This is a genomic window from Stenotrophomonas sp. DDT-1, assembly GCF_001580555.1.
Taxonomy (GTDB): Bacteria; Pseudomonadota; Gammaproteobacteria; order Xanthomonadales; family Xanthomonadaceae; genus Stenotrophomonas; species Stenotrophomonas sepilia.
Genome location: NZ_LEKR01000001.1, coordinates 114,474 through 171,248, shown reverse-complemented (window position 1 = coordinate 171,248; position 56,775 = coordinate 114,474). Strand labels below are relative to the sequence as shown.

Here is a 56,775-nt window from a genome sequence, read left to right as displayed (position 1 = left end):
CGTGGACGACCGCGAGCGCTACCAGACCGTGTTCGCGCGCGAGGTAGGCGCGGTGGCGGCACCGACCGCCGGCCTGCATTTCGACGAACCGCTGCTGGCGGCGCTGAAGGACAAGGGCGTGGAGTTCGGCCACGTCACCCTGCACGTGGGCGCGGGCACCTTCCAGCCGGTACGCGCCGATGACCTGAAGGACCACGTGATGCACCGCGAGTGGCTGAACGTCGGCGCCGAACTGGTGCAGCAGGTGCGGCGCACGCGCGCCGCCGGCGGCCGGGTGATCGGCGTCGGCACCACCGTGGTGCGCGCGCTGGAAAGCGCGATGCGCGATGGCGAACTGCTGCCGTTCGCCGGCGAGACCCAGATCTTCATCACCCCGGGCTACCGCATCCGCAGCGTCGACGCGATGGTGACCAATTTCCACCTGCCCGAAAGCACGCTGCTGATGATGATTTCGGCGTTTGCAGGCAAGGACCGCGTGTTCGAGGCCTACCAGCACGCGATCGAGCAGCGCTACCGCTTCTTCAGCTACGGCGACGCCATGCTGCTGTTCCCGCAAGCGGGGTAGGGCGCTGACCTCTGCCTGCTTGTGGTGGGTGCGCACCGTTGGTGCGCACTTGCAGGTGCCTGGAGACCAGGAAAGCCACGCATGGCGTGGCTCTACTGCCGTGCCGTTCAGGCCTGAATGGGCGGTCGAGCCGGTTTTGGGAGACAATGAGCGACTATTTGCCCGAATGACCGCTCCATGTCCCGACTGCAGTTCCAGCTCCAGACCCGCGACGGCCGTGCCCGCCGTGGCCGCCTGACCTTCCCGCGTGGCACGGTGGAAACGCCGGCCTTCATGCCGGTGGGGACCTATGGCTCGGTCAAGGGCATCCTGCCGGACCAGGTGCGGGCGCTGGGCGCCGAGATCATCCTCGGCAACACCTTCCACCTGTACCTGCGCCCGGGCCTGGACATCATCGCCGACCACGGCGGGCTGCACGGCTTCTGCCGCTGGGATGGCCCGATCCTGACCGACTCCGGTGGTTTCCAGGTGTTCTCGCTGGCCCATCGACGCAAGATCACCGAGCAGGGCGTGACCTTTGCCTCGCCCACCGACGGCGCCCGCGTGTTCCTCGGTCCCGAGGAGAGCATGAAGATCCAGAAGGTGCTCGATTCGGACATCGTGATGATCTTCGACGAGTGCACCCCATACCCGGCCACCGAAGACGTTGCCCGCCGTTCCATGGAGCTGAGCCTGCGCTGGGCCCAGCGCAGCCGCAACGCGCATGACGAGCTGGGCAACGACGCGGCCTTGTTCGGCATCGTCCAGGGGGGCGTGCACACCGACCTGCGCAGCCGCTCGGCCGACGCCCTGCAGGCGATCGGCTTCGACGGCTACGCCATCGGCGGGCTGGCCGTGGGCGAGCCGGAGCACGAGCGCAATGCCATGCTCGACCACCTGGATCCGGAGCTGCCGGGCGACCGGCCGCGTTACCTGATGGGCGTGGGCCGGCCGGAGGACCTGGTCGAGGGCGTGGCGCGCGGCGTGGACATGTTCGACTGCGTGATGCCGACCCGTAATGCGCGCAACGGCCACTATTTCACCTCGTTCGGCACCGTTCGCATCCGCAATTCCCAGTACGCGCGGGACATGGACCCGATCGAGCCGGGCTGCGGCTGCGTGGCCTGCACCGGCGGTTACACCCGGTCCTACCTGCGCCACCTGGACCGCTGCAATGAGATGCTGGCGCCGATGCTGGGCACCCTGCACAACCTGTTCTATTACGAAAAGCTCATGGCCGACATCCGTGCCGCGATCGAGGCGGGAACCTTCCTGGCCTTCCGCGAGTCCTTCTACGCGGCACGCGGAGCGGTGGCCCCGCCGCTGTAACCCCGACGCCCCCCTGCCGAACGGCCCAAGGACGAACGCCCGGGGCCGTGGCATACTTCAAGGCTGACCCAGATCCGCGGTCGACACCCCCGCCCCTCAAGGGACGGGAGCGCCGCCCAACCAAAGGACCAACGATGAACCTGCTTGCTTTCCTGATTCCCGCCGCCCACGCCCAGGCCGCCGGCGGCCAACCGCAGGGCATGGGCCTGACCACGCTGCTGTTCCCGATCATCCTGATCGCCATCATGTACTTCCTGATGATCCGCCCGCAGATGAAGCGGCAGAAGGAGCACAAGGCCATGCTGGAGAAGATCAAGCGCGGCGATGAAGTGCTGACCAACGGCGGCATCGCCGGCAAGGTCACCGACATTGGCGACCACTTCATCACCGTCGAAGTGGCCGACAACGTGCGCATCCGCGTGCAGAAGGGCGCTGTCGGCAGCGTGCTGCCGACCGGCACCCTGGATTCGGCCAAGTAAGCCACTCCCTTTCCGAAGCACAACCGCGGCGCCGGGGATGGCGCCGCGCGGGACCCAAGCAATGCTCGAATTTCCACGCTGGAAGTACGTCGTCATCCTGATCGTACTGGCGCTCAGCGCGCTGTATGCGCTGCCCAACATCTACCAGAAGGACCCGGCCATCCAGATCACCGCCAACCGTGGCGGGCAGATCGACGATGCGCTGCGCGACCGTGTGCTGGCCGACCTGAAAAAGGCCGGCATCGCCACCATCGGTGCCGAAAAGGAAGGGGAAAGCCTGATCGTCCGCCTGTCGGACCTGAAGTCGCAGTCCGCTGCCAGCGACGCCCTGCGTGACACCGTCGGCGAGAAGTACACCGTGGCGCTGAATCTGGCTTCGACCGTGCCGGACTGGCTGGCCAACCTCGGCGGTCGCCCGATGGTGCTGGGCCTGGACCTGCAGGGCGGCGTGCATTTCGTGCTGCAGGTCGACCAGAAGGCTGCCCTCGACAAGCGCCTGGATGCCTATACCGAAGACGTGCGCAGCACCCTGCGTGACGCGCGCATCGCCTACCAGTCGGTGGAACGCCGCGCCGATAACAGCATCGTGGCCAACCTGAGCCCATCCGCCGGCGATGACGCCGCGCAGCGTGCCCGCGCCGCGCTGGTCAAGGCACAGCCGACCCTCGGCTATGACGTCAGCGGCAACCGCATCACGGTCACCGTGCCGGAGACCGAGATCACGCAGATCGCCAACGGCGCCATCGAGCAGAACATCAACACCCTGCGCAACCGCGTGAACCAGCTCGGCGTGGCCGAGCCGATCATCCAGCGCCAGGGTGCCGACCGTGTGGTCGTGCAGCTGCCGGGCGTGCAGGACACCGCCGAAGCCAAGCGCATGATCGGTGCCACCGCCACCCTGGAGTACCGTGCGGTGGTTGAAGGCAATGCGCAGGACGCCATCAACTCCGGCCGCATTCCGCCGGAAGCGAAGGTCTACCAGCAGCGTGACGGCCGCGGCCCGATCCTGCTGAACAAGCGCGTGATCGTCACCGGCGACCAGATGGTCGGTGCGCAGGCGGTGACCGATTCGAACAGCGGCTCGCCGGCCGTCAGCGTGACGCTGAACAACGTCGGTGGCCAGCGCATGTTCGACTTCACCAGCGCCAACGTGAACAAGCCGATGGCGGTGGTCTACACCGAGCGCGTGCCGACCGTAACCGTCGTCGACGGCCAGGAAGTGCGTGGCTTCAAGGTCAACGAGGAAGTGATCTCGGTGGCCAACATCAACGGCGTGTTCGGCAAGAACTTCCAGACCACCGGCCTGCAGAAGAAGGAAGCCGAAGACCTGGCCAAGCTGCTGAAGTCGGGTTCGCTGGCTGCGCCGATGGACTTCGTCGAGGAGCGCGTGGTCGGCCCGAGCCTCGGCGCCGAGAACGTCAAGAACGGCATGCGCGCGGTGGTGTTCGCGTTCCTGTTCACCCTGGTGTTCTTCAGCGTGTACTACCGCATGTTCGGTGTGATCACCTCGGCAGCGATGCTGTTCAACCTGCTGATCGTAGTGGCGGTGATGTCGCTGTTCGGTGCCACCATGACCCTGCCGGGCTTTGCCGGCCTGGCGTTGTCGGTCGGCCTGTCGGTGGACGCCAACGTGCTGATCAACGAGCGTATCCGTGAAGAGCTGCGAGCCGGCGTGCCGGGCAAGACGGCGATCGTGACCGGTTACGAGCGTGCCTCGGGCACCATTCTCGACGCCAACCTGACCGGCCTGATCGTCGGCGTGGCGCTGTTTGCATTCGGTACCGGTCCGCTGAAGGGCTTCGCGCTGACCATGATCATCGGTATTTTCGCCTCCATGTTCACCGCGATCACCGTGTCGCGTGCGCTGGCGACGCTGATCTACGGCCGCCGCAAGAAGCTCCAGAACGTGGCCATCTGACGGGACGACACGCACAATGAAACTGTTTCCGCTGCACATCCTCCCGAACGACACCAAGATCGACTTCATGCGTTGGCGCCATGTCGCCATGGCAGTCACCATCGTGGTGTTCCTGGCCTCGGTCGCCATCATCGGCATCAAGGGCTTCAACTACGCACTGGACTTCACCGGCGGCACCCTGATCGAAGCCCGCTTCGACAAGGCGGTGGATGTTGAGCAGGTCCGCACCAAGCTCGAGCAGAGTGGCTTCGAAGGCGCCCAGGTGCAGAGCGTCGGCGGCAACACCGACCTGCTGATCCGCCTGGCCCCGCACGGCGAGCATGCTCCGGGTACCGGCGATGCCGCCCACGAGGACAAGGCCACGGCCGCTGCCGTGGTGAAGGCGTTGTCCACTGCCGACAATCAGGCCACCGTGCTCCGCAACGAGTTCGTGGGTCCGCAGATCGGCAAGGACCTGGCGATGAATGGCCTGTATGCCACCATCTTCATGCTGGCCGGCTTCCTGATCTACATCGCGGTGCGCTTCGAGTGGAAGTTCGCGGTCACCGCCAGCATCGTGGCGATGTTCGACCTGATCGTGACGGTCGCTTACGTGTCCCTGCTGGGCCGTGAGTTCGACCTGACCGTGCTGGCCGGCCTGCTGTCGGTGATGGGCTTTGCGATCAACGACATCATCGTGGTCTTCGACCGCGTCCGTGAGAACTTCCGCAGCCTGCGCGTGGACTCGATGGAAGTGCTGAACCGTTCGATCAACCAGACGCTGTCGCGTACGGTGATCACTGCCGTGATGTTCTTCCTGTCGGCGCTTGCCCTGTACCTGTACGGCGGCAGCTCGATGGAAGGGCTGGCCGAGACGCACATGATCGGCGCGGTGATCGTGGTGCTGTCCTCGATCCTGGTGGCGGTGCCGATGCTGACGATTGGTGTGCTGCGCGTGAGCAAGCAGGACCTGCTGCCGAAGGCGAAGGACGTCGAGGCCCTGGCCCGTCGCCCATAAGCGTTCGCGCTGCACGCAACACACAGAGAACCCCGCGCAAGCGGGGTTTTTTGTGTGCAGGGCTTGCAGCCCTGCACCCGCGGTAGTGCCGGCCGCTGGCCGGCAACAGCAACAGCAGCAGCAAGAGCGTGCCTTCCGTGGGTGGGCGGGGCGGTGTCGGAGTGCGGGGACGCCGCAAGTACGTCCGTGTAGGCTTGGCAGCCGCTTGCTCGTGTGCGCTTTCCTGCGCACACGGCAAGACCGGGGTTGGGCGTCCTGCCCAACCCGCCCGAGGCATGCCTCGGGCCCATGCGGCTGACACCCCGCACTCCGACACCGCCCCACCTCTGACAGATTCCCGCGATCGGGTATATCCACGCCGTGCTTGGATGAAATCTGTCAGATATCGATACCCAACGAGCTGTTCCGACAGATCGCAGAGAACTGTCGAAGGCGGGGTGGGTCCGGTTGAGGGGGCGTGAGCCGCATGGATGCGGCGACCGAGCTTACATGGGTGAGGGCGCTTTGCTTGCGAAGCATTGCTTTGCAAGCGCCCGAACGCACAGCCGCCAGCGGCTGGGCCGGGCTCCGGAGGGGGACTTGCAGCGTCCCCCTCAACCGGACCCACCCCGCCCACCCCCAGGAACCCAGCTTCTGCCGTTGCTCTGGCTCTGGCCGTTGCTCAGGCCTCTGCGGGTGCAGGGTGCAACCCTGCAAAAGAAACACCACCCTACGGCAGCGTCGGTTGTGCATTCGGCCCCCGCGCACTACGATCCTGCGGTTCGCGCGCGTGCGCGCCCGTACTCCTGCTGAGCGCCCCGTGCGCCGCATCTGCCAACCTGAGGTATCCATGGTCATCAAACCGCGCGTCCGCGGCTTCATCTGCGTCACCACCCACCCGACCGGCTGCGAGGCCGCGGTCAAGCAGCAGATCGACTACATCCGCGCGCGTCCGCCGATCCAGAACGGTCCCAAGCGTGTGCTGGTGATCGGCGCCTCCACCGGCTACGGCCTGGCCGCACGCATCACCGCTGCCTTCGGCAGTGGCGCTGCCACCCTCGGCATCTTCTTCGAACGCCCGGGCAGTGAAACCAAGCCGGGTACCGCGGGCTGGTACAACTCGGCCGCGTTCCACAAGTACGCCGACGAAGCCGGCCTGTATGCCAAGAGCATCAATGGCGATGCCTTCTCCGATGAAGTGAAGGCGAAGACCATTGAAATGATCAAGGCTGATCTGGGCCAGGTCGACCAGGTTGTCTACAGCCTGGCAGCGCCGCGCCGCAAACACCCGAAGACCGGCGAGATCATCAGCTCCACGCTGAAGCCGATCGGCGAGCCGATCACCCTGCGCGGGCTGGATACCGACAAGGAAGTGATCACCGAGACCACCTTGCAGCCGGCCACCCCGGAAGAAATCGCCGGCACCGTCGCGGTGATGGGCGGCGAGGACTGGCAGATGTGGATCGATGCGCTGGCCGATGCCGGCGTGCTGGCCAATGGTTGTACCACCACGGCCTTCACCTACGTGGGCGAAGAGATCACCCAGGCAATCTACTGGAATGGCTCGATCGGCGCGGCCAAGAAGGACCTGGACACCAAGGTGCTCGGCCTGCGCGAAAAGCTGGCGAAAATCGGCGGCGACGCGCGCGTGTCGGTGCTGAAGGCCGTGGTGACCCAGGCCAGCTCGGCCATTCCGACCATGCCGCTGTACCTGTCGCTGCTGTTCAAGGTGATGAAGGAAAAGGGCACTCACGAAGGCTGCATCGAGCAGCTCGACGTGCTGTACGACATCCTTTACGGCGGCAAGGCCGATGGCACGGCGGTCGATCGCCTGCGCCATGACGTGGTCGATGGCGACGGCCACACCGTCGCGCTGGTCGATGAGGAAGGCCGCCTGCGTGCGGACTACAAGGAAATGGCCGCAGACGTGCAGGGCAAGGTGGTCGCGCTGTGGCCGCAGGTGACCAACGAGAACCTGTACGAAATCAGCGACCTGGCCGGTTACAAGGCCGACTTCCTGCGTCTGTTCGGTTTTGGCGTGGAGGGCGTCGACTACGAGGCCGACGTCAACCCGGACGTGAAGATCGGCAACCTGGTCGACATGACCTGATCAAGCAGAAGGCCGGCGAAAGCCGGCCTTCTCGTTTGTGTAGAGCCGAGCCATGCTCGGCTCCTCTTCGCTTGAGTCCCGCAGCCGAGCATGGCTCGGCTCTACAGAGAGGCGTTACCCGAATTCGAACCCCATCTCCGGCAACGCCGGGCCGACGAAATCGCCCTGCACGTAATCCACGCCGGCACTGAACAGCAGCGTCATCGAGTTGGCATCGCTGACGAATTCGGCAATGGTGCAGATGCCCGCTTCCTGAGCACGCGCGGTGATCTGGCTGATGCGGTCGATGTTCTCGCGGGTGGCAGCCAGGTCGCTGGTGAAGCCCCGGTCCAGCTTGAGGAACTGCGGCTGGAAGTGGGCCAGCAGCTGGAACGAGTCCAGCCCGGAACCGAACTGCTCCAGGCCGATGCGGCAGCCCAGTGGCGCCACTTCGGCAAGGAACTGCTGTGCACTGCGCAGGTGGGTGAACACCTTCGCTTCCGGTGCATGCAGCCACAGCCGTTCGCCGGGCACGCCCTGTGCCTGCAGCTCGCGGCGCAGGGTGGCGATCATCTGTGGGTCATCGAACGATTCCGGCGTGACCTTCACCAGCACCTGGGTGGCATGACCCGCACGTGCGCGTTCGCCCAGCACCGCGATCGCCTGCGAAACCACCCAGCGGTTGATGTCGGCCAGCAGGCCGTGTTCCTCGGCGATGCCCAGGAACGCGGTCGGGCTCAGCAGCTCGCCATTGTTTTCCAGGCGCAGATAGGCTTCGTACAGTTCCAGTGGTTCGCCCTGCAGGTTCAGCACCGGCTGGTAGTGGAGCTGGAAACCGTCGCCGGCCAGCGCCTCGCGGATGCGCGCCACCCAGCGCTGCACACGCTCTTCCTCGACGCGGTCAGCGGCAGCCGGGTCGAAGATGCGGCAGGTGTTACCCAGCTCGGCTGCAGCCTGGGTGCATTCGCTGGCGCGCGCCAGCACCTGGCCGATGCTGGCGATCTTCTCACCGACCTGCACGCCACCGATGCTGACCGTCACCGTGGCCGAGCGTGCACCGATGCTGAAGACGTGCGCGGCGTAGGCTTCTCGGATGCGCTCGGCCAGCGCCACGGTCTGTGCATAGGGCCCGGCCTGCAGCACGGCGAAATTGTGCTCGCCGAAACGGGCCAGTTGCGCGTCCTCGCCAACCACTTCGGCCAGCAGGGCGGCGAGGGCGCCGATCAGGGTGTCGGCCGAGGCCAGGCCGATATCCGGCAGCAGGCGCGCGTAGTGGTCCGGCTCGATCAGCAGCAGGCCGAACTGGCCCTCGCTGCGCCCGGCCTGGGCCACCGCGCTTTCCAGCTGCAGCATGAAGGTCGGGCGATTGAGCAGGCCGGTGACCTGGTCGCGCTGGCGCAGGTCCTCGACCTCGCGTGCCAGTTCGGGGTCGAACTCCATGCGGCGGCGGAGCACCACCTGCAGGCAGGACTCGCCCTCGTAGGTGGCCGCCGCAAATTCCATCGTCGCCGGGAACGCACTGCCGTCCTGGTGGCGCGCGTCGAGCTGGTACTGAGGCGGCGGCGCCTCGCCACGGCTGAGGCCCTTCAGCAGCTGCTTGAAGCCCTCCACGTGCTGGGCGGCGACCATGTCCAGCAGCGAAATGCCTTCGATGTCGTCGAAATGCTCGTAGCCGAACATCTCCAGGTAGGCGTCGTTGGCGCGGATGTGCATGCCTTCATGCACGTAGGCGATGGGGTCGCGCGAGGAGGCGATCAGCGCGTCGCAGCGGCGCTCGGTCTCGCGCATCTGCGCCTCGATGCGGCGCAGGCCACGGCGCGCCTGCAGGTCCACCCACTGGTCGCGGACCACGGCGAGCAGGTGCTCGGGGCGCTGGCGCAGGGCAAGGGCACGGATGCCATGGCTGCTGGCCTGCACCAGTTCGTCCTCGTCGATGCGCTCGGCCAGCAGCACCAGCGGGATGTCCTTGCCGCTGGCGGCGATGTGCTGGGCTGCCAGCTGCAGCGGAATGCCCTGCGACGGCGAGGCCAGCACCAGGTCGATGGCCTGGCTGGTCAGCACCTGGGCCAGCTCGGCTGCATCCTGTGGGCGCCACGGGCGTACCGCGATGCCGCTGTTGCGCAGGGTGCTGACGATGGCTTCGGCATTCTCGCCGCTGTCATCGACGATTAGCAGGCGGATGGTGATGTCGTTCGCGTTCTGCATGCACTGCTCCCCAATCTGCGAATCTAGATACACGATGCGCGGCGAACCGTCCATGCGCGTCCCCCTTGCGCGCATGGAACGGCGAAGTGGTTCACACCACGCCGCCCGCTGCGTGCCCGCTTGCCCAGGCCCATTGGAAGTTGTAGCCGCCCAGCCAGCCGGTCACGTCCAGCACCTCGCCAACGAAGTGCAGGCCGGGGACGCGCTTGGATTCCATCGTTGAGGATGACACTTCGGCGGTGTCCACGCCGCCCAGGGTGACCTCGGCGGTGCGGTAGCCTTCGGTGCCGCTGGCCACCAGCGGGAATGCGCCCAGCAGCTGCGCAGCCTGGCGCAGCACCGGCTCGTCCAGCTGGCGCACGGGGCGGTCGGGCAGCCAGTGCTCGCACAGCCGCTGTGCCAGCCGCTTCGGCAGTACCTCGCCCAGCACCGTGCGCAGCTCGGCGGCGGGGCGGTCGCGCTTCATCTGGCGCAGCCACTCGCCCGCATCCTGGCCCGGCAACAGGTCCAGCTCCAGCGCATCGCCGGGCTGCCAGAACGAAGAGATCTGCAGGATGGCCGGGCCGCTCACGCCACGGTGGGTCAGCAGCATGAAGTTCTGGAAGCTCTTGCCGTTGCAGCGCGCCTCGATTGGCAGTGCGACGCCGCTGAGGTCGGCCAGCCGCTCCTGGTGCTTGCCGCTGAGGGTCAGCGGTACCAGCCCGGCGCGGGTCGGCAGCACCTGGTGGCCGAACTGGCGGGCCACTTCATAGCCAAAGCCGCTGGCCCCCATGCTGGGAATCGACAGGCCACCGGTGGCAACCACCAGCGAGGCGCAATGGAACAGGCCGTGCGTGGTGTGCACGCGGAAACCATCGCTGCCATGCTCGATGCGCTGCACGCTGCAGTCGGTACGGATCTGTACGCCGGCCGCCTGGCATTCGTCCACCAGCATTTTCACGATCTGCTTGGAGGAGACATCGCAGAACAACTGCCCCAGTTCCTTTTCGTGATACGCGATGCCGTGTTTGTGCACCAGCTCGATGAAGTGCCAGGGCGTGTAGCGGGCCAGCGCCGACTTGCAGAAATGCGGGTTGGCCGACAGGAAGTTGGCCGGGGTGGTGCCGGTGTTGGTGAAGTTGCAGCGGCCACCGCCGGACATCAGGATCTTCTTGCCGACCTTGTTGGCATGGTCGATCACCTGCACCTGGCGGCCGCGCTGGCCGGCAGTGATCGCGGTCATCAGCCCGGCTGCGCCGGCGCCGATGACCACCACGTCACAACGGATCGTGCTCATGCCTTGGCGCGCTTGCGCCAGGTCGGGATCACGTCGAGCTGCATCTGATCGTTGAGCAGCTGCACTTCACCGTCCTGGATCAGCACGCTCCAGCGCATCGCGCGCTGGATCTGCTGGCCCCACAGCTCTACGAAGGCACCGTCGAGGTCGACCACCGAAAGATTGTCGAAGCGCGCCAGGCCCTTGCCCTGCTTGCCCCACCAGATCTCCGAGGCGTTGCCGCCATAGTTGACCACCTGCACCTGGCGGCTGCGGTTGCTGGCCTTGCGGATGCGCGATTCGTCCGGATGGCCCAGGTCGATCCACTGCAGGATGTCGCCGGTGTAGTCGTGTTCCCACAGGTCGGGTTCGTCATCGGTGCTCAGGCCGCGGCCGAACTCCAGGCGGTCGCCGGCGTTCAGCGTGAAGGCGAGCAGGCGCACCATCAGGCGCTCGTCGGTCTCGGACGGATGCTGGGCCAGGGTCAGGTTGTGGGTCGCGTAGTAGCCGCGATCCATGTCGCTGATCTGCAGTTCGGCCTTGCGGATGGTGGCGGTAAGAGCCATGGGGGATCCGTGGACTAAAGAGGACAATGATAGAGGTTTGCTCCGGGGGTGTCCGTGGCCGGGCTGTCTGCGCAGCGTCAACGGTGGCACGCTTGCGTTCTTTCCCGTGGCCGGAGTGGACGCCATGACCTTGCCCAGCCGACTGCAGTTGCCGCCCGGGCCCTGGGCCACCCTGCTGGATGGCCTGTGTGCACGTTTCCCGCGCATCGCGCGCGCGCAATGGCAGGATCGCTTCGCGCGTGGCCGTGTGCTGGATGCGCAGGGCAGGACGCTCACTGCGGACATGCCCTGGCAGGTCGGGCGGGAGATCCAGTACTTCCGCGAGGTGGCCGACGAACCGGTGATTCCCTTTGTCGAGACCATCGTCCATCTGGATGCGCACCTGCTGGTAGCCGACAAGCCGCATTTCCTGCCGGTGACACCTGCGGGTGGGCATGTGCGCGAGACGCTGCTGGCGCGGCTGGTCGCCCGCACCGGCAATGCTGATCTGGTACCGCTGCACCGGCTGGATCGGCTGACGGCCGGGCTGGTGCTGTTCTCGACCCAGCGAGGGTCGCGCGATGCTTACCAGCGCCTGTTCCGTGAGCGGCGTATCGAGAAGACCTATGAGGCCCTGGCACCGGCGCTGCCGGGGCTGGCGTTTCCGTTGCAGCGGGACAGCCGGTTGGTGCCGGGCGAGCCGTTCTTCCGCATGTTCGAAGTGCCCGGTGAACCCAATGCGCGCAGCCGGATCGAGCTGATCGAGGCCGAAGGGGCGATCTGGCGCTACCGGTTGCTGCCGGAGACCGGCCGCAAGCATCAGTTGCGCGTGCACATGGCCATGCTGGGGGCGCCGATCGTGGGTGACGACCTGTACCCGCAGCTTCGGCAACGGCCACTGGATGTGGCCGAGTCACCGCTGCAGCTGCTGGCGCGGGCCCTGGCCTTCGACGACCCGTTGAGTGGCGCACGACGGATGTTCAGCAGCGGCCGCAGCCTGAGCCTTATGGCTTAGGGCGGCCAGGCGCTCAGCGGGCCGGGCGTCGCGCCAGCCAGCGGTCCAGCTCGGCGGCGAACAGCTGCCGGTCGCGGGGTCCCAGGGGCGGCGGTCCGCCAGTCTGGACCCCGGCGCCGCGCAGTTCCTCCATGAAATTGCGCATCGACAGCCGCTCGGCCATGTTGTTCGGGGTGTACAGCTGGCCGCGCGGGTTCAGCGCCACGGCCTTTTTCTCCAGCACCAGCGCAGCCAGTGGGATGTCCTGGGTGACGACCAGGTCTCCGGCGGCGACCTGCTCGACGATGGCGCTGTCGGCCACGTCCAGGCCCTGCGGCACCTGGATCGAGCGCAGCCAGCGTGAGGGCGGGGTGCGGATCCACTGGTTGGCGACCAGGGTCAGTTCGATCCCCACCCGTTCAGCTGCACGAAACAGGATGTCGCGAATGACAGTGGGACAGGCGTCCGCGTCCACCCAGATGCGAGAGGGCGCGTATTCAGCGGGGGTTTCAGCTTCAGTCATTTCCCCAGTGTAGGGTAGGAAAAACCTGAATGGGGGCTCGGGGTTAGCCGCGAACGGCTGCCAACCCTTGTCACGCCTAGCGGGTGACCTGGTCCCATGAACGTCGGGACTATCGCTTTTTGCGGAAAACACGCGTATCGTGCGACCCACTGTGTTTGCTAGGGTCACCGTGAATCGTGGCCTGGTGCAGTTGATCTCACGATCCGCTCATCGATCCGCTTTACCAACGCCTGCAACTCAGTCTCGGCCCCGATACCCGGTGGCTGCGATTTTTTTCAACATGTGTTTCAGGAGTTAGTAAAATGTCTGAACGTCAGACCGGCACCGTCAAGTGGTTCAACGACGCCAAGGGCTTCGGCTTCATCACCCCGGAAAGCGGCCCGGACCTGTTCGTGCACTTCCGTGCGATCCAGGGCACCGGCTTCAAGACCCTGCAGGAAGGCCAGAAGGTTACCTTCATCGCCGTCCAGGGTCAGAAGGGTATGCAGGCTGACCAGGTGCAGGCGGTCTAATCCGTCTGCTACCGTTGGGTAGCCAGAACGCCGGAAGCGAGAGCTTCCGGCGTTTTTTATTGCCCGCTGTTTTTTGTAGAGTCGAGCCACGCTCGACTGGTTTCAAAGACAGTGGAGCATGGCTCGACTCTACAAAGGGCATGCAGCCGGCGCGGTAGGATGGAGGCCTTCCCGAGGATCGTCCCCATGCGCATCGTTCATCACCTGGAAAACTCCCGTTCGCTGCGCGTGCTGTGGATGCTGGAGGAGCTGGGGCTGGACTACGAACTGCGCCGCTATCCGCGTGACCCTAAGACGCTGCTGGCGCCACCGGAACTGCGCAATGTGCATCCGCTGGGCAAGTCGCCGGTGCTGCAGGATGGCGAGCTGGTACTGGCCGAGTCCGGTGCGATCCTCGACTACCTCGCTGACCGTTACGACACGCAACGCCAGCTGTCGCCGTCACCGATGCCGGCCGACGGGGCCGAACGCATCGCCTACCGCTACTGGCTGCACTACGCCGAAGGCTCGGCGATGCCGCCGCTGCTGCTGACCCTGGTGATGGGCCGCATACGCAACGCGCCGATGCCGTTCTTTGCGCGCCCGATCGCACGCAGCATTGCCGACAAGGCCGAGCGCGGCTTCATCGGCCCGCAGCGGCGGCTGCATCTGGACTGGATGGAGCGCCGCCTGGCTGAAAGCCCGTGGTTTGCCGGTGAGCGCTTCAGTGCGGCCGACATCCAGATGAGCTTCCCGATCCAGGCTGCGGCCGCACGGGGTGGTGGCCTGGACGACAAGCCGGCGCTCCGTGGCTTCCTCAAGCGCATCAGCGAGCGCCCGGCCTACCAGCGTGCCGAGGCCCACGGCGGCCACCTGCAGGCGCTCAGCGGCAATTGAGGCGGGCGGCCGTCGCCCCCATCTTCAGCACCATGGATACCGACAGCCTCCGTTTCGACAACCGCCTGCTGCACACCCTGCCGGGCGACCCCGAATCCGGCCCGCGCAGGCGCGAAGTGCTGGGCGCGGCCTGGTCGCCGGTGATGCCGACCCCGGTGGTGGCGCCCACGTTGCTGGCGTGGTCGCCTGAGGTTGCCACGATGCTCGGCTTCGATGCTGCCGAGATCGAGAGCGAAGGCTTCGCCGATGTATTCGGCGGCAACGCGCTGTACGCCGGCATGCAGCCATGGGCCGCCAATTACGGTGGCCATCAGTTCGGCCATTGGGCCGGCCAGCTCGGCGACGGACGTGCGATCTCGCTGGGCGAGCTGGTGGCACCCGATGGCCGCCACTGGGAGCTGCAGCTGAAGGGGGCCGGGCCGACGCCGTACTCGCGCGGTGCCGATGGACGGGCAGTGCTGCGCTCGTCGATCCGCGAGTTCCTGTGCAGCGAAGCGATGCACCACCTGGGCGTGCCGACCACGCGCGCGTTGTCGCTGGTCGGTACCGGCGAGGAGGTGGTGCGCGACATGCTCTATGACGGCCACCCGCGTGCCGAGCCTGGCGCCATTGTGTGCCGGGTCTCGCCGTCGTTCCTGCGTTTCGGTTCGTTTGAGCTGCCGGCCTCGCGTGGCGAGACTGCCTTGCTGCAACAGCTGGTGGACACCTGCATCGCCCGTGATTTCCCCGGGCTGGAGGGGCAGGGCGAGGCACTGTATGGCGACTGGTTCGCGCAGATCGCGGTGCGCACCGCCGAGATGATCGCGCACTGGATGCGTGTCGGCTTCGTGCACGGCGTGATGAACACCGACAACCTGTCCGTGCTCGGTCTCACACTTGATTACGGCCCCTATGGCTGGGTCGAGGATTTTGATCCGGAGTGGACGCCGAACACCACCGACGCCCAGGGGCGCCGCTACCGCTTCGGCACCCAGCCGCAGGTGGCGTACTGGAACCTGAGCCGATTGGCGCAGGCGCTGTCGCCGCTGTTCGCCGATGTCGCACCGCTGCAGGCGGGCCTGGCGGCCTACCAGTCCACCTTCGTGGCCTGCACGCGTCGCGATGCTGCATCGAAGCTGGGGCTGGCTGCTGCCGACGATGACGACCTGCAGCTCTACCAGCGCTGGCAGCAGCTGATGCAGGAGGGCGCCATGGACATGACCCTGGCCTGGCGTGCACTGATGCGCATCGACCCGTCGGCAGCGGACGCTACGGTTCTGGACGCGGTGTACTACGACGAGGCGCGCAAGCATGCGGTGCAGGCGCCGTTGCAGCAATGGCTGCAGGACTACGCAGCGCGCCTGCATAGCGATCCGCTGTCGGCCCGCGAACGCTTGGCGAAGATGGCAGCGGCCAACCCGCTGTACGTGCTGCGCAACTGGCTGGCCCAGGAGGCGATCGACCGCGCAGAGCAGGGTGACCTCGGCGGTGTGCATGCGCTGCAGGACGTGCTGCGCGACCCATACACCGAACGCCCGGGGCTCGAGCACTTCGCTGGCAAGCGCCCGGCGTGGGCCGACAACCGCGCCGGCTGCTCGATGCTGTCCTGCAGTTCCTGAGGCTGGGTTTCGGCAGGGCTGCGCCCTGCACCTGCAGAGGCCAAGTCAACGGCCAGAGCGAAAGCTGGATCCCGCGGCTGGGCCGGGCCCCGGAGGGGGACTTGCAGCGGCCCCCGCAACCGGACCCACCCCGCCATCCCACAGAATGCACGCTGTTGCTGTTGCCGTGGAGGTTGCCGGCCAGCGGCCGGCACTACCGCAGGTGCAGGGCGCAGCCCTGCCGACACCCCCAACAGGCAGCCGGCGCCCGGAACAGGTACCCTATGCCGCCATCAGATAGCCAATGTGACATGACCGACGCCATTGTCGTTCCGCAGTGGGCCTCCCGCCTGCGCGACATCGCCGACTTCCCCAAGCCCGGTATCCTGTTCAAGGACATCATGCCGCTGCTCGCCCACGGCGAGGACTTCCGTGGCGCGATCACCGCGATGGCCGACCGTTGGCGCGACCAGAAGCTGGACGCGGTGGTCGGCATCGAATCGCGTGGTTTCATCCTCGGCGCAGCGATGGCACTGGAGCTGGGCGTGGGCTTCGTGCCGGTGCGCAAGCCGGGCAAGCTGCCGGGCCAGGTGCTGCGCGAGGAATACACGCTGGAGTACCGCAGCGACTGCATCGAAGTGCACGCCGACGCGTTGCCGTCCGGTGCCCGCGTCGCGATCATCGATGACGTGCTGGCCACCGGCGGCACGCTGGTCGCTGCGTTGTCGCTGGTTCGCCGCCTGGGTGTTGAAGTGGTCGGTGCAGGCGTGCTGGTCGAGCTCGACGGCCTGGGCGGCCGGGCCCGCTGGGAGGCGGGCTTGCCACTGCACACCGAACTGGTGTTCTGATCGAAGGGTGAATGCCAACCAAGGTTGGCATCTACCAGAGCGAAGAACCGGGAGCCGGTCGTTGCCAACCGTGGTTGGCAACGCGGCTTCAATCACATCATCCGTACGCGGAAACGACGGCCCTTGATCTTGCCGGCTTCCAGCCTGGCGACGGCCTTGTTGGCCTGTTCACGCGCGATCGCCACATAGGAGCGGGTCGGGAAGATCGCGATCTTCCCGATGAACTTGCTCGACAGGCCGGCATCGCCGGTCAGTGCGCCGAGGATGTCGCCCGGGCGCAGCTTGTCGGTCTTGCCGCCGTCGATGCGCAGGGTGCGCATCGCCGCCTGCGGCAACTCGGCCGGGCGCGAGGTCGCCAGTGGCGTCTTCTGCCAATCCAGCGGTTGCCCCATCTGCGCTTCGATGGCTTCGGCGCGGGTCTTTTCGCGGCCAGCCACCAGGCTGATCGCCAGGCCGCTGGCACCGGCACGGCCGGTACGGCCCACGCGGTGCTGGTAGCTCTCCACGTCGGTCGGCAGCTCGTAATTGATCACCGCCGCCAGCTCTTCCACGTCCAGTCCGCGCGCGGCGACGTCGCTGGCGACCAGCACGTTGCAGCTGCGGTTGGCCAGCCGCAACAGCACTTCCTCACGGTCGCGCTGCTCCATGTCGCCGTGCAGGGCGAGTGCGGAGAAGCCGAACTGCTGCAGCGAGTTGGCCACTTCGTCCACGTCCTTGCGGGTATTGCAGAACACCACCGCCGATTCCGGCGTGTACTTCAACAGCAGGCCGGCCAGCGCCTTCTGGCGATGCGCCGGTTCCACCTCGCAGAACAGGTGGCGGATGGCCGGTGCCTGGTCGGCACCTTCCACGGTCACCTCCACCGCGTCGCGCAGCAGGTCACGCGCCATGGCGCGGATGCTGTCGGGGAAGGTGGCGGAGAACAGCAGGCTCTGGCGATCCCTGTGGGTGCGGCCGGCGATCTCGCGGATGGGCTCCTCGAAGCCCATGTCGAGCATGCGGTCGGCCTCGTCCAGCACCAGCGTGCGCACCGCGCCAAGATTCAGCGCGCGCTTGCGTGCCAGCTCCTGCACGCGGCCGGGCGTACCGACCACCACGTGCGGATCGTGGCCTTCCAGCGAGGCCAGCTGCGGGCCCAGCGGCACGCCACCCACCAGCAGCAACAGCTTCAGGTTGGGAATGCCGGTGGCCAGCTTGCGGATCTGCTTGCCGACCTGGTCGGCCAGTTCGCGGGTCGGGCACAGGACCAGCGCCTGCACGCGGATCAGGCTGGGGTCGATGGCCTGCAGCAGGCCCAGGCCGAAGGCGGCGGTCTTGCCGCTGCCGGTCGGCGCCTGTGCGATCACATCGCGGCCATCGAGGATGGCCGGCAGGCTCTGCGCCTGCACGGGGGTGAGGGTGGTGTAGCCGAGGGCGTCCAGGCCGGGCTGCAGGGCCGGGCTCAGCGGCAGGGTCGAGAAATCAGTCATGGCGCATTGTACCCGCCCGCGTGGCCGGTCCCGTCTAATAGGGCGGGGTCGGATCCCTTTCCGCAGGAAAGGGCTCTGATCCCCAATTGGAGCCGCCATCCATGCATGACGTGGATCTACGGGTGGGCGCCGACCCTGGTCGGTACGCTGCGGCTCAGCCCAGCACCGCCAACACACCCTGGTGGATCACCAGGCCACCGAACAGCAGCCAGGCGAACAGGATCAGCGCCAGCAGCAGTGGCTTCAGGCCGGCCTGGCGCAGCGCCGAGACATGGGTGGTCAGGCCCAGTGCGGCCATCGCCATCGCCAGCAGCACAGTATCCAGCTGCACCAGTCCGGCCTGCAGGCCGGCCGGCAGCAGGTGCAGTGAATTGAAACCGGCCACCGCCACGAAACCGAACGCGAACCACGGCACTACGATGCGCGCCTTGCTGCCGTCGGCGCTGGCCTTCCCGCCACGCGCCAGCCACAACGACAACGCGACCAGGAACGGCGCCAGCAGCATCACCCGCACCATCTTGGTGATCACCGCGGTATCGGCGGCGGCCTCGCTGACCGTGCGGCCTGCGGCCACCACCTGCGCCACTTCGTGCACCGTCGCACCAGTGAACAGGCCGTACTGCCGTGCGTCCATCGCCAGCCAGCCGTGCGATTGCACCAGCGCATACAGGGCGGGGTACAGGAACATCGCCAGCGTGCCGAACACCACTACCGTCGACACCGCCACCGTGACCTGTGCCGCGCGGCCGCGCACCACCGGTTCGGCGGCCATCACCGCTGCCGCACCGCAGATCGCGCTGCCGGCGCCGATCAGCATTGCCGCCTCGCGTTCCATCTTGAACACACGTACGCCCAGCCAACAGGCCAGGCCGAAGGTGCTGGCGACCACCAGCACGTCCATCAGCACGCCGCTGACGCCGACATGACCGATGTCCTGGAAGGTCAGGCGCAGGCCGTACAGCACAATGCCGGCACGCAGCAGCCAGTGCTTGGAGAAACCGACGCCGGCCGCGCTGCTCGGTGCCAGCCGCGGGTAGAGCGTGTTGCCGACCACGATGCCGCCCACGATGGCGACGGTCAGTGCACTCAGGCCATGCGCCTGCAGCCAGGGAAGCTCGGCCAGGTACAGCGATGCCGCCGCGATCAGGCCCACCAGCAGAAGGCCGGGCAGGCGCGGCTGCCAGCGTTGGCGCAGGGCGGGCAGGGACCAGGAGGAGAGAGCGGGGGCGTTCATGGCAGGGCAGGGCTGTGGTGACGAGGCAAGCGTGCGCCTTCGTTCATGACCTGTAAAACGAATAATATGGGTGAAATCTACCTGTCCAGAAGGTAACGGTAATGCGCCTGACGTTGCGCCAGCTCCAAGTCTTCGTTGCCGTCGCCGATCACGGCAGTACCACGGCTGCGGGCCAGGCCATCGCGCTCTCGCAATCGGCCAGCAGTGCCGCCCTGCAGGAACTGGAGGCGCATTTCGGTACTCCGCTGTTCGACCGCATCGGTCGTCGCCTGGCGCTGAACGGGCACGGCCGCGCACTGCTGGAGCCGGCGCGCACCCTGCTGGTCAATGCCGCCGATCTGGAGCGGCAGCTGGCCGCCGGCGGCGACCCATCGCAGGGAGCACCGCTGCGATTGGTGCTGGCCGCCAGTACCACCATCGGCAACTACCTGCTGCCGCCGCGCATTGCGGAACTGCTGCGGCAGGCGCCACAGGCCGAGGTCGACCTGCGCATCGACAACAGTGCCGGCGTAGTCGCCGCCGTGCAGCGCCTGGATGTGGACGCGGGCCTGATCGAAGGCCCGTGCCATGAACGCGGTTTGCAGGTCACGGCCTGGCAGCAGGATCCGCTGGTGATCGTCGCCGCCGCCGACGCGCCGCCGCGCTGGACGCTGGACGAACTGCGCCGCGCACGCTGGCTGCTGCGTGAGCCGGGCTCTGGCACCCGCGAAGCGGTGGAGCAGGCGCTGTTGCCGCATCTGCGAGGTTTCGCCCAGACCCTGCAGCTGGGCAATACCGAAGCGATCAAGCAGGCTGCGATCGCCGGCCTCGGATTGGCCTGCCTTTCGCGTCACGCGCTGGAAGAGCCGCTGGCGCTGGGCCGCCTGCGCGTGCTCGAGACGCCGCTGCCCGCCCTTCAGCGCACCCTGTGGCTGGTGCGCCACCCCGGCAAGCAATGGCTGCCCGGGTTGCAGGCGTTGCTGGGGGAGGTGGGGTAGCCGGGATCCATCCGCACAGCGCGAATTCCACGACGGGATCCGCGCCCCGCCGTCCCACAGGAAACCAGCTTTTGACGTTGCCGTTGAGGTTGCCGGCCAGCGGCCGGCACCACCGCGGGTGCCGGGTGCAACCCGGCCGACGCCCCCAACCCGTACAATATCCGGATGCCTCTGATTACTCTGCAGAACGTCGACTTCAGCGTCGGCGGCCCGTTGTTGCTGGAAAAGGCCGAACTGTCGATCGAGCCGGGCGAACGCATCGCCCTGATCGGCCGGAACGGCGCCGGCAAATCCACCCTGCTCAAGCTGCTGTCCGGCGACCACAAGCCCGATGACGGCGAAGTCCGCGTGCAGCAGGGCGTGCGCGTCACCCGCCTGGAGCAGGAAGTGCCACATGGCGCCGCCGGCTCGGTGTTCGACGTCGTCGCCGATGGCCTCGGTGAACTGGGCCAGTGGCTGGCCGAGTTCCACCATCTCAGCCATGCCGAGGTCTTCGATGGCGAAGCCCTGGGCAACGTGCAGGCCAAGATCGACGCCGCCAACGGCTGGGGCCTCGATCAGCGCGTCAGCGAAACCCTGACCAAGCTCGACCTGGACGGCGAGGCCGAGTTCGGCCGCCTGTCCGGCGGCATGAAGCGCCGCGTGCTGCTCGCCCGCGCGCTGGTGTCCAGCCCTGACGTGCTGTTGCTGGACGAACCGACCAACCACCTCGATATCGAAGCCATCGACTGGCTCGAAGCGTTCCTGAAGGGTTGGAGCGGCAGCGTGGTGTTCGTTACCCATGACCGCCGCTTCCTGCGTGCACTGGCCACCCGCATCGTCGAGATCGACCGCGGCCAGGTCACCAGCTGGCCGGGCGACTGGGCCAACTACGAGCGTCGCCGGGAGGAACGCCTCAACGCGCAGGCGCAGGAAAACGCGCGCTTCGACAAGCTGCTGGCGCAGGAAGAGGTCTGGATCCGCCAAGGCATCAAGGCGCGCCGCACCCGCGATGAGGGCCGCGTGCGCCGCCTGAAGGCGATGCGCGTGGAGCGTTCGCAGCGCCGTGATCTCAGCGGCAACGTCAAGATGGAAGCCGCGCAGGGCATCAGCTCTGGCAAGAAGGTCATCGACGTCAAGGATATTTCGTTCGCCTTCGGTGAGCGCACCATGGTCCGCGACTTCACCACCACCATCATGCGCGGCGACCGCATCGGCCTGATCGGCCCCAACGGCAGCGGCAAGACGACGCTGCTGAAGCTGCTGCTGGGCGAGCTGCAGCCGGCCAAGGGCGAAGTCAACGCCGGCACCAACTTGCAGATCGCCTATTTCGACCAGTACCGCGCGGTGCTGCGCGAAGACTGGAGCGCGATCGAGAACGTGGCCGAAGGCCGCGATTTCCTCGAGTTCAACGGCAAGCGCAAGCACGTGCATGCCTACCTGCAGGACTTCATGTTCACCCCGGAACGCGCACGTGCGCCGATCACCCGCCTGTCCGGTGGCGAGCGCAACCGCCTGCTGCTGGCCAAGCTGTTCGCGCAGCCGTCCAACCTGCTGGTGATGGACGAACCGACCAACGACCTGGACGTGGAAACCCTGGAGCTGCTGGAAGAGCTGCTGGGCGAGTACACCGGCACCCTGCTGCTGGTCAGCCATGACCGTGACTTCATCGACAACGTGGTGACCTCCACGCTGGTGATGGAAGGCGACGGCGTGATCGGCGAGTACGTCGGTGGCTACAGCGACTGGCAGCGTTATGCGGCCAGCGTGGCAGCACCTGCCGCGACCCCCGCCGCCAAGCCGGCAGCCGCAGCCCCTGCCGCGCCGGCTGCTGCCACCCCGGCTGCGCCCAAGCGCAAGCTGGCCTACAAGGAAGCGCGCGAGCTGGAGCAGCTGCCGAAGACCATCGAGAAGCTGGAAAGCGATGTCGAAGGGCTGACCTCGGCGATGAACGATCCGTCGTTCTACACCCGCAGCAGTGCCGAAGTGACCGCGCACACCCAGCAGCTGGCCAAGGTGCAGGCCGAGCTGGATGCCGCGTACGCGCGCTGGGAAGAGCTGGAAGGCTGAGCGTTGACCGGCGCCAGCGGTTGCGCCGATTGATGTAGAGCCGAGCCCACGCTCGGCTCAGCAGATCCACGCCATGCGTGGATATCCGGAATCTGTGCGGACCAACGGTCCGCGCCTACCAACCGACGGTCCGCACCGGCCGGGGGGCCGGCCGTCATTTGACCCCGTGCAGATCCCGCAACTGGCTCGGCCGGCTGCCGAAATACGCGGCCAGATCGGCGATGTCCTGATCGCTCAGGTCCTTCGCCTGCGGCGTCATCAGCGCATGCTGGCGGTCGCCGGCGCGGTAGGCCTGCAGCGCATGCGCCAGATAGTCGCCGTACTGGCCACCCAGTTTCGGATAGGTCGGATCGATCGGCGCATTGCCGTCGGCCCCATGGCAGTCGATGCAGCTCTGGTTGGTGGCCTTGCCCTTCACCTTGGCGCGGGCTTCACCGGCGGCCTCGCGGCCTGCCGGCAGGCCGGCGGAGGACGAAGAGCCGTGTTCGCCGCTGGCATGGCCCGGGTCGGCGGCGGATTTCTCGCTGTTTTCCACCTGCGACTGCGAACAGGCCGCCAGCAGCAGGGCAACGGACAGGGCGATGGCGTGACGCATCGGATGCGCGGCTTTCGACATGGGCGGGCCTTACTTGACGGTGGACAGGTAAACAGAGAGATCGGCGATCTCCTGTTCGCTGAAACTCATCGACTGCGCCTGCATCGTCGGATGCCGGCGCTTGCCCTGGCGGTACTCGGTCAGGGCCTGGGCCAGGTACTGCTGGGTCTGGCCGCCGATCTTCGGCACCCGGTAGCTGGGGTAGGCGTTCTTGTAGCCGGTGATGCCGTGGCACCCCTGGCAGGTGTAGGCCAGGACACGGCCATTGTCGAAGTTGCCGGTGGGCGTGGCAGGCGCCGGCGCGGCGGCAGGCGCCGGGGCGGGTGTGGCAGGAGCGGGAGCGGGCTGTGCGGCGGCCCCAAGGGGCAGGAGGACGGCCAGAGCGAGACAAGCGGCGAGCGGCTGCGGGCGCATGGTGTCGTTTCCGGGGATTCGGGTCTGGTCGTTCCGGCGTGGGGTACGGAACGACCCGAGTATAGCCTCAGGTTTCATCTAGCTGAAATGGGGGCGGGCCGACCAGCGGCGTGAAGACACCATGACCTTTGGGATATGGTGTTGCCGTGAAGTGGTGCATTACTTTGCTACCACACCTGTCCACACATCCTCCAGGGACTCGACGATGTCGCACCCAACCTTCCTGTCCGGCCGTCGCAGCGGAATCTGCGCTGCCGCACTGCTGATCTCCACCTCCCTGCTGCTGGGCGGTTGCGCCGCAGGGCCCAATTCCGAAGCCAAGGCTGCCGAGACCAAGGAGGAGAAGAAGGTCGACGCCGTCCCGGTCGAAGTGGCGGTGGCCAGCCATCGTGCCGTCGCAGCCAGCTACACCGGCACCGCGGCGCTGGAGCCACGTGCCGAGTCGCAGGTGGTCGCCAAGACCTCCGGCGTAGCCCTGGCGGTGCTGGTCGAGGAAGGGCAGCGGGTCACCGCCGGCCAGCCGCTGGTGCGGCTGGACCCGGACCGCGCGCGCCTGGCCGTGGCGCAGAGCGAAGCGCAGATGCGCAAGCTGGAAAACAACTACCAGCGCGCACAGAAGCTGGTCGGCCAGCAGATGGTCAGCGCCGCCGATGTCGACCAGCTGCGCTACGACCTGGAGAACGTCCGTGCGCAGTACCGCCTGGCCACGCTGGAGCTGTCCTACACCACGGTCGTGGCACCGATCTCCGGTGTGATCGCCTCACGCTCGATCAAGACCGGCAACTTCGTGCAGATCAATACACCGATCTTCCGCATCGTCGACAACTCGCGGCTGGAGGCCACCCTCAACGTACCCGAACGTGAGCTGGCCACCCTGCGCGCCGGCCAGCCGGTGACGCTGGCGGCCGACGCACTGCCGGGCCAGAGCTTCACCGGCACCGTTGACCGCATCGCGCCGGTGGTGGACTCGGGCAGCGGCACGTTTCGCGTGGTCAGTGCCTTCGATGGCGCCGCCCACGCGCTGCAGCCCGGCATGTTCGGCCGCATCCGCATCGATTACGACCAGCGTGCCGATGCGCTGGTGGTGCCGCGCCTGGCGTTGCTCGATGACGGTGAACCTGCGGTGTTCCGCGTGCGCGAAGGCAAGGTCGCACGCGTTCCGGTCAAGCTGGGTTACGCCGAGGGCCCGTGGGTGGAGATCCGTGATGGCCTGGCGGCCGGTGATCAGGTGGTCACCGCCGGCAAGGTCGCCCTGCGCGACGGCACCACGGTGCAGGTGATTGCCGATCCGAAGGCGAAGGCGGTCGCGGCGGCCGCCAAGCCCGCAGACAAGGCCGGGAGCAAGCAATGACCGCCCCGGGCCACGACCACGGTGCCTCGCCGGCGAGCGACGGCGCCGCCGCCGGCATGCGCGGCGGCCTGGTGGAATTCGCCACGCGCCGCCGCGTGACCATCGCCATGTGCACGGTCACCCTGCTGCTGTTCGGCCTGATCGCGCTCGGCAACCTCAAGGTCAACCTGCTGCCCGACCTGAGCTACCCGACGCTGACCGTGCGCACCGAATACACCGGTGCGGCGCCGACCGAAATCGAAACCCTGATCACCCAGCCGGTTGAAGAAGCGGTGGGCGTGGTCAAGAACCTGCGCAAGCTGAAGTCGGTCTCGCGCACCGGCCAGAGCGATGTGGTGCTGGAGTTCGCCTGGGGCACCAACATGGACCAGGCCAGCCTGGAGGTGCGTGACAAGATGGAAGCGCTGAACCTGCCGCTGGAGGCCAAGGCCCCGGTGCTGCTGCGCTTCAATCCGTCCACCGAGCCGATCATGCGCCTGGTGCTGTCCAACAAGGTCGCGCCGGCCAGCGATGCCGACGCGGTCCGCGAGCTGACCGGCCTGCGCCGCTATGCCGATGAAGACCTGAAGAAGAAGCTGGAGCCGGTCACCGGCGTGGCAGCAGTGAAGGTGGGCGGAGGCCTGGAAGACGAGATCCAGGTCGACATCGACCAGCAGAAGCTGGCGCAGCTGAACCTGCCGATCGACACCGTCATCAAGCGCCTGAAGGACGAGAACATCAACATCTCCGGCGGCCGCCTGGAGGAAGGCTCGCAGCGCTTCCTGGTGCGTACCGTCAACCAGTTCGCCGACCTCGAGGAAATCCGCAACCTGCTGGTCACCACCCAGGCCGCCAACGGCAGCGCAGCGGATTCGGCGCTGCAGCAGATGTTCAACATCGCCGCGTCGACCGGTTCGGCGGCAGCCATCGCCGCGGCGTCGGCGGCGCAGAGCGCATCATCCGGCGGCGGCTCCAGCGTGGTCGCCAACGGCGTGCCGGTGCGCCTGAAGGACGTGGCCACCGTGCGCCAGGGCTACAAGGAGCGCGAAGCGATCATCCGCCTGGGCGGCAAGGAGGCGGTCGAGCTGGCCATCTACAAGGAAGGTGATGCCAACACCGTGTCGACCGCCGAAGCGCTGCGCAAGCGCCTGGAGCAGATCAAGGGCACGTTCCCGTCGGACGTCGAGCTGACCACCATCGAGGACCAGTCGCGCTTCATCGAGCACGCCATCGCCGACGTCAAGAAGGACGCGGTGATCGGTGGCCTGCTGGCGATCCTGATCATCTTCCTGTTCCTGCGCGATGGCTGGAGCACGTTCGTGATCAGCCTGTCGTTGCCGGTCTCGATCATCGCCACGTTCTTCTTCATGAGCCAGCTCGGGCTGAGCCTGAACGTGATGTCGCTGGGCGGTCTGGCATTGGCCACCGGCCTGGTGGTGGATGACTCGATCGTGGTGCTGGAGAGCATCGCCAAGGCCCGTGAGCGTGGCCTGGGCATCCTGCAGGCGGCGATCGCCGGCACCCGTGAAGTGAGCATGGCGGTGGTCGCCTCGACCCTGACCACCATCGCGGTGTTCCTGCCGCTGGTGTTCGTCGACGGCATCGCCGGGCAGCTGTTCCGCGACCAGGCGCTGACCGTGGCGATCGCCATCGCGATCTCGCTGCTGGTGTCGATGACCCTGATCCCGATGCTGAGCTCGCTGAAGGGGCGGCCACCGCTGGCGTTCCCGGAAGAGGCGCCGAACGCAGCATGGCAGCCGCAAAAGCGCTGGCAGAAGCCGGTCGCGCTGGGCCGCCGTGGCGTGGTTGCCAGCGTGCGCTGGAGCTTCTATGCGCTGGCCTGGCTTGTCGTGCGCGTGTGGCGTGGCGTGGTGGCAGTGGTCGGCCCGGTAATGCGCAAGGCCAGCGACCTGGCGATGAAACCCTATGCAGGCGCCGAGCGAGGCTACCTGCGCCTGCTGCCGAGTGCGCTGGCGCATCCCGGCAAGGTGCTGGGCGTGGCAGCCATCATCTTCGTGGCGACGATGGCGCTGGTACCGATGCTTGGCGCGGACCTGATTCCGCAGCTGGCGCAGGACCGGTTCGAAATGACGGTGAAGCTGCCGGCCGGCACGCCGCTGAAGCAGACCGATGCGCTGGTGCGCGAGCTGCAGCTGGCGCACGGCAAGGGGGAGGGCGTGGCCTCGCTGTATGGCGTCAGTGGCAGCGGCACCCGGCTGGATGCCAGTCCGACCGAAAGCGGTGAGAACATCGGCAAGCTGACTGTGGTGATGGAAGGTGGTGGCAACGCGCGCACCGAAGCAGCAATCACCGAGCGCCTGCGCGGCACCATGAGCCAGCACCCGGGCGCGCAGGTCGACTTCGCGCGGCCGGCGTTGTTCAGCTTCTCCACGCCGCTGGAAATCGAGCTGCGCGGGCAGGACATGGCGACCCTGGAAGTGGCCGGCCAGCGTCTGGCGGCGATGCTGCGCGGCAACGCCCACTACGCCGACGTGAAGTCGACGGTGGAGGAGGGCTTCCCGGAAATCCAGATCCGCTTCGACCAGGAGCGCGCCGGTGCGCTGGGCCTGACCACCCGCCAGATCGCCGACGTGGTGGTGAAGAAGGTGCGTGGCGACGTCGCCACCCGCTACAGCTTCCGTGATCGCAAGATCGACGTGCTGGTGCGTGCGCAGGAAGGTGACCGCGCCAGCGTGGACAGCATCCGCCGGCTGATCGTCAACCCGGGCAGCACCCGCCCGGTGACCCTGGACGCGGTGGCCGACGTGGTCGCCACCACCGGCCCCAGCGAGATCCATCGTGCCGACCAGACGCGGGTCGCGGTGGTGTCGGCCAACCTGCGCGACATCGACCTCGGCGCGGCCATGCGCGAAGTGCAGCAGATGGTGGCCGAGCAGCCGCTGGGCGCAGGCGTCGGCCTGCATATCGGCGGCCAGGGCGAGGAACTGGCGCAGGCGGCGAAGTCGCTGATCTTCGCCTTCGGCCTGGCGATCTTCCTGGTCTACCTGGTGATGGCCTCGCAGTTCGAGTCGCTGCTGCATCCGTTCGTGATCCTGTTCACCATCCCGTTGGCGCTGGTCGGTGCGATCCTGGCGCTGATGCTGACCGGAAAGCCCATCTCGGTGGTGGTGTTCATCGGCCTGATCCTGCTGGTCGGCCTGGTCACCAAGAACGCGATCATCCTGATCGACAAGGTCAACCAGCTGCGCGAAGCCGGCGTGGCCAAGCATGAGGCGCTGGTGGAAGGTGCGCGTTCGCGCCTGCGCCCGATCATCATGACCACGCTGTGCACGCTGTTCGGCTTCCTGCCGCTGGCGGTGGCGATGGGCGAGGGCGCCGAAGTGCGTGCACCGATGGCGATCACCGTGATCGGTGGCCTACTGGTGTCGACGCTGCTGACGCTGCTGGTGATCCCGGTGGTGTACGACCTGATGGATCGTCGCGGCGACGCCTACTACCGTGAGCGCGGCCGCAAGCATGCCGGTGAAGGACTGCATGGCGACGAGGGCGGCACGGCAGGTGTGGAGGAGCCGGCATGAGCGTTGCCGAGTTCTCCATCCGCCGCCCGGTCACCACCATCATGTGCTTCGTGTCGCTGGTGGTGATCGGCCTGATCGCTTCGTTCCGGCTGCCGTTGGAGGCGCTGCCGGACATCTCCGCGCCGTTCCTGTTCGTGCAGATCCCATACACCGGTTCGACGCCCGAGGAAGTGGAGCGGACCATCATCCGCCCGGTCGAGGAGTCGCTGGCGACGATGACCGGCATCAAGCGCATGCGCTCATCGGCCACCTCCGAGGCGGCGCTGATCTACATCGAGTTCAGCGACTGGGACCGCGACATCGCCATTGCCGCGTCCGACGCGCGCGAGCGTATCGATGCGATCCGCAGCGACCTGCCCGATGACCTGCAGCGCTACAACGTGTTCAAGTGGTCCAGCAGTGACCAGCCGGTACTGAAGGTGCGGCTGGCCAGCACCACCGACCTGACCACTGCCTATGACATGCTCGACCGTGAGTTCAAGCGGCGCATCGAGCGTATTCCCGGTGTGGCCCGCGTCGATATCACCGGTGCACCGCCGAACGAGGTGGAGATCGCCATCGATCCGAACCGGCTCAACGCGCATGGGTTGAGCATCAACGAGCTGAGCGAGCGCCTGCGCACGCTGAACTTCTCGATCTCGGCCGGTCAGATCGACGACAACGGCCAGCGCGTGCGCGTGCAGCCGGTGGGCGAGATCACCGACCTGCAGGAAATGCGCGACCTGGTGATCAACGCCAAGGGGCTGCGCCTGGGCGATATCGCCGACGTGCGCCTGAAGCCGGCGCGAATGAACTACGGGCGCCGTCTGGACGGCAACCCGGCGGTGGGCCTGGATATCTTCAAGGAGCGCAGTGCCAACCTGGTGGACGTCTCGCGTGCGGCGCTGGCCGAAGTCGAGGCGATCCGCGCGCAGCCGTCGATGCGCGACGTGCAGATCAAGGTGATCGACAACCAGGGCAAGGCGGTGACCTCGTCGCTGCTGGAACTGGCCGAAGCCGGTGCGGTCGGCCTGATCCTGTCGGTGACGGTGCTGTTCTTCTTCCTGCGCCATTGGCCGTCGACGCTGATGGTGACCCTGGCCATTCCGATCTGCTTCACCATCACCCTGGGCTTCATGTACTTCGTCGGGGTGACGCTGAACATCCTGACCATGATGGGCCTGCTGCTGGCCGTGGGCATGCTGGTCGACAACGCCGTGGTGGTGGTGGAGAGCATCTACCAGGAGCGCGAGCGCATGCCGGGGCAGCCACGGCTGGCATCGATCATCGGCACCCGCAACGTGGCCATCGCGCTCAGCGCCGGTACGCTGTGCCACTGCATCGTGTTCGTGCCGAACCTGTTCGGCGAGACCAACAACATCAGCATCTTCATGGCGCAGATCGCGATCACCATCTCGGTCTCGCTGCTGGCCTCGTGGCTGGTCGCGGTCAGCCTGATTCCGATGCTGTCCGCACGCATGGCCACACCCAAGCTGGTGCACTCGCAGACCGGCCTGATCGCGCGCCTGCAACGGCGCTATGCACAGCTGCTGGACTGGTCACTGCATCACCGCGGCTGGAGCCTGCTCGGCATCCTGCTGGTGGTGCTGGTCAGCCTGGTGCCGATGAAACTGACCAAGGTCGACATGTTCGGTGGCGAGGGCGGCAAGGACATCTTCATCGGCTACATGTGGAAGGGCGCCTACACCTACCGGCAGATGTCCGAGGAAGTGGCGCGCGTGGAGAGCTGGATCGACCAGAACCGCGAGCGCCTGCACGTCAAGCAGGTGTACTCCTGGTACAGCGAGCAGGAAGGCAGCTCCACGGTGGTCACCCTGGACGAGAAGTACGCCAAGGACATCAAGGCGCTGCAGGAAGAGTTGCGCAAGGGCCTGCCGAAGTCCGCCCGCACCGACTATTTCGTCGGCAACCAGGGCGGCGATGGCGGGGGGGGCGGCAACCAGGGCGTGCAGGTGCAGCTGGTCGGCGATTCCAGCTCGATGCTGCAGGAGATCGGCCAGGAAGTGGTGCCGTTGCTGGCGCAGCGTGCCGAACTGCGGGACGTGCGCATCGACAATGGCGAGAAGGGCGGCGAGCTGAAGGTGCGCGTCGACCGTGAGCGTGCCGCAGCGTTCGGCTTCAACGCCGAACAGGTGGCCAGCTTCGTCGGCCTGGCGCTGCGCGGCGCACCGATGCGCGAGTTCCGCCGCGGTGACAATGAAGTGCCGGTGTGGGTGCGCTTTGCCGGCGCCGAGCAGAGCAGCCCGGAAGACCTGGCCGGTTTCAGCGTGCGTACCGGCGATGGCCGCAGCGTGCCGCTGCTGAGCCTGGTCACCGTTGACGTCGGTTCATCGGCGACCCAGATCGGTCGCACCAACCGCCAGACCACGCTGACCATCAAGGCCAACCTGGCCGAGAAGGTCACCGCACCGGATGGCCGCAAGGCGATGGAATCGGTGCTCAAGCCGATGAACTTCCCGGCTGGCTATGGCTTCACCTTCGATGGCGGCGACTACGGCAACGACGACGAAGCGATGCAGCAGATGGTGTTCAACCTGCTGATCGCGCTGGTGATGATCTACGTGGTGATGGCGGCGGTGTTCGAGTCGCTGCTGTTCCCGGCAGCGATCATGAGTGGCGTGCTGTTCTCGATCTTCGGCGTGTTCTGGCTGTTCTGGATCACCGGCACCTCGTTCGGGATCATGTCCTTCATCGGCATCCTGGTGCTGATGGGCGTGGTGGTGAACAACGGCATCGTGATGATCGAGCACATCAACAACCTGCGGCGCAGCGGCATGGGCCGTACCCAGGCGCTGGTGGAAGGCTCACGCGAACGCCTGCGCCCGATCATGATGACCATGGGCACGGCGATCCTGGCGATGGTGCCGATCTCGCTGACCGACACGCAGATGTTCGGCAATGGACCGGAGTACTCGCCGATGGCGCGCGCGATTGCCGGCGGCCTGGCGTTCTCGACCGTGGTCAGCCTGCTGTTCCTGCCGACGATCTACGCGGTGCTCGATGACCTGCGCAATGCCGTGACGCGCCTGATCCGCCGTGCGCGTGGAGTGGAAATGGTAGAGCCGGGCGCTGCCCGGCTGTAACGCACGCCAACGTGTTGTGGTGTGGGGGAGGCCGGTCGTAGTGGGGCGGTCTCCCCCTTTTTTTCTGCTCGCCGCGTCTGTTTGTCTCTGTAGAGCCGAGCCCATGCTCGGCTGCTGTTCGCCGCGTTGCGGCATCGCCCGGGCATGGGCTCGGGCGCTACAGATTCTGTGGCCGGTTGAGGCTTACCCCGCCACCTTGCCCCACACCTTGAACGTGGTCAGCCACAGGCCGAGCATGCTGCCGATGTTGGTCAGCATGAAGGTCAGCACCACGCGGGTAACGCGATTGCGGTACCAGCCCTTCAGGCTCTGCGCATCGTCGCGCAGCTTCAGGAAGTCCTCGTAGGCTGGCTTGCGCACACGCGCTTCCACCAGTGCCGAGAAGGCGCCGGTCGGGATGCTCAGGCGGAACGGCTTGAACGGGGCCACCGCGATCGCGGTGAGGATGCTCAGCGGGTGACCGCCGGCCAGCAGGCAGCCCAGGCCGGCCAGGCCGCCGGTATACATCGCCCAGGTTGCCAGCAGCTCGGTGCCTACGCCCAGGCCGCCGCGGTAGAAGCCTACGCCGATGCCGGTCGCCACGATCGCCAGGATGCCCAGCGTGAACCACGGGATGTTGCGCTTCTTCGGCACCGCCTCCAGCTCGGCGCGCAGCGGCGCCGGTGCCTCGGTGTCGGTTTCCAGGTGGCGTGCCAGACCCGCCAGGTGGCCGGCTCCGACCACTGCCAGCACTTCGCGCTGGTGCGGGTCGTGTTCTTCGCGCAGACGGGTGGCCATGTAGCGGTCGCGCTCGCCGATGATGGTTTCGTACAGCGCCGGGCTCTCGCTGGCGAACTCACCGAAGCTCGATTCCAGCATGTCGCCCTGCTTGAGCTTCTCGATCTCGTTCTCGCCCACTTCCTCGGACGAGAACAGGCCGGCGCCGAGGCCGGCAACCAGCTTCAGCTTGCCGAAGAAGCCCAGCCGTTGCGACGCGCGGCGGAAGGTCAGGCCGACCTCGCGGTCGATCAGGTGCACCGGCAGGTTGCGTTCGCGGGCGAGTTCCACCGCACGTTTCAGCTCGGCACCGGGCTCGATGTCGAGTTGCTCGGCCAAGCGACGCTGATAGGCGGACAGGGCCAGGTTAGCGGCGAACAGGGCGACGCGGCCCTTGCGGATCACCTCGACCAGGTCGAGCTTGGCCAGCGTATCCGGGTCGCTCAGCGCCTGCAGGCGCTGCGGGTCCAGTTCAACGGCAACGGCATCGAAGCGGCCGCTGTCGATGGCTTTCTCCACTGCTTCGACGCTGGCGCGCGAAACGTGGGCGGTGCCCAGCAGGGTGTAGCGCACGCCGTCGCGTTCGACGACGCGCACCGGCTGGCCGGCGAACAGATCGTCGCCGGTCTCGGGAAGGGTTTCGGTCATGGGTTCATTCATTGGAGGGTGCGGTGTCGGCGCCATCGCCGAGCGCGCGCTGCATCTGCACGGTGTCCAGCCAGCGGCCATGCTTGCGGCCGAGGCCACGGAACACGCCCACCAGCTCGAAGCCGAAGCGTTCGTGCAGCTTGATCGAAGCGGTATTGGTCGGTTCGCCGATCACGGCCACCATCTGCCGGTAGCCACGCGCCACGCAGGCATCGATCAGGGCCTGCAGCAGGCTGGTGCCGACGCCCTTGCCCTGGAACGCGGCATCGACGTAGACCGAGTTCTCCACGGTCCACTGGTAGGCAATGCGGGTGCGATAGGTGTTGGCATAGGCATAGCCAGCCACCTGGCCGTCGATCTCGGCGACCAGGTAGGGGAAGCCACGATCAATGATGTCGCGCATGCGGCGCAGCATCTCGGTCGCGTCCGGAATGTCGTACTCGTAGGTGTTGACGAAGTCGGTCACTTCCACCGCATAGATCGCGGTGATCGCGTCGATGTCGGCCGGGCCGGCATCACGGATGAGGACGGCCATGCGCGGCTCCGGCTCAGTCGATGTAGCGCTTGAGCAGGTCACCGTACGCGTCGATGCGACGGTCGCGCAGGAACGGCCAGATGCGGCGCACGTGCTCGCTGCGCTGCAGGTCGACATCGCACAGCAGCACGGTGGCCTCGGTGCCGGCCTCGGCCAGGAATTCGCCCTGCGGGCCCAGCACGTGGCTGTTGCCCCAGAACTGGATGCCCGAAGCACCCAGCGGCGAAGCCTCATGGCCGACGCGGTTGCAGCTCAGCACCGGCAGGCCATTGGCCACGGCATGGCCGCGGTGGCTCAGTACCCAGGCGTCGCGTTGGCGGGTCTTCTCGTCCTGCACGTCGTCCGGGTCCCAGCCGATCGCGGTCGGGTACAGCAGCAGTTCTGCACCGGCCAGCGCCATCAGGCGCGCCGCTTCCGGGTACCACTGGTCCCAGCACACCAGCACACCCAGGCGGCCCACCGAGGTATCGATGGGCTTGAAGCCGATGTCGCCCGGGGTGAAGTAGAACTTCTCGTAGAAGCCCGGGTCGTCCGGGATATGCATCTTGCGGTACTTGCCGAGCAGCGTACCGTCCTTCTCGAACACCACGGCGGTGTTGTGGTACAGGCCGGCAGCGCGGCGCTCGAACAGCGAGCCGACCAGCACCACGCCATGCTTCTTCGCCAGTGCGCCCAGGCGCTCGGTGCTTGGGCCCGGAATGGATTCGGCCAGGTCGAATTCGTCCACCGACTCGTGCTGGCAGAAGTACGGACCGTTGTGCAGTTCCTGCAGCAGCACCAGCTTGGCACCCTGCGCAGCCGCCTCGGCCACGCGTGCTTCGATCACCGCCAGGTTGGCGGCGGCGTCACCGTGGTTGCGCTCCTGGATCAGGGCGACGGTAAGGGGGCTGCGCGAGTTCATGCGGGGCGTTCCTGCGGGAGAAAACCTGCATGTTAGCGCGGATGGGCGGCCGCAGCGTGTTGCGCGCTGAATGGCGTCCGCACACGGTAGCGCCGGGCCATGCCCGGCGGATTTTCAGGTCGTCGCTGTGCTCGCCGGGCTTGGCCCGGCGCTACCGGTCCGGCTTATGCCTTCAACAGCCCTTCCGGCAGCTGCATGGTGATGCAGTGCAGGCTGCCGTTCTGCCAGATCAGCGAGCGGCAGGGCACCTGCACGATCTCGCGGCCCGGATGGGCCTGGGCCAGCACGTCGCGGGCCAGGTCATCAGCCGGATCGCCGTAGGCCGGCATCAGCACCGCGCCGTTGATGATCAGGTAATTGGCGTACGACGCCGCCAGGCGGCGGCCTTCGTCGATCACCGGCTGTGCCCACGGCAGCGGGAACAGGCGGTACGGCTTCCCATCCTTGGTACGCAGCGCGGCCAGTTCGTTGCCCATCGCCTGCAGTTCGGCGTAGTGCGAGTCGCTCGCGTCGTCGCAGGCCTGGTAGACGATGCTGTCAGGCGAGGCGAAACGGGCCAGGGTGTCGATGTGGGCGTCGGTGTCGTCGCCTTCCAGGTAGCCGTGGTCCAGCCACAGCACGCGGTCCTGCTGCAGCCAGTTGGCCAGGTCGGCGCTCAGGCTTGCACGGTCGCGGTCCGGGTGGCGCTCGTGCAGGCACTTCCAGGTGGTCAGCAGGGTGCCTTCGCCATCGGTCTCGATGCCGCCGCCTTCCAGCGCGAACGGGATGCTGCGCACCGGGGCGTCGTTGAACACGCCAGCTTGGTCGAGCACGCCCACCAGCTGGTCATCCAGGGTGGCATCGAACTTGCCGCCCCAGCCAGTGAAGCGGAAGTCCAGCAGCTGGAAACCGCCGTCGGCGCGGCGCAGGGTGATCGGGCCGGAGTCGCGCAGCCAGGTATCGTCGTAGGCGGCCGTGGTGAAGTGGACCTTGTCCATGTCGATGCGGTTGGAGCGCAGCCGCATTTCGGCATAGGTCTCCACATCGTCGTCGGCCACGCAGATCAGCACCGGCTGGAAGCGGGTGATGGCCGCGACCAGGGCGATGTAGGTCTCTTCCACCTGGCCCAGGCGGTCGGCCCAGTCGGTGTCGGCGGTGGGCCAGGCAATCAGGACGCCGCTCTGGGCTTCCCACTCGGCAGGAAAACGAAGGGTCTGGTTCATGGTCTCGCTACACAGGCCCGCCCACGGCGGGTAAAGGGATCAACGGATCGGTGGTTTCGGGCCGATTTCGTTCGGGTCCGCCTGGTTGGCCACCACGTCGATCACCTTCTGCTTCTCGAAGTAGACGGTGAACTGCGGGTACACCCAGCGGTTGATGGTCGGCCACTGCCGCTTCTGCCCGCCACGCGGCTGCAGTTGTTCGCTGGGCGCGCCGAACTGCGCCTGCACCTGCTGCATGCTCTGGCCGCGCACGGGCAGGGCACCGGCCGGCTTCTCGCGGGCACGGTCGACAAGCAGGGTATCGGCCAGTGCCGGTGTGGCGGCGGCCAGGGTGGCCATTACGGCCAGGGCGGACAGGTAACGCTTCATCTCGATCTACTCCCCAGTGGTCAAGAAAGGCGATTACAGCAAAAACGGCAGGAAAATGCCGCATAAACAAAAAACCGCCCGAAGGCGGTTTCTTGCATCGGGTCGGCCCCGCGTAGGGCCAGCCGCAGCCGGAAGGCTGTGAGGCTTAGCGCTGACGCGCCTTGAAACGCGGGTTCGACTTGCAGATGACGAAGATCTTGCCACGACGACGCACGACCTTGCAGTCACGGTGACGGGCCTTCGCCGACTTCAGGGAGGACAGGACTTTCATGGCATACCTCGGCGTAAACAGTAGTTGTTCGGGTGGAGCGTGGCCGCGATATGCGAAAGACAATCGGCAGTTGACGCTCGTTCAAGCCCGCCATTCTACCGGGCTTTTCCTCATGGTTTCAAGTGGTTGCACAAAAGATCCCGCTGGGGGCGTCTGGCAGGGGCTAGAATGGCCTCTTCACACGCTCTGGGACCCCCATGAATCCACTCGCTCCCGTCCTGACCATCGACGGCCCATCCGGGGCCGGCAAGGGTACCATCAGCCGCATCATCGCGCGCAGGCTGGGCTGGCATTACCTGGATTCGGGCGCGCTGTACCGGGCGGTGGGCGTGGCCGCAAGCTGGGCCGACATCGACACCTCCGACGCCTCCGCGCTGGTCCGCTGCACCTTTGACACCCACGTTCAGTTTGTCGAGCAGGGCGATGCCATGCGGGTCATGGTCAACGGCACCGATGCCACCGACGAGCTGCGCCTGGAGACCACCGGGGCGCTGGCCTCGGCCATTGCCGCCATCCCGGAGGTCCGTGCCGCCCTGAAGGAGCGCCAGCGCGCATTCAGGGAACTGCCAGGCCTGGTCGCCGACGGCCGCGACATGGGCACGGTGATCTTTCCGGACGCCCCCTACAAGGTCTTCCTGACCGCCAGTGCCGAGGAGCGCGCCGAGCGCCGGCATAAGCAGTTGAAAGACAAGGGGGTTTCTGTTAACTTTGATGACCTCCTGCGCGAGATCATGGCCCGCGACGCCCGTGATGCTCAGCGTACCGTGGCGCCCCTGAAGCCGGCAGACGATGCTGTCCTCATCGACACCACAGGCATCGGCATCGATGATGTCGTTGCCCGAGTGATGGATCTGCTTCCGGTTCCGGCTGCCTGATCCGTTCGCGCGGGAGCACTGCCAGCCGCATCGGCGGTGGTCGCGCATAGCAGTGCTGTACCAGCCCCGTCGCGCAATGATGCGTGGCGGTTTTCCTACTACACACGACCTGCGTTTCCGGGGTCGACCAACAGGCGGGCGGTCGCCATTCCCCTGAAGGGGACGCCACCGACCCATGTGTCCAACAGAGTAAATCTAATGACCGAATCATTTGCCGAACTGTTTGAAGCCAGCCAGGCCAACCTGGCCAAGCTGAAGCCGGGCGCCATCGTCAGCGGTACCGTTGTTGAAGTCCGCGGCGACGTCGTGGTGATCAACGCTGGCCTGAAGTCCGAAGGCATCGTGCCGATCGAACAGTTCCGTAACGACGCTGGCGAAATCGACGTCGCCGAAGGCGACATCGTCAAGGTCGCCCTCGACTCGATCGAGAACGGCTTCGGCGAAACCGTCCTGTCGCGCGAGAAGGCCAAGCGCGCGATGGTGTGGGACGAGCTGGAAGAAGCGTTGGAAAAGAACGAAACCATCACCGGCCGCATCAGCGGCAAGGTCAAGGGTGGTTTCACCGTGGACATCAAGGATGTCCGCGCCTTCCTGCCGGGTTCCCTGGTCGATGTGCGCCCGGTGCGCGATCCGGCCTACCTGGAAGGCAAGGAACTCGAGTTCAAGCTCATCAAGCTGGACCGCAAGCGTAACAACGTCGTGGTCTCGCGCCGCGCTGTCGTCGAAAGCGAGCACTCGGAAGAGCGCGAGCAGCTGATGGACAAGCTGCAGGAAGGCGCGATCCTGAAGGGTGTCGTCAAGAACCTGACCGATTACGGCGCGTTCGTGGATCTGGGCGGTATCGACGGCCTGCTGCACATCACCGACATGGCGTGGAAGCGCGTGCGTCACCCGTCGGAAGTCGTGAACGTCGGCGACGAGCTGGACGTCCGCGTGCTGAAGTTCGACCGCGAGCGCAACCGCGTTTCGCTGGGCCTGAAGCAGCTGGGCGAGGATCCGTGGGACAACATCGGCCGTCGTTACCCGGCCAACAGCCGCGTCTTCGGCAAGGTCTCCAACGTCACCGATTACGGTGCGTTCGTTGAGATCGAGCCGGGCGTCGAAGGCCTGGTGCACGTCTCCGAGATGGATTGGACCAACAAGAACGTCAACCCGTCCAAGGTTGTCCAGGTGGGTGATGAAGTCGAAGTGATGGTGCTGGACGTCGATGAAGAGCGTCGCCGCATCTCGCTGGGCATGAAGCAGGTTGCCGCCAATCCGTGGGAAACCTTCGCTGCCACCCACAAGAAGGGTGACAAGGTGTCGGGCCAGATCAAGTCGATCACCGACTTCGGCATCTTCATCGGCCTGGACGGCGGCATCGACGGCCTGGTCCACCTGTCCGACATCAGCTGGAACACCACCGGCGAAGACGTCGTTCGCAACTTCAAGAAGGGCGATACCCTGGACGCCGTCGTCCTGGCCGTCGATCCGGAGCGCGAGCGCATCTCCCTGGGCGTGAAGCAGCTGGAGCAGGATCCGTTCGGCCAGTACATGGCTGCCAATCCGAAGGGCTCCAAGGTCGAAGGCGTGGTGAAGGAAGTCGACGCCAAGGGCGCGATCATCGAGCTGGCTGACGGCATCGAAGGTTACGTCTCGGCCCGCGACATCGCCAACGAGCGCGTTGACGACGCCACCCAGCACCTGAAGGTCGGCGACAAGGTCGAAGCCAAGTTCGTGGGCATGGACCGCAAGGGCCGTACCCTGCAGCTGTCGATCAAGGCCAAGGACGACGCTGAAATGCGCGAAGTGCTGGAGGAATACCAGTCCTCTTCGGCTTCCAGCGGCACCACCCAGCTGGGCGCGCTGCTGCGTGCACAGCTGAACGGCAACAAGTCCGAGTAATCGGCCTTAGGCTGTTCGTTGTTTCCTGGACGGCCCGGGCATTGCCCGGGCCGTTTCAGGCTGAGATGCCCCTGATGTGAGCCGGTAATGACCAAATCCGAACTGATCGAAATCCTTGCGCGCCGCCAGGCGCACCTGAAGGCCGATGATGTCGATCTGGCGGTGAAGTCGTTGCTGGAAATGATGGGCGGATCGCTGTCCGCCGGGGATCGCATCGAAATCCGTGGATTTGGCAGCTTCTCGCTGCACTATCGTCCGCCGCGCCTGGGTCGCAACCCGAAGACCGGCGAATCGGTTGCCCTGCCGGGCAAGCATGTCCCCCATTTCAAGCCGGGCAAGGAATTGCGCGAGCGGGTCAGCAGTGTGCTGCCGCTGGACGCCGATCCGGCCTGAGCCTGCCGTCGCGCCACCGCGTGCGAATCCAGCCGCGAGTCGGATAAGCTACGGACTCCTGCCACTGGAGCTGTCGCATGAAGGTTTTTCGTCTGCTGGTCCTGCTGGCGGTACTCATTCTTGGGTTGATCATCGGTGCCATGAACATGGACGAGATGACCATCAACCTTGTTTTCACCCAACTGAAGACCTCGGTCGGCGTGGCAATCATTGCCGCATTGCTGATCGGCGTCATCGTCGGTGCTGGCCTGGTGCTGGTGAGCGTGGTCATTCCGCTTTACGGCCAACTGCGTCGCGCCAACAAGTCCGCTGCCGCTTCGCCGGCACCGGTTGCCTCCCCCCAATCTTTTGATGGACGTTGATCGAAGATGGATTTCGTCACCGAGTGGTTCTGGTTCTTCCTGTTCGTACCGCTGGCCGCACTGGCCGGGTGGGTGATCGGGCGGCGTGGTGGCCAACGCCACGGTGACAGCCAGGTCAGCCGCCTGTCGAGCACCTATTTCCGTGGCCTGAACTACCTGCTCAACGAGCAGCCGGACAAGGCCATCGAGCTGTTCCTGCACATCGCCGAGCTGGACAAGGAAACCTTCGAGACCCAGGTCGCGCTGGGCCATCTGTTCCGCCGTCGTGGCGAGGTCGACCGCGCCATCCGCCTGCACCAGGGCCTGGTCAATCGCCATGACCTGAGTGACGCACAACGCGTGCAGGCCCTGCTGGCCCTGGGTGAGGACTACATGAAGTCCGGCCTGCTGGATCGTGCCGAGACCGTGTTCACCGAGCTTGCCCAGCTCGATCAGCGCGCACCACAGGCGCTCAAGCACCTGATCGGCATCTACCAGGCCGAGCGCGATTGGGAAAAGGCCATCGACAACGCCACCCGGTTCGAGGATGTCACCGGCGAGCCGATGGGCAAGCTGATCGGGCAGTTCGAGTGCGAACTGGCCGAGCGATTCCGTGGCGCCGGCAAGCTGGAAGAGGCGAGGGCAGCGATCGCCCGCGCCTACCAGGCCGATGCGATGTCGGTGCGCGCCGGCATCATCGAGGGCCGGTTGGAAACCGACGCGGGCAATCCCGAGGCCGCCGTGCGCGCCTTCGAGCGCGCCGCGCGCAACGACCCAGAATACCTGCCGGAACTGCTGCCGGCGTTGATGCAGAACTATCGCAAGGTGGGCGATCTGGCAGGTGCGCGCGCGTTCCTGTCGGAGATGACAGAGCACTACCGGGGCATTGCCCCGGTGCTGGCGCTGACCCGGCTGATGGAGGAGCAGGAAGGCGTGGCCCCGGCGCGTGCCTACCTCGGCCGCCAGCTGAAGGATCGCCCGTCGGTACGTGGCGAGTCCGCGCTGATCGACCTCACCCTCGCCGAGGGCGCCGATTCCACCGCCACCCTGCATGACCTCAAGCACATCACTGACCAGCTGCTGGTGCGCAACCCGGCCTATCGCTGCACCCGCTGCGGCTTCGGGGCACGTACCCACCACTGGCAGTGCCCGAGCTGCAAGGAGTGGGGAACGGTCAAGCCGCTGCTGAACTACGCGGTGCTCTGATCCATGCCCTGGCTTGTGATGGGCGCGCTGCTGGCGCTCGCCCTGCTGAGTGCGCTGCTGACCTGGGCTGCACGCGGCTATGCGCTGCGCCAGCAGTTGATGGACCAGCCGGGCGAACGCCGTAGCCATAGCGTCGCCACTCCGCGCGGTGGCGGCATCGCCATCGTCATCAGCCTGCTGGTGACCGCAGCCGTGGCCATCTGGGCCTGGCCCGAAAGCACGCCGACAGTGCTGGTGGCCAGCCTTGGGCTGGTGCTGGTGGCCGGTATCGGCTGGTGGGACGACCACAGGCCCCTGCCAGCGATGCGTCGCCTGCTGGTGCATTTCATCGCCGCGGCGCTGCTGGCCGGCCTGGTCAAGGTGAATGGTGGCAGCTGGCTGTTGGCGGCGCTGGTGCTGCTGTTCACCGCCTCACTGATCAACATCTGGAATTTCATGGACGGCATCAACGGCATTGCCGCCAGCCAGGCCGTCGTGGCGATGCTTGGGCTGGCGCCGGTGCTGCCGTGGCCGTACTCGCTGGCTGCCGTGGCCCTGGGCCTGGCCTGCCTTGGATTCCTGCCGTTCAACTTCCCTCGGGCCCGGATCTTCATGGGCGATGTCGGAAGCGGCGCGTTGGGGTACGCGGTCGCAGCGGTGCTGGCGCTCGCCAGCGTGCGTACCGATATCAACTGGATCCTGCTGCTGGTCCCGGTTTCGCCGTTCCTCGTGGACGCGGGCTTCACACTGCTGGCGCGCATCATTTCGGGACAACGCTGGATGGAACCCCATACCCAGCACGTCTACCAGCGCGCGGTGCAGGCAGGAGCCAGTCACCCCCAGGTGACAGGGATGTACTTTGCTTTGGGCCTGTTCAGTATTACAGTGTTCAATGTCTGCTCCAATTTGCAGCCGAGGTGGGAGGCTGCCGTGGCGATCGCGTGGTTCACCGCGCTGAGCGTCCTCTGGCTCCTCCTGCGCAATGGAATGCGCTACCGACAAGGAAATACCTGACTTATGGCTTCACCCTGGCGGGACAGAATCCTCGGCCTGATGCCGCGTTCGGCCATCGTCTGCCACGACCTCTTCATGGTCTGGGCATGCTGGCAGTTGCTCCATGCAGGGCGTTACTCGATCCTGCCCAACGCTCCGGCGCTGCCCCTGTGGAACGTCGATACCACCCTGGTCCTGCTGCTGCAGGGCCTGGTGTTCTGGCGCGTGGGCCTTTATCGCGGGCTGTGGCGGTTCGCCAGCGTCAGCGACCTGCTGAACATCTTCAAGGCCAGCTTCATCGGCATGGTCGCCATCGTTCTGGTGCTGATGTGGAAGCGCTTCGACGGCGTGCCGATGTCGGTGCTGGTGATCTACCCGTTCGCGCTGTCGGCCCTGCTGGGCGCACCGCGCCTGCTGTACCGGGCCTGGAAGGATTACCAGGCACTGCAGTCCGATTCCAGCGCCCGCCGCGTGCTGATCCTCGGTGCAGGCCAGGCGGCGGAAACACTGGTGCGCGACCTGCGTCGTTCCGGCAACTTCGAGCCGGTCGGCCTGCTCGACGATGCACCGCACCTGCGGGGTGCCAAGCTGCAGGGCCTGCCGATCCTCGGCACCCTGGATGACGCCCCGACGGTGGTCCGCGAGACCGCTGCCAAGCTGCTGGTCATTGCCATGCCGTCACTGGACGCCGCAGGCATGCAGCGCGTTGTCGCGATCTGCGAAAGCACCGGTGTGCCGTTCCGTACCGTGCCCAAGCTCAGCGACATCCTGCAGGGCCAGTCGCTGCCAGGCCAGCTGAAGGAAGTGGCGATCGAAGACCTGCTGGGCCGCAAGCCGATCATGCCGGACTGGAACCTGATCCGCGGCTGGTTGGGTGGGCGCACTGTGATGGTCACCGGCGCCGGTGGTTCGATCGGCTCGGAGCTTTGTCGCCAGTGCGCGCGGCACGGTGCAGGTCGCATCATCCTGCTGGAGATCAGCGAGCTGCTGCTGCTGACCATCGAAGGCGAGCTGCGGCGCAGCTTCCCCGATGTCGAGATCGAGGCGGTGCTGGGCGACTGCGGTGACCCGGCGGTGATCCGCCACGCGCTGTCGCTGCACCCGGTCGATACCGCCTTCCATGCCGCCGCCTACAAGCACGTGCCCGTGCTGGAGCGCCAGCTGCGCGAAGCGGTGCGCAACAACATCCTGGCGACCGAGAACGTCGCCCGCGCGTGCCTGGAAGCCCGCGTGGAGCATTTCGTGTTCATTTCCACGGACAAGGCGGTCGACCCGGTCAATGCGCTGGGCGCGAGCAAGCGCTACGCCGAGATGATCTGCCAGTGCTTGGACCAGAAGTCCACGCACACCCGTTTCGTCACGGTGCGCTTCGGCAACGTGCTGGCGTCGGCCGGCAGCGTGGTACCGCTGTTCCGCGAGCAGATCCTGCGCGGTGGTCCGGTCACGGTCACCGACCCGGAAGTCAGCCGTTACTTCATGACCATCCCCGAGGCCTGCCAGCTGATCCTGCAGGCGGCCGCGTCGGCGTCGCATGGTGCGATCTACACCCTGGACATGGGCGAGCCGGTGCCGATCCGCGTGCTGGCCGAACAGATGATCCGCCTGACCGGCAAGCAGCCGTACAAGGACATCCAGATCATCTACACCGGCCTGCGCCCGGGCGAGAAGCTGCACGAGACCCTGTTCTATTCGGACGAAGACTACCGTTCGACCGCGCACCCGAAGATTCTCGAGGCCGGCGTGCGTACGTTCTCGCGCGACCTGGTGCTGGGCAATGTTCCGCGCCTGCGTGAGGCGATTGCCAGCTACGACACTGCCAGCATCCAGGAAATCCTGTTTGCGACGATGCCGGAATTCTCGCCAATCGAACAGGATGCTTACATTTCATCCGCTAAAGTCGTGCCCTTTCCGGCACGTGAGGCGAACAGGCACCAATGAGCAAGCGAATTCGCAAGGCAGTTTTCCCGGTGGCAGGGCTGGGAACGCGTTTTTTGCCAGCAACCAAGACTGTGCCGAAGGAGATGCTGCCGATCATTGATCGGCCGCTGATCCAGTACGCCGTTGATGAAGCCATCGAAGCCGGCTGCGACACGCTGGTGTTCATCACCAACCGCTACAAGCACGCGGTCGCCGATTATTTCGACAAGGCCTACGAACTGGAGCAGAAGCTCGAGCGCGCCGGCAAGCAGGAGCAGCTGGAGCTGATCCGGCATGTGCTGCCCAATGGCGTGCGCGCGATCTTCGTGACCCAGGCCGAGGCGCTGGGCCTCGGGCACGCAGTACTGTGTGCCAAGGCTGTGATCGGTGACGAGCCGTTCGCGGTGCTGCTGCCCGACGATCTGATCTGGAACCGCGGTGCCGGTGCGCTGAAGCAGATGGCCGACCTCAATGAAGCCAGCGGTGCCAGCGTGATCGCGGTCGAAGACGTTCCGCACGAAAAGACCGCCAGCTACGGCATCGTCGCCACTGAGGCGTTCGATGGCCGCAAGGGCCGCATTTCGCAGATCGTCGAGAAGCCGAAGCCGGAGGACGCGCCGAGTGACCTGGCGGTGGTCGGCCGCTACGTGCTGAGCCCGAAGATCTTCGAACTACTGGAACAGACCCAGACTGGTGCCGGTGGCGAGATCCAGCTGACCGATGCGATTGCCGAGCTGCTGAAGACCGAAGAAGTCGATGCCTATCGTTTCGAGGGCACCCGCTTCGACTGCGGCACGCACTTGGGGCTGGTGGAGGCGACGATCCGCTTCGCGCTGGACAACCCGAAGCTGGCCGGCCCCGCGCGGGAGAAGCTGGCGGCGATGCTGGCGGAATAAGGGTTCTATCAAGCGCTCCGTGCAGCGCCTTGATCGATACGTGATGGGCGGGACGGGTGGGCCTTTGCAGGACACGCCGTAAACCCCCAGACCGGCGCAGCCGCTGGCGGCTGTGCGTTCGGGCGCTTGCGAAGCAGTGCTTCGCAAGCAAAGCGCCCTCACCCATGGGGGCTCGATGGCGCCTTGCTCGTGTGCGCTGTCCTGCGCACACGGCAAGACCGGGGTTGGGCGTCCTGCCCAACCCGCCCGAGGCATGCCTCGGGCCCATGGCGCCAACGGTTTTGGAGAGGGCCATCCGCCCCCTGTCGAAAGTTTCCTGCGGGCGCGGACGGGAAGGGCGGAATCAAAGGCGAGAGCAACAAGCAAAAAAGGCAGCCAATGGCTGCCTTTTTTGCTTGTTGGGGTCAGATCCCCTTGCGCAGCAAAGGGCTCTGACCCCGGCTCTTGCCTTGCCTTTGCTCACCCTTCCGCCGAGCGGAATGCCGGGTGGCGCGGGTGGGTGAGGCTGACCGGGACTGTCAGCGGCATGGATGCCGCTGCCAAGCCCTCAGGGACGGGTCTACGGCGTGTCCCGGGCAGCCTCACCCACCCGGGCCCCACAGCCAACCAACAATCAGCCGGCAACGCTTTGAACCTTACAGCGCCTCGAAAATACCCGCCGCGCCCATGCCGGTGCCGATGCACATCGTCACCATGCCGTACTTCTGCTGGCGACGACGCAGGCCGTGCAGCAGCGTCGCGGTACGGATCGCGCCGGTCGCGCCCAGCGGATGGCCCAAGGCGATCGCGCCGCCCAGCGGGTTGACCTTGCTCGGGTCCAGGCCGCAATCGCGGATCACTGCCAGCGACTGCGCGGCGAAGGCTTCGTTCAGTTCAATCCAGTCCAGCTGGTCCTGGGTCAGGCCGGCCTGCTTCAGGGCCTTCGGGATCGCGGCGATCGGGCCGATGCCCATCACTTCCGGGCGCACGCCGGCCACCGAGAAGCTGACGAAACGGGCCAGCGGGGTCAGGCCGTAGTCCTTGATCGCCTGCTCCGAGGCCAGCAGCACGGCACCGGCGCCATCGCTCATCTGCGACGAATTGCCGGCGGTGACGGTGCCGCCGAACTGGCCGTTGCGGAACACCGGGCGCAGCTTGGCCAGGCCTTCAGCGGAGGAATCCGGGCGCGGGCCTTCGTCGGTGTCGGCGATCTTGTTGCGGGTGATGATGCGCTGGCCATCGGCCAGGTCCGGCAGGTGCGAGACGATCTCGTACGGGCTGATTTCGTCCTTGAACTCGCCGTTCTGGATCGCGGCCATGGCCTTCTGGTGCGAGGCCAGGGCGAACGCGTCCTGGTCTTCGCGCGAGATCTTCCACTCTTCGGCCACCTTCTCGGCGGTGATGCCCATGCCGTAGGCGATGGCGACGTGGTCGTTGTCGAACACGCTCGGTGCCATGGCGATCTTGTTGCCCATCATCGGCACCATCGACATCGACTCGGTGCCGCCGGCCAGCATCAGGTCGGCGTTGCCCAGGCGGATCGCGTCGGCGGCCTGCGCCACGGCCTGCAGGCCAGAGGAGCAGAAGCGGTTCACGGTCTGTGCGGCGATGGTGTTCGGCAGTCCGGCCAGCAGCACGCCGATGCGTGCCACGTTCATGCCCTGCTCGGCTTCCGGCATGGCGCAGCCGATGATGGCGTCATCGATGCGGTTGACGTCCACGCCCGGGGCCTGGGCGACGACGCTGCGCAGCACGTGCGCAAGCATGTCGTCGGGGCGGGTGTTGCGGAACATGCCCTTGGGCGCCTTGCCAACCGGGGTACGGGTGGCGGCGACGATGTAGGCGTCCTGGATTTGCTTGGTCATTGCAGTGATCTCTTGAATTTTTTAGCCGGAGTACCGACCAACGGTCGGCACCCACCAGAGGCAGAGGGATGCCGACCCGTGGCCGGCACCCGCCATCAATCAGTTCCGCAGCGGCTTGCCGGTCTTGAGCATGTGCGCGATGCGGGCCTGGGTCTTTTCCTGCTGGGCCAGTTCGACGAAGTGCTTGCGCTCCAGGGTCAGCAGCCACTCTTCGTCGACCAGGGTGCCGCGGTCGACCTTGCCGCCGCACAGCACGGTGGCGATGCGCTCGGCGATCTCGTAGTCGTACGGGCTGATGAAACGGCCTTCCAGCATGTTGACCAGCATCATCTTGAAGGTGGCGATACCCACGTCACCTGCGACCTGGATGCGGCGTGCCGGCAGCGGCGGACGGTAGCCGGCTTCGGCCAGGGCGCGTGCTTCGGCCTTGGCGATGTGCAGGGCCTCGTAGCTGTTGAACACCACCTTGTCGGTGCTGCGCAGCAGGCCCAGTTCCTTGGCGTTGACCGCCGAGTTGGACACCTTGGCCATCGCCACGGTCTCGAAGGTCTTCTTCAGTTCGGCGAACACGTCACCGCCCGGGCCTGCGGCCTGCGAGGCGCGCACGGCCAGTTCCTTCAGGCCACCACCCGCCGGCAGCAGGCCGACGCCGGCCTCGACCAGGCCGATGTAGCTTTCCAGGAAGGCCACGGTCTTGGCGCTGTGCATCTGGAACTCGCAGCCGCCACCCAGGGCCAGGCCACGCACCGCTGCCACCACCGGCACCAGCGAGTACTTGATGCGCTGGCTGGTGCGCTGGAAGTTGGCGACCATCTCTTCGAACTGGTCGACCTTGCCGGCCTGCAGCAGGCCCAGTGCACCGGCCAGGTCGGCACCGGCGGAGAAGGGTTCCTTCTGCTGCCAGATCACCAGGCCCTGGAAGTCCTTCTCGGCGCGGCTGACGCATTCCTGCAGGCCATCCAGCACCTGGTCGGACACGGTGTTCATCTTGGTCTTGAAGCTGACCACGGCGATGCCGTCACCGTCGTGCCACATGCGCAGGCCGTCGTTCTCGAACACGGTTTCGCCCGGCGCGAACTTCTCGCCCAGCAGCGGATCCGGGAAGCGCTGGCGCTGGTACACCGGCAGCGACGAACGCGGCAGCTTGGCGTTGCGCGACGGGCTGTAGCTGCCCTCGGCAGCGTGCACGCCATCGCGGCCATCGAACACCCAGTCCGGCAGCGGTGCGTTGCTCATGCTCTTGCCGGCCACGATGTCATCGGCGATCCACTGCGCGACCTGCTTCCAGCCGGCGGCCTGCCAGGTCTCGAACGGGCCCAGCGACCAGCCGTAGCCCCAGCGGATGGCCAGGTCGACGTCGCGCGCGGTCTCGGCGATGTCGGCCAGGTGGTAGGCGCTGTAGTGGAACAGGTCGCGGAAGGTCGCCCACAGGAACTGAGCCTGCGGGTGCTGGCTCTCGCGCAGCTTGGCGAACTTCTCGGCCGGGTTCTTGATCTTCAGGATCTCGACCACTTCCGGGGCGGCGGTGCGGTCGGCCGGGCGGTAGTCCTGCTTCTCCAGGTCCAGCACGACGATGTCCTTGCCGACCTTGCGGAAGATGCCGGCGCCGGTCTTCTGGCCCAGCGCGCCCTTGGCAATCAGCGCGTCCAGCCACTTCGGCGACTTGAAGAATTCATGCCACGGGTCATTCGGCAGGGTGTCGCCCATGGTCTTGATGACGTGCGCCATGGTGTCCAGGCCGACCACGTCGGAGGTGCGGTAGGTGGCCGACTTCGGGCGGCCGACCAGCGGGCCGGTCAGGCCGTCCACTTCGTCGAAGCCCAGGCCGAACTGCTGGGTATGGTGGATGGTCGACAGGATCGAGAACACGCCGATGCGGTTGCCGATGAAGTTCGGGGTGTCCTTGGCATACACCACGCCCTTGCCCAAGGTGGTGACCAGAAATTCTTCCAGGCCTTCCAGCACGGCGGCATCGGTGGTGGTGGCCGGAATCAGCTCGGCCAGGTGCATGTAGCGCGGCGGGTTGAAGAAGTGCACGCCGCAGAAGCGGTGACGCAGCTGCTCGGGCAGCACGTCGGCGAGCTTGTTGATGCCCAGGCCTGAGGTGTTGGAGGCCAGCACCGCGTGGTCGGCCACGAACGGGGCGATCTTCTTGTACAGGTCCTGCTTCCAGTCCATGCGCTCGGCGATGGCCTCGATGATCAGGTCGCAGTCCTTCAGCTGCTCCAGGCCGGACTCGTAGTTGGCCGGAGTGATGGCTTCGGCAAGCGACTTGCTGGCCAGCGGCGCGGGACTCAGCTTGCCCAGGTTGGCGATCGCCTTCAGCACGATGCCGTCGGCCGGACCTTCCTTCGCAGGCAGGTCGAACAGCACGGTGTCGACGCCGGCGTTGGTGAGGTGGGCGGCGATCTGGGCACCCATGACGCCGGCACCCAGCACGGCGGCGCGGCGGACTAGCAGGGAATTGGACATGGTGTAGGGCCTTTGTTGGTCAGCAGTTACTGGGTGGAATCAAACGGAAGCGGGCAGGGCGCTGGCGCGTGCGGCGGCGCGGAACCCGGCTTCGGCGAAATGGATCAGTTCATGGGCGGCATGGGCACGATGCGCCGCTTCGGTGACACCGGCGGGACGCTTGATCAGCCCGAAGTCGGCCATCGCATAGGTGAGCGAGCCGGCCAGGAAGTCCAGGCGCCAGTACAACTCTTCCTTGCTCAGGCCGGGCACACACTCGCCGATGGCCTTGCCGAATGCACGCAGCACGTGGCCGTAGTGGTCGGACAGGAACTTGCGCAGGTTGTCGTTCTTCTCGGCGTAGGCGCGGGCGATCACGCGCACGAAGGCGCCGCCGTTCTGGCGGTCCTGGGCCAGCGCCAGTGCCGGCTCGACGAAGGCGGCCAGCACCGGGCGCAGTTCACCGGGGTGCTCGGCGCGGGCGCGTTCGAGCTGAGACAGGCGGGCGCCGGTCATCTCGTCCATGCGGCGGCGGAATACCTCGTTGACCAGGTTTTCCTTGGAGCCGAAGTGGTAGTTGACCGCCGCGATGTTGACGTCGGCCTGGCTGGTCACCTGGCGCAGCGAGGTGCCGGCGAAGCCGTGCTGTGCGAACAGCTCCTCGGCCGCGCCGAGGATCCGGTCCTTGGTCGAGAAGTGTGCGGGCTTGGCCATCGGTGGGCGGACCTTAATCAAACGATTGTTTGATACTAGGACCAGACGGCAGCGTATGGCATTTTGCAGTGCAGCAAAATTGCCCGGGCCGGTCAGATTTCACTCAGCTGGGTGAATGGGTGGATCTGAACCTGTAGAGCCGAGCCCATGCTCGGCTGCTCTTCGGCCCAAAGGTCAGCCGAGCATGGGCTCGGCTCTACAGGAGGGCCGCAGGCCCTCTACCACCCAGCCGCTTTATCTTTTACAATTCGCCTACGTTTATCAGGCTAAGCCCGCGTCCCGACGCGGGTTTTTTTCATGTTACCCTTCGGGCCATCAGCGGCCCGATTCCATTGGAGACATCCCATGGCGCTGGAGCGCACCCTTTCGATCATCAAGCCGGACGCCGTTGCCAAGAACGTCATTGGCGAAATCTACGCCCGCTTCGAGAAGGCCGGCCTGAAGGTCGTGGCCGCCAAGTACAAGCAGCTGTCCCGCCGTGAAGCCGAAGGCTTCTACGCCGTGCACCGCGAGCGTCCGTTCTTCAACGCGCTGGTCGAGTTCATGATCTCCGGCCCGGTGATGATCCAGGCCCTGGAAGGCGAGAACGCCGTCCTGGCCCACCGCGACCTGCTGGGCGCCACCAACCCGAAGGAAGCCGCGCCGGGCACCATCCGCGCCGACTTCGCCGAATCCATCGATGCCAATGCCGCCCACGGCTCGGACTCGGTCGAGAATGCCGCGATTGAAATCGCCTACTTCTTCGCCGCCACCGAAGTCGTCTCGCGCTGAGAGTAATGCCGTGAACGAGGTCGTACAGTCCCCCGCCATCCAGCCGCTGCCGAAGTCGGCACCCACGGCTGGCAAGCAGAACCTGCTCGACCTCGATCGCGCGGGCCTGGAGAAGTTTTTCGTCGAGGTTCTCGGCGAAAAGAAGTTCCGTGCCCATCAGGTGATGAAGTGGATCCATCATCGCTACGTCACCGATTTCGATGAAATGACCGACCTCGGCAAGGTCCTGCGCGCCAAGCTGCAGGCCCATGCCGAGGTGCTGGTTCCGAACATCGTGTTCGACAAGCCCTCCGCCGACGGCACCCACAAGTGGCTGCTGGCGATGGGCGTGGATGGCAAGAACGCCATCGAGACCGTGTACATCCCGGACAAGACCCGCGGCACGCTGTGCGTGTCCTCGCAGGTCGGTTGCGGCCTGAACTGCACGTTCTGCTCCACCGCCACCCAGGGCTTCAACCGCAACCTGACCACCGCCGAGATCATCGGCCAGGTGTGGGTTGCCGCACGCCACCTGGGCAACGTGCCGCACCAGATGCGCCGCCTCACCAACGTGGTGATGATGGGCATGGGCGAGCCGCTGATGAATTTCGACAACGTCGTGCGCGCCATGAGCGTGATGCGCGACGACCTGGGCTACGGCCTGGCCAACAAGCGCGTGACCCTGTCGACCTCCGGCCTGGTGCCGCAGATCGACCGCCTGTCTGCCGAAAGCGACGTGTCGCTGGCGGTGTCGCTGCATGCGCCGAACGACGCACTGCGCGAGACGCTGGTGCCGCTCAACAAGAAGTACCCGATCGCCGAGCTGATGGCCTCGTGCGCACGCTACCTGCGCGCCAACAAGCGCCGCGAGTCGGTCACCTTCGAATACACCCTGATGAAGGGCATCAACGACAAGCCCGAGCATGCCCGCGAGCTGGCCCGCCTGATGCGCCAGTTCGACAACGCGGTGCAGGCCAAGGATTCGGGCAAGGTCAACCTGATCCCGTTCAACCCGTTCCCGGGCACCCGCTACGAGCGTTCGGAAGAAGCGCACATCCGTGCCTTCCAGAAGATCCTGCTCGACAGCAACGTGCTGACCATGGTCCGCCGCACCCGTGGCGACGACATCGACGCCGCCTGTGGCCAGCTCAAGGGCCAGGTAATGGACCGCACCCGCCGCCAGGCGGAATTCAACAAGACGCTGCAGGCGGGGAAGGGGAGCGATGCCGCGGCCTGACCGCCTCTGGCTGGTTCTGTTCGCAGGCGTGCTGGCCGTTGCGGTCGGCGGCTGTAAATCCCATCCCAAGGCCAAGCTCGGGCCGAGCCAGGCGCCGGTCTATTCGGTGGCTGACCCGGAAAGCGTGCGGCGCGAAGTGCGCTGGCGCGACCTGTTGACCCTGGCGACCCGTGACATGCAGGTCGGCAATCTCGACGCCGCCGAGCGCAAGGTGCGCGAAGCGCTGAAGCTGGCGCCCGAGGCGCCCGACGCGCTGGTGCTGCAGGCCGGCATCGATGACCGTCGTGGCCGCACCCGCCAGGCGGGCGAGAATTTCCGCAAGGCCGCCGAGCTGGCGCCGCAGCGCGGGGACGTGCTCAACAACTACGGTGCCTGGTTGTGCCAGCAGGGCCAGCCGGCCGAATCGCTGGTCTGGTTCGACCGCGCGTTGCAGGCGCCGGGTTATGCCACCCCGGGCGAAGCGCAGGCCAATGCCGGCAGCTGCGCACTGGATGCGGGCCAGCTTGAACGTGCCGAACGCGACCTGCGCGCGGCACTCGTCGCGGCGCCGGCCAACCCGGTGGCGCTGGAGTCGATGGCCCAGCTGAGCTTCCGCCAGGGCCGCTACATGGAGGCCCGGGCCTTCGCCGAACGTAGGATTGCGGCTGCACCCGCAACGCGTTCCGTGTTACAACTTGCGTCTCAAATCGAAGCGAGGCTGGGCGATCGGGCGGCATCTGATCGTTATCTGCAGCGGATTCGACAGGAATTTCCGCAGGATGCGGGCTCCTAACTCCAGGGTTGATGCATTGTGATTGATGACCAGACTGTGAGCGCTCTCGAGACTGCGGCCGGCTGCGGCACCCGCCTGCGCCAGGCCCGTGAAGCGGCCGGACTGACCCTCGAAGATGTCGGCTCGCGCCTGCGCATGCCGGTCCAGGTGGTCAAGTCCCTGGAAGAGGAACAATGGCAGAAGCTGGGGGCGCCGGTGTTCGTGCGCGGCCAGCTGCGCAGCTATGCGCGCCTGCTCGACGTGGACGTGGGCGAGCTGCTGGAGCAGGCCCAGGTCGGCCCGGTGGTTCCGCCCACCCTGGTCAGCCATACCCATACCCCGCGTGCGCGCCGTATCGCCGAGAACCTCGGTCGGCGCGTGCTGTATGTCGGCATCACCGCCGTGCTGGCGGTGCCGGTGTGGTTCGCCACCCGTGGCCACTTCGACGGCAGCGCGACCCCGTCGCCGAGCACCGCCTCGCTGGACGTGATCCCGGCCGCCGTGCCGGTCACGCCGTCCGCAGCCGGTAGCGAGACGGCCGCCCCGGCCGAAGCGACCCCGGCCCCGGCCAGCAAGCCGGCGGCCACCCCTTACGTCGCCTCGCTGGCCCCGGTGCCGCGCCCGGCGCCGGCCCCGGCTGCCGGCAATGCGCTGGAAATGCAGTTCAGCGGCGACAGCTGGGTCGACATCGGCGGCCCGGACGGCAGCACCGTCGAGAAGGCACTGATCAAGTCCGGCGAGACCCGCAGCTTCACGCCGGGCCAGGTGACCCGGGTGACCCTGGGCAACGCCTCGGCGGTCCAGGTTCAGCAGAACGGCGCTATCGTCGATCTGACCCCCTACCAGCGAGCCAACGTGGCACGCTTTCAGGTATCCTCTGAAGGCTCCGTAGTCCCGGTTTCGCACTGAGGCGCGGTTTCACCACCTTCGATTAAACCCAATGGTCCCTCCCGACGGGCGGGGCGAGAGTACGCATGGCGATCGACGATCTGCTCGACGAGCACGAACAAAGTGAACGCGTCCGCAGCTGGCTGCGGAAGAATGGCGCCAGCATCCTCGGTGGCGTAGTCATCGCCATCGGTGCCATTGCCGGCTGGCAGTGGTACCAGAAGGATCAGGGCAGCAAGCTGGCCTCGGCCAATGTCGAGTACCAGAAGGCCCTGCAGGGCCTGCAGCAGAACAAGCTTGACGATGCCGCCAAGGCGGTCAAGGCGCTCGAAGCCGGCCCGTCCAGCATCTACGGCGACCTCGCGGCGCTGCAGCTGGCCAAGGCCCAGGTCGACGCCGGCAAGAACGAAGAGGCACTGGCCACCCTGCGCAATGTGAAGGTCGAAGGTGACCTGCAGCGCGTGGTCGACCAGCGTGTGGCCCGCCTGCTGGTGGCCACTGGCAAGAGCGACGAGGCCATCAAGCTGCTGGGCAGCGCCACCGACAGCAGCAGCCTGGAAATCCATGGCGATGCGCTGATGGCGCAGGGCAAGCGCGATGAGGCCCGCGTACAGTACGAGAAGGCGCTGAAGACGCTGGACGTGGCAGCGCCGCAGCGGCGCCTGCTGGAAACCAAGGTTATGGACGCCGGCGGCACCGTTGCCGCCCCTGCGGAGTCGGTTTGATGAGTCAGAAGGTCATGATCACCCGCGTCGCCACCGTGCTCCTGATGGGCATGGCCCTGACCGGCTGCGGCACCATGAAGGGCTGGTTCGCCGGCAAGGACGCGGCGGCGAAGAAGGCACAGGAACCGGCTGAGCTGGTCAAGTTCGAGCCGACCCTGAAGGTCAGCAAGATCTGGTCGGTCAACCTCGGCAAGGGCGAGCGTCGCATCGGTGTGCGCCAGGGCCCGGCGGTGGCCAACGGCCACGTGTTCGCTGCGGCGATCACCGGTGGCGTGCACGCCATCGACCTGCAGACCGGCAAGAAGGTCTGGACCTGGGAGCCGAAGAAGGAAAAGAAGAAGGCCAAACTGCGCTTGTCCGGCGGCCCGGGTGTCGGTGAGAACCTGGTCGTGATCGGCACGCTGGATGGCCAGGTCGTCGCGCTGGACATCAACGACGGCAGCGAGAAGTGGCGCGCCCGTGTTCCGGGTGAAGTGATCGCCGCGCCGGCCGTTGCCCAGGGCATGGTCTACGTGCGCAGCAACGACGGCCGCGTGACCGCCTTCGATGTCGGCAACGGCACCCAGAAGTGGTTCAACCCGAGCGAGCTGCCGGCGCTGACCGTGCGCGGCAACGCGCCGGTGGTGACCGGCCCGGGCGTGCTGTTCATCGGCAAGGACGAGGGCGCGGTCGCGGCCCTGGCCCAGCAGGATGGCCGCACGCTGTGGGAACAGAACCTCGGCAACGGCGAAGGCCGCACCGAGCTGGAGCGCATGGCGGACGTCGACGGCGCACCGGTGCTCGACGGCAACACCCTGTACGTGAGCAGCTTCAAGAACCAGACCATGGCCATCGAAGGCCCGACCGGTCGCCCGCTGTGGGCGCGCGACCATGGCGGCGCAGGTGGCGTGGCGGTATCGTCCGGCAATGTGTTCGTGACCGACAACAAGGGCGGCGTGTTCGGCCTGGACAAGACCAGCGGCGCAGCGATGTGGTCGCAGACCGCCTTGGCCCGTCGTTCGCTGACCGGCCCGGCACTGCACGGCGACTACGTCGTGGTCGGTGACTACAAGGGATACGTGCACTGGTTGCAGACCTCCGATGGTGCGATGGCGGCACGGGCAAAAAGTGGCGGCGACGCCCTGCTGGCCCAGCCGGTCGTCGTAGACGGGGTGCTGCTGGTGCAGAACGTGGATGGCAAGCTGACCGCCTTCCGGTTGGCAAACTAAAAAATTGGAGTAATCGCGATGCTGCCTCTGGTCGCCCTGGTTGGACGGCCGAATGTCGGCAAGTCGACTATTTTCAATGCGCTTACGCGCACCCGTGACGCGCTGGTCCATGACCAGCCCGGCGTCACCCGCGACCGCAACTACGGTGTCTGCCGCCTCGACGAGGACAACCATTTCCTCGTCGTGGATACCGGCGGTATCGCCGGGGAAGACGAAGGCCTGGCCGGCGCCACCACGCGCCAGGCCCGTGCGGCCGCGGCCGAAGCCGACCTGATCCTGTTCGTCGTCGACGCGCGCGAGGGCACCTCGGCGCTCGACGACGAGATCCTGGCCTGGCTGCGCAAGCTGTCGCGCCCGACGCTGCTGCTGATCAACAAGATCGACGGCACTGACGAGGACAGCGTGCGTTCCGAGTTCGCCCGTTACGGCTTCGGCGAGATGCTGACCGTCTCGGCCGCGCATCGCCAGGGCCTGGACGACCTGCTGGACGAAGTGATTCAGCGCCTGCCGGAAGAAGGCAGCGGCGAAGAGCTGGACAACGACCCGAACCGCATCCGCATCGCCTTCGTCGGCCGCCCGAACGTGGGCAAGTCGACCCTGGTCAATCGCATCCTCGGCGAGGAGCGCATGATCGCCTCCGACGTGCCGGGTACCACCCGCGACTCGATCGCGGTGGACCTGGAGCGCGACGGCCGTGAGTACCGCCTGATCGACACCGCCGGCCTGCGCCGTCGTTCGCGCGTGGACGAGGTCGTCGAGAAGTTCTCGGTGGTCAAGACCATGCAGTCGATCGAGCAGTGCCAGGTGGCCGTGCTGATGCTCGACGCCACCGAAGGCGTGACCGACCAGGACGCCACCGTGCTCGGTGCCGTGCTCGATGCCGGCCGCGCGCTGGTGATCGCCATCAACAAGTGGGATGGCCTGACCGAGTACCAGCGCGAACAGGCCGAGACCATGCTGTCGCTGAAGCTCGGCTTCGTGCCGTGGGCCGAGTCGGTGCGCATCTCGGCCAAGCATGGTTCGGGCTTGCGCGAGCTGTTCCGCGCGGTGCACCGCGCGCACGAATCGGCGAACAAGACCTTCACCACCAGCGAAGTGAACAAGGCGCTGGAAGTGGCCTACGAGACCAACCCGCCGCCGACCATCCGCGGCCATGTCTCCAAGCTGCGCTACGTGCACCCGGCCGGCTCCAATCCGCCGACATTCATCGTGCACGGCACCCGCCTGAAGGAGCTGCAGGAATCCTACAAGCGCTACCTGGAGAACTTCTTCCGCAAGCGCTTCAAGCTGATCGGCACGCCGGTGAGCTTCATCTTCCGCGAGGGGACCAACCCGTACGAGGGAAAGAAGAACGTCCTCACCGAGCGGCAGGTCAAGGCCAAGCGGCGCTTGATGAAGCACGTCAAGGGCAAGTGATTCACGGGAAGGCGGCCGCAGGGCCGCCTTTTTCGTTGCGGCGAACCGGTCTGTAGAGCCGAGCCCATGCTCGGCTGCTTTTCGCGGATTGACGAGGCGCGCTGCGTGCGTCAGCCGAGCATGCGCTCGGCTCTACAGATCTCGATCTGGGCGACCGCCGCGACGTGCGCGGCAATGTGGCAAGGCGCATGGGATGCTGCGGGGTGCGGCCATCATCGATTCCGGCAGCCGCGCCTGCCCCGTGATGCTTGCCCAGACCAGGGTG

The 56,775-nt window shown here is 66.4% G+C and carries 48 protein-coding genes and 1 pseudogene (2 of these 49 running past the window's edge); 31 read left to right on the top strand and 18 right to left on the bottom strand.

The window, feature by feature from the left end; translation table 11 throughout:
• The 6 genes from queA to fabV form a co-directional block, all read left to right on the top strand.
• Positions 1 to 565, top strand: the 3' portion of a protein-coding gene (queA, locus tag AB839_RS00740) for a tRNA preQ1(34) S-adenosylmethionine ribosyltransferase-isomerase QueA (RefSeq protein ID WP_061477925.1). Its footprint begins 503 nt before the window's first position; the window shows 565 of its 1,068 coding nt (coding positions 504-1,068); its start codon lies beyond the left edge, outside the window; the stop codon is at positions 563 to 565.
• A 177-nt stretch (positions 566 to 742) separates the two neighbouring features.
• Positions 743 to 1,873 (top strand): tRNA guanosine(34) transglycosylase Tgt, encoded by a 1,131-nt coding sequence (gene tgt, locus AB839_RS00735; RefSeq protein WP_014646826.1) that lies wholly within the window; start codon positions 743 to 745, stop codon positions 1,871 to 1,873.
• A gap of 134 nt (positions 1,874 to 2,007) precedes the next feature.
• Positions 2,008 to 2,352, top strand: coding sequence for a preprotein translocase subunit YajC (gene yajC / locus AB839_RS00730; protein WP_005416201.1), 345 nt, complete (start codon positions 2,008 to 2,010; stop codon positions 2,350 to 2,352).
• A 61-nt stretch (positions 2,353 to 2,413) separates the two neighbouring features.
• On the top strand, positions 2,414 to 4,270 hold the full coding sequence (gene secD / locus AB839_RS00725) for a protein translocase subunit SecD (protein ID WP_005416202.1): 1,857 nt from the start codon (positions 2,414 to 2,416) through the stop codon (positions 4,268 to 4,270).
• Between the two features lie 16 nt (positions 4,271 to 4,286).
• Complete coding sequence (secF, locus tag AB839_RS00720; protein ID WP_049413603.1) at positions 4,287 to 5,267, top strand: protein translocase subunit SecF; 981 nt, start codon at positions 4,287 to 4,289, stop codon at positions 5,265 to 5,267.
• Between the two features lie 829 nt (positions 5,268 to 6,096).
• Positions 6,097 to 7,356, top strand: a complete 1,260-nt coding sequence (gene fabV, locus AB839_RS00715; RefSeq protein WP_061477924.1) for an enoyl-ACP reductase FabV — start codon at positions 6,097 to 6,099, stop codon at positions 7,354 to 7,356.
• A gap of 114 nt (positions 7,357 to 7,470) precedes the next feature.
• Here fabV and AB839_RS00710 read toward each other — a convergent pair whose 3' ends face one another.
• From AB839_RS00710 to AB839_RS00700, 3 genes are all read right to left on the bottom strand, one after another.
• The gene (locus AB839_RS00710) at positions 7,471 to 9,540 is read right to left on the bottom strand and encodes an EAL domain-containing protein (protein ID WP_061477970.1); all 2,070 of its coding nucleotides are present in this window, start codon (positions 9,538 to 9,540) and stop codon (positions 7,471 to 7,473) included.
• A gap of 91 nt (positions 9,541 to 9,631) precedes the next feature.
• A complete protein-coding gene (locus AB839_RS00705; RefSeq protein ID WP_061477923.1) occupies positions 9,632 to 10,816 on the bottom strand; it encodes an NAD(P)/FAD-dependent oxidoreductase in 1,185 nt (394 codons plus the stop codon).
• Entirely contained in the window at positions 10,813 to 11,361 is a 549-nt protein-coding gene (locus AB839_RS00700; protein ID WP_061477922.1) for a YaeQ family protein, read from the bottom strand. Before AB839_RS00700 ends, AB839_RS00705 begins: the two co-directional genes overlap by 4 nt.
• Positions 11,362 to 11,485: 124 nt before the next feature.
• On the opposite strand from AB839_RS00700, the gene AB839_RS00695 reads away from it, so the two are divergent.
• On the top strand, positions 11,486 to 12,355 hold the full coding sequence (locus AB839_RS00695; protein WP_061477921.1) for a pseudouridine synthase: 870 nt from the start codon (positions 11,486 to 11,488) through the stop codon (positions 12,353 to 12,355).
• Positions 12,356 to 12,368: 13 nt separating this feature from the next.
• Here the strand turns inward: AB839_RS00695 and AB839_RS00690 are convergent, their stop codons facing one another.
• A complete protein-coding gene (locus AB839_RS00690) occupies positions 12,369 to 12,857 on the bottom strand; it encodes a YaiI/YqxD family protein (RefSeq protein WP_061477920.1) in 489 nt (162 codons plus the stop codon).
• Positions 12,858 to 13,159: 302 nt separating this feature from the next.
• On the opposite strand from AB839_RS00690, the gene AB839_RS00685 reads away from it, so the two are divergent.
• From AB839_RS00685 to AB839_RS00670, 4 genes are all read left to right on the top strand, one after another.
• On the top strand, positions 13,160 to 13,369 hold the full coding sequence (locus AB839_RS00685) for a cold-shock protein (RefSeq protein ID WP_005416210.1): 210 nt from the start codon (positions 13,160 to 13,162) through the stop codon (positions 13,367 to 13,369).
• A gap of 186 nt (positions 13,370 to 13,555) precedes the next feature.
• Positions 13,556 to 14,245 carry a glutathione S-transferase gene (locus AB839_RS00680; RefSeq protein WP_057500523.1) on the top strand — a complete coding sequence of 230 codons (690 nt, stop codon included), beginning with the start codon at positions 13,556 to 13,558 and terminating at the stop codon, positions 14,243 to 14,245.
• Between the two features lie 32 nt (positions 14,246 to 14,277).
• Positions 14,278 to 15,843: a YdiU family protein gene (locus AB839_RS00675; protein WP_061477919.1), complete on the top strand. Its 1,566-nt coding sequence runs from the start codon at positions 14,278 to 14,280 to the stop codon at positions 15,841 to 15,843.
• 290 nt (positions 15,844 to 16,133) lie between these two features.
• On the top strand, positions 16,134 to 16,670 hold the full coding sequence (locus AB839_RS00670) for an adenine phosphoribosyltransferase (RefSeq protein WP_061477918.1): 537 nt from the start codon (positions 16,134 to 16,136) through the stop codon (positions 16,668 to 16,670).
• A 92-nt stretch (positions 16,671 to 16,762) separates the two neighbouring features.
• On the opposite strand, the gene dbpA is transcribed toward AB839_RS00670, so the two are convergent.
• Positions 16,763 to 18,139: an ATP-dependent RNA helicase DbpA gene (gene dbpA, locus AB839_RS00665; protein ID WP_061477917.1), complete on the bottom strand. Its 1,377-nt coding sequence runs from the start codon at positions 18,137 to 18,139 to the stop codon at positions 16,763 to 16,765.
• Positions 18,140 to 18,293: 154 nt separating this feature from the next.
• The gene (locus AB839_RS00660) at positions 18,294 to 19,373 is read right to left on the bottom strand and encodes a YeiH family protein (RefSeq protein ID WP_061477916.1); all 1,080 of its coding nucleotides are present in this window, start codon (positions 19,371 to 19,373) and stop codon (positions 18,294 to 18,296) included.
• A gap of 101 nt (positions 19,374 to 19,474) precedes the next feature.
• On the opposite strand from AB839_RS00660, the gene AB839_RS00655 reads away from it, so the two are divergent.
• Positions 19,475 to 20,350: a LysR family transcriptional regulator gene (locus AB839_RS00655; protein WP_061477915.1), complete on the top strand. Its 876-nt coding sequence runs from the start codon at positions 19,475 to 19,477 to the stop codon at positions 20,348 to 20,350.
• Positions 20,351 to 20,515: 165 nt separating this feature from the next.
• Complete coding sequence (locus AB839_RS00650; RefSeq protein ID WP_061477914.1) at positions 20,516 to 22,399, top strand: ATP-binding cassette domain-containing protein; 1,884 nt, start codon at positions 20,516 to 20,518, stop codon at positions 22,397 to 22,399.
• Positions 22,400 to 22,553: 154 nt separating this feature from the next.
• Here AB839_RS00650 and AB839_RS00645 read toward each other — a convergent pair whose 3' ends face one another.
• Both AB839_RS00645 and AB839_RS00640 read right to left on the bottom strand, forming a co-directional pair.
• On the bottom strand, positions 22,554 to 23,015 hold the full coding sequence (locus AB839_RS00645; protein ID WP_005416218.1) for a cytochrome c: 462 nt from the start codon (positions 23,013 to 23,015) through the stop codon (positions 22,554 to 22,556).
• Positions 23,016 to 23,024: 9 nt separating this feature from the next.
• Positions 23,025 to 23,408, bottom strand: coding sequence for a c-type cytochrome (locus AB839_RS00640; RefSeq protein WP_061477913.1), 384 nt, complete (start codon positions 23,406 to 23,408; stop codon positions 23,025 to 23,027).
• Positions 23,409 to 23,613: 205 nt separating this feature from the next.
• Between AB839_RS00640 and AB839_RS00635 the strand changes: the two genes are divergently transcribed.
• The 3 genes and pseudogenes from AB839_RS00635 to AB839_RS00625 all read left to right on the top strand — a co-directional run bounded on the left by AB839_RS00635 (position 23,614) and on the right by AB839_RS00625 (position 31,360).
• Positions 23,614 to 24,759, top strand: coding sequence for an efflux RND transporter periplasmic adaptor subunit (locus tag AB839_RS00635; protein WP_049411461.1), 1,146 nt, complete (start codon positions 23,614 to 23,616; stop codon positions 24,757 to 24,759).
• Between the two features lie 62 nt (positions 24,760 to 24,821).
• A pseudogene (locus tag AB839_RS00630) lies at positions 24,822 to 28,277 on the top strand (efflux RND transporter permease subunit); the annotation flags it as partial.
• Positions 28,274 to 31,360 carry an efflux RND transporter permease subunit gene (locus AB839_RS00625; RefSeq protein ID WP_061477911.1) on the top strand — a complete coding sequence of 1,029 codons (3,087 nt, stop codon included), beginning with the start codon at positions 28,274 to 28,276 and terminating at the stop codon, positions 31,358 to 31,360. The pseudogene AB839_RS00630 and the gene AB839_RS00625, both read left to right, overlap by 4 nt.
• Positions 31,361 to 31,543: 183 nt before the next feature.
• On the opposite strand, the gene AB839_RS00620 is transcribed toward AB839_RS00625, so the two are convergent.
• From AB839_RS00620 to ykgO, 6 genes are all read right to left on the bottom strand, one after another.
• A complete protein-coding gene (locus AB839_RS00620; protein ID WP_049411467.1) occupies positions 31,544 to 32,776 on the bottom strand; it encodes a TraB/GumN family protein in 1,233 nt (410 codons plus the stop codon).
• Positions 32,769 to 33,299: a GNAT family N-acetyltransferase gene (locus AB839_RS00615; RefSeq protein ID WP_061477910.1), complete on the bottom strand. Its 531-nt coding sequence runs from the start codon at positions 33,297 to 33,299 to the stop codon at positions 32,769 to 32,771. Before AB839_RS00615 ends, AB839_RS00620 begins: the two co-directional genes overlap by 8 nt.
• Positions 33,300 to 33,312: 13 nt before the next feature.
• Positions 33,313 to 34,200 carry a carbon-nitrogen hydrolase gene (locus AB839_RS00610; RefSeq protein ID WP_053499677.1) on the bottom strand — a complete coding sequence of 296 codons (888 nt, stop codon included), beginning with the start codon at positions 34,198 to 34,200 and terminating at the stop codon, positions 33,313 to 33,315.
• A gap of 164 nt (positions 34,201 to 34,364) precedes the next feature.
• On the bottom strand, positions 34,365 to 35,402 hold the full coding sequence (locus tag AB839_RS00605) for an agmatine deiminase family protein (protein WP_019661297.1): 1,038 nt from the start codon (positions 35,400 to 35,402) through the stop codon (positions 34,365 to 34,367).
• Between the two features lie 39 nt (positions 35,403 to 35,441).
• The gene (locus AB839_RS00600; RefSeq protein ID WP_005416228.1) at positions 35,442 to 35,771 is read right to left on the bottom strand and encodes a hypothetical protein; all 330 of its coding nucleotides are present in this window, start codon (positions 35,769 to 35,771) and stop codon (positions 35,442 to 35,444) included.
• A 145-nt stretch (positions 35,772 to 35,916) separates the two neighbouring features.
• Positions 35,917 to 36,042, bottom strand: a complete 126-nt coding sequence (ykgO, locus tag AB839_RS00595; protein WP_005409283.1) for a type B 50S ribosomal protein L36 — start codon at positions 36,040 to 36,042, stop codon at positions 35,917 to 35,919.
• Between the two features lie 197 nt (positions 36,043 to 36,239).
• On the opposite strand from ykgO, the gene cmk reads away from it, so the two are divergent.
• From cmk to galU, 8 genes are all read left to right on the top strand, one after another.
• On the top strand, positions 36,240 to 36,917 hold the full coding sequence (cmk, locus tag AB839_RS00590; RefSeq protein WP_061477909.1) for a (d)CMP kinase: 678 nt from the start codon (positions 36,240 to 36,242) through the stop codon (positions 36,915 to 36,917).
• Between the two features lie 198 nt (positions 36,918 to 37,115).
• Positions 37,116 to 38,801 (top strand): 30S ribosomal protein S1, encoded by a 1,686-nt coding sequence (gene rpsA / locus AB839_RS00585; RefSeq protein WP_005416230.1) that lies wholly within the window; start codon positions 37,116 to 37,118, stop codon positions 38,799 to 38,801.
• An 87-nt stretch (positions 38,802 to 38,888) separates the two neighbouring features.
• A complete protein-coding gene (locus tag AB839_RS00580; protein ID WP_005409286.1) occupies positions 38,889 to 39,194 on the top strand; it encodes an integration host factor subunit beta in 306 nt (101 codons plus the stop codon).
• Between the two features lie 77 nt (positions 39,195 to 39,271).
• On the top strand, positions 39,272 to 39,556 hold the full coding sequence (locus AB839_RS00575) for a LapA family protein (RefSeq protein WP_061477908.1): 285 nt from the start codon (positions 39,272 to 39,274) through the stop codon (positions 39,554 to 39,556).
• A 6-nt stretch (positions 39,557 to 39,562) separates the two neighbouring features.
• Positions 39,563 to 40,741, top strand: coding sequence for a lipopolysaccharide assembly protein LapB (gene lapB, locus AB839_RS00570; protein WP_005416232.1), 1,179 nt, complete (start codon positions 39,563 to 39,565; stop codon positions 40,739 to 40,741).
• Between the two features lie 3 nt (positions 40,742 to 40,744).
• Positions 40,745 to 41,734, top strand: coding sequence for a glycosyltransferase family 4 protein (locus AB839_RS00565; protein ID WP_061477907.1), 990 nt, complete (start codon positions 40,745 to 40,747; stop codon positions 41,732 to 41,734).
• Positions 41,735 to 41,737: 3 nt separating this feature from the next.
• A complete protein-coding gene (locus AB839_RS00560; RefSeq protein ID WP_061477906.1) occupies positions 41,738 to 43,651 on the top strand; it encodes a nucleoside-diphosphate sugar epimerase/dehydratase in 1,914 nt (637 codons plus the stop codon).
• A complete protein-coding gene (galU, locus tag AB839_RS00555; RefSeq protein ID WP_032954121.1) occupies positions 43,648 to 44,526 on the top strand; it encodes a UTP--glucose-1-phosphate uridylyltransferase GalU in 879 nt (292 codons plus the stop codon). The genes AB839_RS00560 and galU overlap by 4 nt, the downstream gene beginning before the upstream one ends.
• A 635-nt stretch (positions 44,527 to 45,161) precedes the next feature.
• Here the strand turns inward: galU and AB839_RS00550 are convergent.
• The 3 genes from AB839_RS00550 to AB839_RS00540 form a co-directional block, all read right to left on the bottom strand.
• Entirely contained in the window at positions 45,162 to 46,370 is a 1,209-nt protein-coding gene (locus tag AB839_RS00550) for an acetyl-CoA C-acyltransferase (protein WP_061477905.1), read from the bottom strand.
• Positions 46,371 to 46,469: 99 nt separating this feature from the next.
• Positions 46,470 to 48,842: a 3-hydroxyacyl-CoA dehydrogenase/enoyl-CoA hydratase family protein gene (locus tag AB839_RS00545; RefSeq protein WP_061477904.1), complete on the bottom strand. Its 2,373-nt coding sequence runs from the start codon at positions 48,840 to 48,842 to the stop codon at positions 46,470 to 46,472.
• Positions 48,843 to 48,881: 39 nt separating this feature from the next.
• Positions 48,882 to 49,535: a TetR family transcriptional regulator gene (locus AB839_RS00540; protein WP_061477903.1), complete on the bottom strand. Its 654-nt coding sequence runs from the start codon at positions 49,533 to 49,535 to the stop codon at positions 48,882 to 48,884.
• 345 nt (positions 49,536 to 49,880) lie between these two features.
• Between AB839_RS00540 and ndk the strand changes: the two genes are divergently transcribed.
• From ndk to der, 7 genes are all read left to right on the top strand, one after another.
• Positions 49,881 to 50,306 carry a nucleoside-diphosphate kinase gene (ndk, locus tag AB839_RS00535; RefSeq protein WP_005409295.1) on the top strand — a complete coding sequence of 142 codons (426 nt, stop codon included), beginning with the start codon at positions 49,881 to 49,883 and terminating at the stop codon, positions 50,304 to 50,306.
• Between the two features lie 10 nt (positions 50,307 to 50,316).
• The gene (gene rlmN, locus AB839_RS00530; RefSeq protein WP_005409296.1) at positions 50,317 to 51,522 is read left to right on the top strand and encodes a 23S rRNA (adenine(2503)-C(2))-methyltransferase RlmN; all 1,206 of its coding nucleotides are present in this window, start codon (positions 50,317 to 50,319) and stop codon (positions 51,520 to 51,522) included.
• Complete coding sequence (gene pilW, locus AB839_RS00525) at positions 51,509 to 52,294, top strand: type IV pilus biogenesis/stability protein PilW (RefSeq protein WP_061477902.1); 786 nt, start codon at positions 51,509 to 51,511, stop codon at positions 52,292 to 52,294. The genes rlmN and pilW overlap by 14 nt, the downstream gene beginning before the upstream one ends.
• A gap of 18 nt (positions 52,295 to 52,312) precedes the next feature.
• On the top strand, positions 52,313 to 53,182 hold the full coding sequence (locus tag AB839_RS00520; RefSeq protein WP_061477901.1) for a RodZ domain-containing protein: 870 nt from the start codon (positions 52,313 to 52,315) through the stop codon (positions 53,180 to 53,182).
• A gap of 65 nt (positions 53,183 to 53,247) precedes the next feature.
• Positions 53,248 to 53,886: a tetratricopeptide repeat protein gene (locus AB839_RS00515; protein ID WP_061477900.1), complete on the top strand. Its 639-nt coding sequence runs from the start codon at positions 53,248 to 53,250 to the stop codon at positions 53,884 to 53,886.
• Entirely contained in the window at positions 53,886 to 55,094 is a 1,209-nt protein-coding gene (bamB, locus tag AB839_RS00510) for an outer membrane protein assembly factor BamB (RefSeq protein ID WP_061477899.1), read from the top strand. Before AB839_RS00515 ends, bamB begins: the two co-directional genes overlap by 1 nt.
• An 18-nt stretch (positions 55,095 to 55,112) precedes the next feature.
• A complete protein-coding gene (gene der / locus AB839_RS00505; protein WP_005413118.1) occupies positions 55,113 to 56,510 on the top strand; it encodes a ribosome biogenesis GTPase Der in 1,398 nt (465 codons plus the stop codon).
• Between the two features lie 132 nt (positions 56,511 to 56,642).
• On the opposite strand, the gene AB839_RS00500 is transcribed toward der, so the two are convergent.
• Positions 56,643 to 56,775, bottom strand: the 3' portion of a protein-coding gene (locus AB839_RS00500; RefSeq protein ID WP_061477898.1) for a hypothetical protein. 629 nt of this gene lie beyond the right edge of the window; the window shows 133 of its 762 coding nt (coding positions 630-762); the start codon falls outside the window, past its right edge; its stop codon occupies positions 56,643 to 56,645.

What these genes read in the sequence shown, in the direction of transcription:
- der (WP_005413118.1), top strand. Translation starts at nt 55,113, where the DNA reads ATGCTGCCTCTGGTCGCCCTGGTTGGACGGCCGAATGTCGGCAAGTCG.
- AB839_RS00640 (WP_061477913.1), bottom strand. Translation starts at nt 23,408, where the DNA reads ATGCGCCCGCAGCCGCTCGCCGCTTGTCTCGCTCTGGCCGTCCTCCTG.
- AB839_RS00645 (WP_005416218.1), bottom strand. Translation starts at nt 23,015, where the DNA reads ATGTCGAAAGCCGCGCATCCGATGCGTCACGCCATCGCCCTGTCCGTT.
- AB839_RS00620 (WP_049411467.1), bottom strand. Translation starts at nt 32,776, where the DNA reads ATGAATGAACCCATGACCGAAACCCTTCCCGAGACCGGCGACGATCTG.
- tgt (WP_014646826.1), top strand. Translation starts at nt 743, where the DNA reads ATGTCCCGACTGCAGTTCCAGCTCCAGACCCGCGACGGCCGTGCCCGC.
- AB839_RS00690 (WP_061477920.1), bottom strand. Translation starts at nt 12,857, where the DNA reads ATGACTGAAGCTGAAACCCCCGCTGAATACGCGCCCTCTCGCATCTGG.
- AB839_RS00580 (WP_005409286.1), top strand. Translation starts at nt 38,889, where the DNA reads ATGACCAAATCCGAACTGATCGAAATCCTTGCGCGCCGCCAGGCGCAC.
- AB839_RS00625 (WP_061477911.1), top strand. Translation starts at nt 28,274, where the DNA reads ATGAGCGTTGCCGAGTTCTCCATCCGCCGCCCGGTCACCACCATCATG.
- AB839_RS00575 (WP_061477908.1), top strand. Translation starts at nt 39,272, where the DNA reads ATGAAGGTTTTTCGTCTGCTGGTCCTGCTGGCGGTACTCATTCTTGGG.
- AB839_RS00615 (WP_061477910.1), bottom strand. Translation starts at nt 33,299, where the DNA reads ATGGCCGTCCTCATCCGTGATGCCGGCCCGGCCGACATCGACGCGATC.
- secD (WP_005416202.1), top strand. Translation starts at nt 2,414, where the DNA reads ATGCTCGAATTTCCACGCTGGAAGTACGTCGTCATCCTGATCGTACTG.
- AB839_RS00545 (WP_061477904.1), bottom strand. Translation starts at nt 48,842, where the DNA reads ATGTCCAATTCCCTGCTAGTCCGCCGCGCCGCCGTGCTGGGTGCCGGC.
- ykgO (WP_005409283.1), bottom strand. Translation starts at nt 36,042, where the DNA reads ATGAAAGTCCTGTCCTCCCTGAAGTCGGCGAAGGCCCGTCACCGTGAC.
- bamB (WP_061477899.1), top strand. Translation starts at nt 53,886, where the DNA reads ATGAGTCAGAAGGTCATGATCACCCGCGTCGCCACCGTGCTCCTGATG.
- yajC (WP_005416201.1), top strand. Translation starts at nt 2,008, where the DNA reads ATGAACCTGCTTGCTTTCCTGATTCCCGCCGCCCACGCCCAGGCCGCC.
- AB839_RS00550 (WP_061477905.1), bottom strand. Translation starts at nt 46,370, where the DNA reads ATGACCAAGCAAATCCAGGACGCCTACATCGTCGCCGCCACCCGTACC.
- lapB (WP_005416232.1), top strand. Translation starts at nt 39,563, where the DNA reads ATGGATTTCGTCACCGAGTGGTTCTGGTTCTTCCTGTTCGTACCGCTG.
- galU (WP_032954121.1), top strand. Translation starts at nt 43,648, where the DNA reads ATGAGCAAGCGAATTCGCAAGGCAGTTTTCCCGGTGGCAGGGCTGGGA.
- AB839_RS00685 (WP_005416210.1), top strand. Translation starts at nt 13,160, where the DNA reads ATGTCTGAACGTCAGACCGGCACCGTCAAGTGGTTCAACGACGCCAAG.
- AB839_RS00700 (WP_061477922.1), bottom strand. Translation starts at nt 11,361, where the DNA reads ATGGCTCTTACCGCCACCATCCGCAAGGCCGAACTGCAGATCAGCGAC.
- AB839_RS00675 (WP_061477919.1), top strand. Translation starts at nt 14,278, where the DNA reads ATGGATACCGACAGCCTCCGTTTCGACAACCGCCTGCTGCACACCCTG.
- AB839_RS00605 (WP_019661297.1), bottom strand. Translation starts at nt 35,402, where the DNA reads ATGAACCAGACCCTTCGTTTTCCTGCCGAGTGGGAAGCCCAGAGCGGC.
- AB839_RS00565 (WP_061477907.1), top strand. Translation starts at nt 40,745, where the DNA reads ATGCCCTGGCTTGTGATGGGCGCGCTGCTGGCGCTCGCCCTGCTGAGT.
- AB839_RS00650 (WP_061477914.1), top strand. Translation starts at nt 20,516, where the DNA reads ATGCCTCTGATTACTCTGCAGAACGTCGACTTCAGCGTCGGCGGCCCG.
- dbpA (WP_061477917.1), bottom strand. Translation starts at nt 18,139, where the DNA reads ATGACTGATTTCTCGACCCTGCCGCTGAGCCCGGCCCTGCAGCCCGGC.
- AB839_RS00610 (WP_053499677.1), bottom strand. Translation starts at nt 34,200, where the DNA reads ATGAACTCGCGCAGCCCCCTTACCGTCGCCCTGATCCAGGAGCGCAAC.
- AB839_RS00670 (WP_061477918.1), top strand. Translation starts at nt 16,134, where the DNA reads ATGACCGACGCCATTGTCGTTCCGCAGTGGGCCTCCCGCCTGCGCGAC.
- AB839_RS00710 (WP_061477970.1), bottom strand. Translation starts at nt 9,540, where the DNA reads ATGCAGAACGCGAACGACATCACCATCCGCCTGCTAATCGTCGATGAC.
- AB839_RS00540 (WP_061477903.1), bottom strand. Translation starts at nt 49,535, where the DNA reads ATGGCCAAGCCCGCACACTTCTCGACCAAGGACCGGATCCTCGGCGCG.
- AB839_RS00705 (WP_061477923.1), bottom strand. Translation starts at nt 10,816, where the DNA reads ATGAGCACGATCCGTTGTGACGTGGTGGTCATCGGCGCCGGCGCAGCC.
- pilW (WP_061477902.1), top strand. Translation starts at nt 51,509, where the DNA reads ATGCCGCGGCCTGACCGCCTCTGGCTGGTTCTGTTCGCAGGCGTGCTG.
- ndk (WP_005409295.1), top strand. Translation starts at nt 49,881, where the DNA reads ATGGCGCTGGAGCGCACCCTTTCGATCATCAAGCCGGACGCCGTTGCC.
- AB839_RS00680 (WP_057500523.1), top strand. Translation starts at nt 13,556, where the DNA reads ATGCGCATCGTTCATCACCTGGAAAACTCCCGTTCGCTGCGCGTGCTG.
- cmk (WP_061477909.1), top strand. Translation starts at nt 36,240, where the DNA reads ATGAATCCACTCGCTCCCGTCCTGACCATCGACGGCCCATCCGGGGCC.
- secF (WP_049413603.1), top strand. Translation starts at nt 4,287, where the DNA reads ATGAAACTGTTTCCGCTGCACATCCTCCCGAACGACACCAAGATCGAC.
- AB839_RS00600 (WP_005416228.1), bottom strand. Translation starts at nt 35,771, where the DNA reads ATGAAGCGTTACCTGTCCGCCCTGGCCGTAATGGCCACCCTGGCCGCC.
- rpsA (WP_005416230.1), top strand. Translation starts at nt 37,116, where the DNA reads ATGACCGAATCATTTGCCGAACTGTTTGAAGCCAGCCAGGCCAACCTG.
- AB839_RS00655 (WP_061477915.1), top strand. Translation starts at nt 19,475, where the DNA reads ATGCGCCTGACGTTGCGCCAGCTCCAAGTCTTCGTTGCCGTCGCCGAT.
- fabV (WP_061477924.1), top strand. Translation starts at nt 6,097, where the DNA reads ATGGTCATCAAACCGCGCGTCCGCGGCTTCATCTGCGTCACCACCCAC.
- AB839_RS00660 (WP_061477916.1), bottom strand. Translation starts at nt 19,373, where the DNA reads ATGAACGCCCCCGCTCTCTCCTCCTGGTCCCTGCCCGCCCTGCGCCAA.
- AB839_RS00515 (WP_061477900.1), top strand. Translation starts at nt 53,248, where the DNA reads ATGGCGATCGACGATCTGCTCGACGAGCACGAACAAAGTGAACGCGTC.
- AB839_RS00560 (WP_061477906.1), top strand. Translation starts at nt 41,738, where the DNA reads ATGGCTTCACCCTGGCGGGACAGAATCCTCGGCCTGATGCCGCGTTCG.
- AB839_RS00695 (WP_061477921.1), top strand. Translation starts at nt 11,486, where the DNA reads ATGACCTTGCCCAGCCGACTGCAGTTGCCGCCCGGGCCCTGGGCCACC.
- AB839_RS00635 (WP_049411461.1), top strand. Translation starts at nt 23,614, where the DNA reads ATGTCGCACCCAACCTTCCTGTCCGGCCGTCGCAGCGGAATCTGCGCT.